The organism is Alcaligenes sp. GCM10023179 (assembly GCF_042653705.1).
Lineage (GTDB): Bacteria > Pseudomonadota > Gammaproteobacteria > Burkholderiales > Burkholderiaceae_B > Alcaligenes > Alcaligenes phenolicus.
The window spans coordinates 922,747-980,417 of the sequence record NZ_JBHSIQ010000001.1 but is presented as its reverse complement, the minus strand read 5'-3'; the positions used below and the strand labels follow the sequence as shown (position 1 = coordinate 980,417).

General features: G+C 56.4%; 43 protein-coding genes (2 of these 43 only partly in view). 20 read left to right on the top strand and 23 right to left on the bottom strand.

All coding sequences use genetic code 11. The features are described 5' to 3' along the window. From ACFPDR_RS04355 to ACFPDR_RS04335, 5 genes are all read right to left on the bottom strand, one after another. Window positions 1-401, bottom strand: the 5' portion of a protein-coding gene (locus tag ACFPDR_RS04355) for an ABC transporter permease (RefSeq protein ID WP_021446932.1). Its footprint begins 724 nt before the window's first position; only the first 401 of its 1,125 coding nucleotides appear in the window; it begins with the start codon at window positions 399-401; its stop codon lies beyond the left edge, outside the window. A gap of 1 nt (window position 402) precedes the next feature. Further along, on the bottom strand, window positions 403-3,141 hold the full coding sequence (rbbA, locus tag ACFPDR_RS04350; protein WP_376910640.1) for a ribosome-associated ATPase/putative transporter RbbA: 2,739 nt from the start codon (window positions 3,139-3,141) through the stop codon (window positions 403-405). Window positions 3,142-3,144: 3 nt separating this feature from the next. Then, window positions 3,145-4,224 carry an HlyD family secretion protein gene (locus tag ACFPDR_RS04345; RefSeq protein ID WP_009459316.1) on the bottom strand — a complete coding sequence of 360 codons (1,080 nt, stop codon included), beginning with the start codon at window positions 4,222-4,224 and terminating at the stop codon, window positions 3,145-3,147. Continuing rightward, complete coding sequence (locus tag ACFPDR_RS04340) at window positions 4,221-5,726, bottom strand: efflux transporter outer membrane subunit (RefSeq protein WP_254002167.1); 1,506 nt, start codon at window positions 5,724-5,726, stop codon at window positions 4,221-4,223. Before ACFPDR_RS04340 ends, ACFPDR_RS04345 begins: the two co-directional genes overlap by 4 nt. Window positions 5,727-5,862: 136 nt before the next feature. Then, entirely contained in the window at window positions 5,863-7,617 is a 1,755-nt protein-coding gene (locus ACFPDR_RS04335) for a PHA/PHB synthase family protein (RefSeq protein ID WP_376910637.1), read from the bottom strand. A gap of 465 nt (window positions 7,618-8,082) precedes the next feature. Between ACFPDR_RS04335 and ACFPDR_RS04330 the strand changes: the two genes are divergently transcribed. The 3 genes from ACFPDR_RS04330 to queC all read left to right on the top strand — a co-directional run bounded on the left by ACFPDR_RS04330 (window position 8,083) and on the right by queC (window position 10,383). After that, window positions 8,083-8,748 carry a TetR/AcrR family transcriptional regulator gene (locus ACFPDR_RS04330; RefSeq protein ID WP_035272014.1) on the top strand — a complete coding sequence of 222 codons (666 nt, stop codon included), beginning with the start codon at window positions 8,083-8,085 and terminating at the stop codon, window positions 8,746-8,748. 250 nt (window positions 8,749-8,998) lie between these two features. Then, window positions 8,999-9,673 carry a 7-cyano-7-deazaguanine/7-aminomethyl-7-deazaguanine transporter gene (locus tag ACFPDR_RS04325; protein ID WP_022983354.1) on the top strand — a complete coding sequence of 225 codons (675 nt, stop codon included), beginning with the start codon at window positions 8,999-9,001 and terminating at the stop codon, window positions 9,671-9,673. Beyond that, window positions 9,670-10,383, top strand: a complete 714-nt coding sequence (gene queC, locus ACFPDR_RS04320) for a 7-cyano-7-deazaguanine synthase QueC (protein ID WP_137431191.1) — start codon at window positions 9,670-9,672, stop codon at window positions 10,381-10,383. Before ACFPDR_RS04325 ends, queC begins: the two co-directional genes overlap by 4 nt. 28 nt (window positions 10,384-10,411) lie before the next feature. Here queC and ACFPDR_RS04315 read toward each other — a convergent pair whose 3' ends face one another. The 3 genes from ACFPDR_RS04315 to serC form a co-directional block, all read right to left on the bottom strand. Further along, window positions 10,412-11,197 carry a DUF6216 family protein gene (locus tag ACFPDR_RS04315; RefSeq protein ID WP_115633993.1) on the bottom strand — a complete coding sequence of 262 codons (786 nt, stop codon included), beginning with the start codon at window positions 11,195-11,197 and terminating at the stop codon, window positions 10,412-10,414. 52 nt (window positions 11,198-11,249) lie between these two features. Then, a complete protein-coding gene (gene glyA / locus ACFPDR_RS04310) occupies window positions 11,250-12,539 on the bottom strand; it encodes a serine hydroxymethyltransferase (protein WP_302357019.1) in 1,290 nt (429 codons plus the stop codon). Window positions 12,540-12,612: 73 nt separating this feature from the next. Continuing rightward, complete coding sequence (gene serC / locus ACFPDR_RS04305) at window positions 12,613-13,695, bottom strand: 3-phosphoserine/phosphohydroxythreonine transaminase (RefSeq protein WP_376910632.1); 1,083 nt, start codon at window positions 13,693-13,695, stop codon at window positions 12,613-12,615. Window positions 13,696-13,822: 127 nt separating this feature from the next. Here serC and ACFPDR_RS04300 point away from each other — a divergent pair, with 127 nt between their 5' ends. After that, window positions 13,823-15,328 carry a PLP-dependent aminotransferase family protein gene (locus ACFPDR_RS04300; RefSeq protein ID WP_021446938.1) on the top strand — a complete coding sequence of 502 codons (1,506 nt, stop codon included), beginning with the start codon at window positions 13,823-13,825 and terminating at the stop codon, window positions 15,326-15,328. A gap of 11 nt (window positions 15,329-15,339) precedes the next feature. On the opposite strand, the gene glyA (ACFPDR_RS04295) is transcribed toward ACFPDR_RS04300, so the two are convergent. After that, complete coding sequence (glyA, locus tag ACFPDR_RS04295; protein WP_052159405.1) at window positions 15,340-16,635, bottom strand: serine hydroxymethyltransferase; 1,296 nt, start codon at window positions 16,633-16,635, stop codon at window positions 15,340-15,342. Between the two features lie 666 nt (window positions 16,636-17,301). Here glyA (ACFPDR_RS04295) and ACFPDR_RS04290 point away from each other — a divergent pair. The 5 genes from ACFPDR_RS04290 (at window position 17,302) to ACFPDR_RS04270 (ending at window position 23,002) form a co-directional block, all read left to right on the top strand. Further along, window positions 17,302-18,255 carry an AurF N-oxygenase family protein gene (locus ACFPDR_RS04290; RefSeq protein ID WP_137431195.1) on the top strand — a complete coding sequence of 318 codons (954 nt, stop codon included), beginning with the start codon at window positions 17,302-17,304 and terminating at the stop codon, window positions 18,253-18,255. Continuing rightward, entirely contained in the window at window positions 18,252-19,304 is a 1,053-nt protein-coding gene (locus ACFPDR_RS04285) for a 2Fe-2S iron-sulfur cluster-binding protein (protein ID WP_137431196.1), read from the top strand. The genes ACFPDR_RS04290 and ACFPDR_RS04285 overlap by 4 nt, the downstream gene beginning before the upstream one ends. Window positions 19,305-19,336: 32 nt before the next feature. Then, window positions 19,337-20,059, top strand: a complete 723-nt coding sequence (locus ACFPDR_RS04280; protein ID WP_376910628.1) for a glutamine amidotransferase — start codon at window positions 19,337-19,339, stop codon at window positions 20,057-20,059. Next, complete coding sequence (pdxK, locus tag ACFPDR_RS04275) at window positions 20,056-20,925, top strand: pyridoxine/pyridoxal/pyridoxamine kinase (RefSeq protein WP_035271999.1); 870 nt, start codon at window positions 20,056-20,058, stop codon at window positions 20,923-20,925. Before ACFPDR_RS04280 ends, pdxK begins: the two co-directional genes overlap by 4 nt. 85 nt (window positions 20,926-21,010) lie before the next feature. After that, window positions 21,011-23,002: a BCCT family transporter gene (locus tag ACFPDR_RS04270; protein WP_035271998.1), complete on the top strand. Its 1,992-nt coding sequence runs from the start codon at window positions 21,011-21,013 to the stop codon at window positions 23,000-23,002. Here ACFPDR_RS04270 and soxR read toward each other — a convergent pair. After that, on the bottom strand, window positions 22,999-23,475 hold the full coding sequence (soxR, locus tag ACFPDR_RS04265; protein ID WP_009459330.1) for a redox-sensitive transcriptional activator SoxR: 477 nt from the start codon (window positions 23,473-23,475) through the stop codon (window positions 22,999-23,001). The two genes, ACFPDR_RS04270 and soxR, sit on opposite strands and share 4 nt — an antisense overlap. Before the next feature lie 281 nt (window positions 23,476-23,756). Here soxR and ACFPDR_RS04260 point away from each other — a divergent pair, with 281 nt between their 5' ends. The 3 genes from ACFPDR_RS04260 to ACFPDR_RS04250 are packed head-to-tail and all read left to right on the top strand — an operon-like array spanning window position 23,757 to window position 29,373. Further along, the gene (locus ACFPDR_RS04260) at window positions 23,757-24,830 is read left to right on the top strand and encodes an efflux RND transporter periplasmic adaptor subunit (protein WP_035271994.1); all 1,074 of its coding nucleotides are present in this window, start codon (window positions 23,757-23,759) and stop codon (window positions 24,828-24,830) included. Next, window positions 24,827-27,943, top strand: a complete 3,117-nt coding sequence (locus ACFPDR_RS04255) for a MexW/MexI family multidrug efflux RND transporter permease subunit (RefSeq protein ID WP_247966521.1) — start codon at window positions 24,827-24,829, stop codon at window positions 27,941-27,943. Before ACFPDR_RS04260 ends, ACFPDR_RS04255 begins: the two co-directional genes overlap by 4 nt. Beyond that, on the top strand, window positions 27,940-29,373 hold the full coding sequence (locus ACFPDR_RS04250; RefSeq protein ID WP_083053172.1) for an efflux transporter outer membrane subunit: 1,434 nt from the start codon (window positions 27,940-27,942) through the stop codon (window positions 29,371-29,373). Before ACFPDR_RS04255 ends, ACFPDR_RS04250 begins: the two co-directional genes overlap by 4 nt. 2 nt (window positions 29,374-29,375) lie before the next feature. On the opposite strand, the gene ACFPDR_RS04245 is transcribed toward ACFPDR_RS04250, so the two are convergent. The 4 genes from ACFPDR_RS04245 to ACFPDR_RS04230 all read right to left on the bottom strand — a co-directional run bounded on the left by ACFPDR_RS04245 (window position 29,376) and on the right by ACFPDR_RS04230 (window position 32,436). Next, a complete protein-coding gene (locus tag ACFPDR_RS04245) occupies window positions 29,376-29,804 on the bottom strand; it encodes a hypothetical protein (protein WP_376910624.1) in 429 nt (142 codons plus the stop codon). A gap of 170 nt (window positions 29,805-29,974) precedes the next feature. Further along, on the bottom strand, window positions 29,975-30,664 hold the full coding sequence (locus ACFPDR_RS04240; protein WP_026484656.1) for an ANTAR domain-containing response regulator: 690 nt from the start codon (window positions 30,662-30,664) through the stop codon (window positions 29,975-29,977). 3 nt (window positions 30,665-30,667) lie between these two features. Next, entirely contained in the window at window positions 30,668-31,843 is a 1,176-nt protein-coding gene (locus ACFPDR_RS04235) for a transporter substrate-binding domain-containing protein (RefSeq protein ID WP_052159404.1), read from the bottom strand. Between the two features lie 110 nt (window positions 31,844-31,953). Continuing rightward, window positions 31,954-32,436, bottom strand: coding sequence for an AmiS/UreI family transporter (locus tag ACFPDR_RS04230; RefSeq protein ID WP_266108044.1), 483 nt, complete (start codon window positions 32,434-32,436; stop codon window positions 31,954-31,956). A gap of 677 nt (window positions 32,437-33,113) precedes the next feature. On the opposite strand from ACFPDR_RS04230, the gene ACFPDR_RS04225 reads away from it, so the two are divergent. Continuing rightward, complete coding sequence (locus ACFPDR_RS04225; RefSeq protein WP_203145535.1) at window positions 33,114-33,974, top strand: DMT family transporter; 861 nt, start codon at window positions 33,114-33,116, stop codon at window positions 33,972-33,974. Between the two features lie 1,089 nt (window positions 33,975-35,063). Here the strand turns inward: ACFPDR_RS04225 and ACFPDR_RS04220 are convergent. From ACFPDR_RS04220 to ACFPDR_RS04210, 3 genes are read right to left on the bottom strand one after another with little or no spacing between them, the layout of a single operon-like run. Beyond that, window positions 35,064-35,654: a c-type cytochrome gene (locus ACFPDR_RS04220; RefSeq protein ID WP_137431200.1), complete on the bottom strand. Its 591-nt coding sequence runs from the start codon at window positions 35,652-35,654 to the stop codon at window positions 35,064-35,066. After that, window positions 35,651-36,259 carry a cbb3-type cytochrome c oxidase subunit II gene (locus tag ACFPDR_RS04215; RefSeq protein ID WP_035271983.1) on the bottom strand — a complete coding sequence of 203 codons (609 nt, stop codon included), beginning with the start codon at window positions 36,257-36,259 and terminating at the stop codon, window positions 35,651-35,653. Before ACFPDR_RS04215 ends, ACFPDR_RS04220 begins: the two co-directional genes overlap by 4 nt. A gap of 4 nt (window positions 36,260-36,263) precedes the next feature. Then, a complete protein-coding gene (locus ACFPDR_RS04210) occupies window positions 36,264-37,916 on the bottom strand; it encodes a cbb3-type cytochrome c oxidase subunit I (protein ID WP_376910620.1) in 1,653 nt (550 codons plus the stop codon). Between the two features lie 233 nt (window positions 37,917-38,149). Here ACFPDR_RS04210 and ACFPDR_RS04205 point away from each other — a divergent pair, with 233 nt between their 5' ends. Together ACFPDR_RS04205 and ACFPDR_RS04200 are read left to right on the top strand one after the other, a co-directional pair. Then, window positions 38,150-39,577, top strand: a complete 1,428-nt coding sequence (locus tag ACFPDR_RS04205) for a PLP-dependent aminotransferase family protein (RefSeq protein WP_060186334.1) — start codon at window positions 38,150-38,152, stop codon at window positions 39,575-39,577. Between the two features lie 65 nt (window positions 39,578-39,642). Then, complete coding sequence (locus ACFPDR_RS04200) at window positions 39,643-40,110, top strand: lipocalin-like domain-containing protein (RefSeq protein WP_268380202.1); 468 nt, start codon at window positions 39,643-39,645, stop codon at window positions 40,108-40,110. Between the two features lie 50 nt (window positions 40,111-40,160). Here the strand turns inward: ACFPDR_RS04200 and ACFPDR_RS04195 are convergent, their stop codons facing one another. Next, entirely contained in the window at window positions 40,161-41,084 is a 924-nt protein-coding gene (locus ACFPDR_RS04195; RefSeq protein WP_302357027.1) for a LysR family transcriptional regulator, read from the bottom strand. 100 nt (window positions 41,085-41,184) lie between these two features. On the opposite strand from ACFPDR_RS04195, the gene ACFPDR_RS04190 reads away from it, so the two are divergent. Next, a complete protein-coding gene (locus tag ACFPDR_RS04190; protein ID WP_137431204.1) occupies window positions 41,185-42,531 on the top strand; it encodes an aspartate aminotransferase family protein in 1,347 nt (448 codons plus the stop codon). A gap of 163 nt (window positions 42,532-42,694) precedes the next feature. After that, entirely contained in the window at window positions 42,695-43,531 is an 837-nt protein-coding gene (murI, locus tag ACFPDR_RS04185; protein WP_376910618.1) for a glutamate racemase, read from the top strand. A 576-nt stretch (window positions 43,532-44,107) separates the two neighbouring features. On the opposite strand, the gene ACFPDR_RS04180 is transcribed toward murI, so the two are convergent. Beyond that, on the bottom strand, window positions 44,108-44,290 hold the full coding sequence (locus ACFPDR_RS04180) for a hypothetical protein (RefSeq protein ID WP_376910616.1): 183 nt from the start codon (window positions 44,288-44,290) through the stop codon (window positions 44,108-44,110). Window positions 44,291-44,505: 215 nt separating this feature from the next. On the opposite strand from ACFPDR_RS04180, the gene ACFPDR_RS04175 reads away from it, so the two are divergent. The 3 genes from ACFPDR_RS04175 to ACFPDR_RS04165 are packed head-to-tail and all read left to right on the top strand — an operon-like array spanning window position 44,506 to window position 48,995. Continuing rightward, window positions 44,506-46,584, top strand: a complete 2,079-nt coding sequence (locus ACFPDR_RS04175; protein ID WP_376910615.1) for a LamG-like jellyroll fold domain-containing protein — start codon at window positions 44,506-44,508, stop codon at window positions 46,582-46,584. A 20-nt stretch (window positions 46,585-46,604) separates the two neighbouring features. Beyond that, window positions 46,605-46,799, top strand: a complete 195-nt coding sequence (locus ACFPDR_RS04170; protein WP_035271967.1) for a hypothetical protein — start codon at window positions 46,605-46,607, stop codon at window positions 46,797-46,799. A gap of 21 nt (window positions 46,800-46,820) precedes the next feature. After that, window positions 46,821-48,995 (top strand): phosphocholine-specific phospholipase C, encoded by a 2,175-nt coding sequence (locus ACFPDR_RS04165; protein WP_376910613.1) that lies wholly within the window; start codon window positions 46,821-46,823, stop codon window positions 48,993-48,995. A 160-nt stretch (window positions 48,996-49,155) separates the two neighbouring features. Here ACFPDR_RS04165 and ACFPDR_RS04160 read toward each other — a convergent pair whose 3' ends face one another. The 4 genes from ACFPDR_RS04160 to ACFPDR_RS04145 all read right to left on the bottom strand — a co-directional run. Continuing rightward, complete coding sequence (locus ACFPDR_RS04160; protein WP_035271962.1) at window positions 49,156-49,632, bottom strand: hypothetical protein; 477 nt, start codon at window positions 49,630-49,632, stop codon at window positions 49,156-49,158. Window positions 49,633-49,656: 24 nt separating this feature from the next. After that, on the bottom strand, window positions 49,657-50,205 hold the full coding sequence (locus ACFPDR_RS04155; protein WP_035272160.1) for a SecDF P1 head subdomain-containing protein: 549 nt from the start codon (window positions 50,203-50,205) through the stop codon (window positions 49,657-49,659). Window positions 50,206-50,268: 63 nt separating this feature from the next. Next, the gene (locus tag ACFPDR_RS04150; protein WP_035271960.1) at window positions 50,269-51,042 is read right to left on the bottom strand and encodes an OmpA family protein; all 774 of its coding nucleotides are present in this window, start codon (window positions 51,040-51,042) and stop codon (window positions 50,269-50,271) included. A 74-nt stretch (window positions 51,043-51,116) separates the two neighbouring features. Further along, window positions 51,117-57,671, bottom strand: partial view of a YadA-like family protein gene (locus ACFPDR_RS04145; RefSeq protein ID WP_376910611.1) — the 3' portion only. Its footprint extends 1,398 nt past the window's final position; 6,555 of the gene's 7,953 nt are visible here — the last part of the coding sequence; its start codon lies off the right edge, out of view; its stop codon occupies window positions 51,117-51,119.

Sequence of the window (57,671 nt, the reverse complement as noted above, 5' to 3'; positions counted from 1 at the left end):
TTATTGCCGGTAAAGGCCTGACTCATGCGGGTGGCATCAATATTCAACTGCACTTCGGGGCTGCGTCCGGCCAGCACATCGCGCTGAAAGTTCGGTGGAATGTTCAGCACAAAGGTGAACTGCCCCGTATCCATTCCCGAGTCCATTTCCCCATACTCGATCATGTGCGGGTGGATGAATTCAGGCGGATAAAAAGCCGAAGTAATGCGCGCTGACAAGGGGCTCTGGTCCTGGTCCACAATCGCGATAGGCGCATTGTTCAAGGTTTCGGGCTGCGCGGTCGCGGAGGTGTAAATCGAGACCGAAAACACGTACACAATGAGCAGCAGCATCATGGGGTCGCGCGCCAGACTCCACAGCTCCTTGCGGCCCAGCAACAGTACATTCTTGAGTTTTCTCATCTCACTTCTCCTGCTTTTTCAGCAGCATGACCGCCGCGCCCAACACCACCGGAATGGCCAGCAACAAGGCAAACAAGGCCCCGTGCAGATCCGAGAAGGTCAGTGCTTTGTTAAATACCCCGCGACTGATGTTGAACATATGCGTAGCCGGATAAATCTCGCCCGCCCAACGGCTGATCCCTTCCATGGAGGACACCGGGTTCAGCAAACCGGACAATTGCGTGGCTGGCAGCATGGTGCCGATCATGGCAAAGAACATGGCCGCGATCTGACTTTTCGTCACCGTGGAAGCCACCAACCCCATGCCGGTAGAAATCACGCAAAACATCAAGGTGGCCACGCTCAAGGTCAGGAAGCTGCCCTTGATGGGTACATCGAACACCGTGATGGCCAAGAGGCACATGCACAGAAAGTTGATCATCGCCAGGCCGATATAGGGAATCTGCTTGCCCAGCAAAAACTCCACTCGGGTGACCGGCGTGACGTACAGGTTGATGATGGAGCCCAGTTCCTTTTCACGCACCACGGACAATGCCGTCAACATCGCAGGCAACATCAGCAGCAGCACCGGAATCACGGCAGGCACCATGGCCGGCAAGCTCTTGACGTCCGGGTTGTAGCGGTAACGGTCCTGAATACTGGCGGGTACGACCAAAGCCCCTGCCCCCAGACGCTCCTTGGCTTGGGTAATCAGCCATTGCTGATGCATGGCCTTCACGTAGCCTTGAATGGTCTCGGCACGGGTAGGCATGGAACCGTCCACCCAGGCGGCGATTTCCGGCTTGCTGCCGCGCAGCACATCACGTCCAAAACCGGGCGGAATTTCGATCGCCAGCGCAATCTTGCCGCGCCGCATTCTGTCGTCCAGATCCTGGTAATCCGTTAAGGGGGCCTGCTCCAGAAAATAGCGCGAGCCGGACAGGTTCAAAGCGTAGTTCTGGCTGATACTGGTCTGGTCGCGGTCCAGCACGGCGTAGCGCAAATCCTCTACGTCCAGGGTGATCCCGAACCCCATCACAAACAGCAAAATCAGGGAACCGGCCAAGGCCAAAGTGGCTCGCACCGGATCTCGACGCAGCTCCAGCGCTTCGCGCCAGGTGTAGCTCAGCAAACGCTGCAAGCTGAAGCGTTCGCGCTTTTCGCTATGAGCTTCGTTTGCCACCACCGCTTGTTCTGTCGCCGGTTCCACTTCAGGCTCGGGGCCACTGGCTTCCAGCAAATAACCAATGAAGGCTTCTTCCAGATCAGCGGCGCCACGCTTTTTTACCAGGTTCGCAGGCGTATCGCTATCGAGCACTTTACCGGCATGCATCATGGACATGCGGTCGCAACGCTCGGCCTCGTTCATGAAGTGGGTGGAGATAAAAATCGTGACCTTGTCGCGGCGGGACAACTCAATCAGCAAGCGCCAGAAATTGTCGCGAGCCACTGGGTCCACACCGGAAGTGGGTTCGTCCAGGATCAGCAGCTCTGGCTTATGCACCATGGCCACCGCCAAGGACAGGCGCTGGCGCATCCCCAAAGGAATGGCATCGGGCAAACGGTCCAGAATCTGGCCCAGCTCAAAACGCTCCACCATTTCCGCCACACGGCCTTCCACCTCGTCCTCGGGAACATGGAACAACTGGGCGTGCAGCACCAGGTTTTGCCGGACCGTCAGCTCGCTGTACAGGGAAAAAGCCTGTGACATATAGCCCACACGACGGCGGGTATCGATGTCTTTGGGATCGACCTCGTGGCCAAACAACCAGGCCTGACCTTCGGAGGCAGGCAACAGCCCCGTCAGCATCTTCATGGTGGTGGATTTACCGCAGCCGTTCGAGCCCAGAAAGCCAAAAATTTCGCCACGACGTATCCGGAAGGACACATTGTCAACGGCGGTAAAGTCGCCAAAGCGAATCGTCAGCCCTTCGGCTTCAATGGCAATATCGTCCGCATCCACATCCAATGGCGGGATTTCTACAGCCTTGTGGCCTTGACGCTTGTCCTCGGGCAAGAGGCGAATAAAGGCCTGCTCCAGACTCTTGCTTTCCGTGCGCTCCAGCAGTTCTTTGGGCGAACCTGTTGCCAGAATCTGGCCGTCGTCCATGGCGACCAGCCAGTCAAAACGCTGGGCCTCGTCCATATAAGCGGTGGCGACAATCACGCTCATGCTGGGACGTTCGATGCGAATACGCTCGATCAGATCCCAGAACTGCTTGCGGGCCAAGGGGTCCACGCCGGTGGTAGGCTCGTCCAGCAGCAGAAAGTCCGGATCGTGAATCAATGCGCAGCACAGACCCAACTTTTGCTTCATACCGCCCGAAAGCTTGCCTGCAGGCCGTGTCAGAAAAGGATGCAGGCCCGTGCTGCGCGTCAAATCATCAATTCGGCGACGGCGCTCGGCAGCATCGTGCCCGAACAATCGACCAAAAAACTGCAGGTTTTCTTCCACCGACAAGGTGGGATACAGGTTCTTGCCCAAGCCTTGAGGCATGTAGGCAATGCGCGGGCAAATCTGGTCGCGATGGCTTTTTTCCGCCATATCGCCACCCAGCACTTCAATACGGCCTTCCTGAATCACACGGGCGCCCGCCAGCAAGGACAGCAAGCTGGACTTGCCCACGCCGTCAGGACCAATCAGTCCGACCATGCAAGCGGCAGGCACATCCAGGCTTAAACGATCCAGTGCGAGCGTGTCGCCATAACGCTGGCTAAGTTCAACAACGCGAGCAACCGCCGCCGCTTGCTGATTGGGCATGGTTTACTCCGTCAAGGTGGAAGTCAGCGACTCAGGCCAGCTGGCATTGGGGTCCAGCTTTACCCAGGCCACGCCGGGCAAGCCGGTCTTGACTTGCTCCAGGTGCTTTTTCAACAGCTCGGGGGCAATCTGGGCCTTGACGCGGAACATCAGTTTTTGGCGCTCCGAGGCCGTTTCCACACTCTTGGGAGTGAACTGGGCAGAGCTGGCCACGAAGGACACAGTGGCCGGAACCGGGATGTCCGGAATGGCATCCAGCACCAGACGCACCTCGGTACCCAACGCCACCTTGCCGGCCACTTCGCTGGGCAGGAAGAAAGTCATGTACACATCGGACAGGTCCAGCACGTTCAGCACACGGCCACCCGCACCCAGTACTTCACCGGGCTGGGCGACACGAAACTGCACGCGACCATCGCGGGGGCTGACCAGCTCACTGTCGCGCAAGTCAGCTTCGATACGGGCCACAGCAGCCTTGGCGGCCTCCACGGCAGATTGGGCACCGATCAGCTGAGCTTTGGCAGCATTAATGGCCGCTTCTGCGGCATTGGCCTGGGCCTTGGTAGCAGCTACCGCAGCCTGAGCACCACGCACGCGGGCACGGTCATCATCCAGTTCCTGCGCCGAAGCGGCACCTTCTTTGGACAAGGTGGTGGAGCGCGCCAGACGACGTTGGGCCGCGTCCAGTTCCGACTCACGTTGACCAATCAAGGCTTTGGCAGCGATGGCATCGCTTTCACGCAAGGCTACTTGGGCCTGAGAGGCCGCCACATTGTTTTCAGCCTGACGCAAACCAGCCACAGCTTCATCGCGGGCCGCTTCCAGACTGTCTTGCTGCATGATGGCCAGCACTTCACCTTCTTTGACGAAATCGCCCTCGTGGGCGGCGATGCTTTGGATACGTCCGGCAAACTTGGTGGAGATATCAATCTCGGTCGCCTCGATACGGCCATTACCACTGACAAAGCCAGCGCCAGGGCCGGTATTGGACATTTTCTGCCATGCCCACCACCCCAGGCCCAGAACACCGGCAACGATTAGGACAGGAACAAGATTTTTTTTCAAAGAGGATTGTTTGCTCATAGCTGGCTCGAGGATGGATCCGAATTAGAGGAGTTATGGGTGTTGGTCAGGGGCTCGGAGGGGTCCAGCCCACCGCCCAAGGCGCTATACATGGCAATCTGGCTGGCCAGGAGCGCACGACGCGTTTGCACCACTTGCTGCTCCACATCCAGCAAGTCACGCTGCGCATCCAGCACTTCCAGATAGGCAGCCGAACCGTTGTCGTAACGCATCTGCGCCAGACGGGCGCGCTCGGTCTGGGCGCTGCGGGCGACCAGCTGAACGTCCAACTGCTGGCTTAACCAGTGGCGTGTCGACAAGGCGTCCGACACTTCACGAAAGGCGGTTTGAATAGCTTTCTCGTATTCCGCAATGCGCATGTCGCGACGCACATAGGAGGCGTCCAGATTCGCGCTGCGGCGGCCACCATCAAAGATGGGCAGGGAGATGGTTGGAGCAAACATCCAGGCCTTGCTGCCGGAATCAAACAAACCATCCAGCTCGGCGCTGGCGGTGCCGAAATTGCCAGTCAAGGCAATACGGGGGAAGAAAGCGGCACGGGCAGCCCCAATATTGGCATTGGCGGCACGCAACTTGTGTTCAGCCGCAATAATGTCGGGACGCCAGACCATCAGGTCCGAAGGCAAACCGGGGGACAGCTCGGCCAACATGATGTTTTCATTCAAAGGCGCACCGGTTGGAGACACGCCCGGATCGGCCCCCAGAAGCTGTTGCAAGGCATGTAGTTGCACCGCACGTTGCTGTTCCAGCTGGGCCAGCATGGACTGAGCCTGCGTCAGCAAGGTTTGCACCTGCGTCACATCCAATTTGGACGTTGCGCCAACTTCATAACGACGGGAGAAAATGCGGTAAGACTCCTGACGAGTCTCTACACTTTTGCGGGCGATCTGCACGCGTTCGTCCAGCTCGCGCACCACAATATAGTTATTGGCCACTTGCGAGACCAAAGCGACATGCACGGCTTGTCGGCCTGCCTCGGTAGCCAGCCAGCCTTGCAAGGCAGCATCTTCCAGGCTACGTACGCGGCCCCATAAATCCAGCTCCCAACTGGTCAAACCGACCTGGGCGCGGTAATCACCCCCTGTCACCGCCTGGCCGCTGGGGTTCATGTCCCCAGGCACACGCGAGCGAGCAGCTTGCCCCCCTACGGTAAATTCAGGAAAGCGTTCGCTGCGCTGCAAATTCAGCATGGCACGGGCTTCGTCCACCCGTAAAACAGCCACGCGCATATCGCGGTTATTTTCCAGCGCAGTCTCAATGAGCTTGCTCAGAACCGGGTCTTTAAAGTATTCGCGCCAACCCAGATCACGCGCTCGCACCGCATTGGCCGGGCCTGCGGACAGGTCCGAGTAAGCCTGTGGAACGGGGGAAGCGGGCTGATCGTAATCGGGTGCCATCGAGGCACAACCCGCCAGGGTGACCAGCAAGGCAGCCAGCGCGAAATGAGGGCGACGCGCAGCGCTTCGGTGCTTGAGACTCAAATCGTAGGTCTGTGGGGCCATTGGAAAAAATGCCTAATGAGAAAAAGGGAACTGCCGTCAAGGCAAAACAGCACGTCAGCGATGGGCTTTGCACCTATCGCCGACATCAAACAGAGCGACAAGCTCACCATTTAGCGAGCTTGTATGAACTGACTGCTTACTTCACTAATACGTATTGACCGGGAGCCGGGCCGATTGGAGCGTAGCCCTGTTTGGCGGCACCCATTTGCGGTGGTTTCACCTCCGCTCCCGAGCGCGCCTTGAGCCATTCCGTCCAGGCGGGCCACCAGGAGCCCTGATGCGAGGCGGCTTTTGCCTGCCAGTCGTCCACCAGAACAGGCGCAGTGCCTGCTGCGCGGGTCTGAATCTGATATTTGCGACGCGGATGGCCCGGTTCGCTGACAATCCCGGCGTTATGCCCACCTGTGGTCAAGACAAAGGTGATTTCGGCAGGCACCAGATAATGCAACTTGTAAACAGAGCGCCAGGGGGCAACGTGATCGGAAACAGTACCGACACAAAAAATAGGCAAATTAACTTGCGCCAGAGAAACGATACGGCCTTCAACCGGATAACGGTTTTGACTTAAATCATTATTCAAATACATGCGGCGCAAATATTGCGAATGCATGGTCGCGGGCATACGCGTGGCGTCTGCATTCCAGGCCATTAAATCGTTCAAGGGGCGGCGTTCCCCCAATAAATATTTATTAACCATGGGCGCCCACAATAAATCAGCGGAGCGCAGCATTTGAAAAGCGGCTTCCATCTGATTGGCGCGCAAATAGCCCTCGTCGGCCATCTGAGCTTCCAGCAGGCTGACCTGACTTTCGTCAATGAACAGGGACAAATCGCCCGGCTCGGAAAAGTCGGTTTGGGCCGCAAAGAACGTCAGGGACGCAAGCCTGTCGTCTCCATCGCGTGCCATGGCAGCCGCGGCAATCGCCAGCAAGGTGCCGCCCAGGCAATAGCCGGTGGCGTGGATTTTCTGGCCGGGAACAATGGCGTTGACAGCATCCAGGCTGGCCTTCCAGCCCAGGCGAATGTAGTCGTCCATCCCGAAGGCATGATCTTCGGCAAGCGGGTTTTTCCAGGACAGGCAAAACACCGTGTGGCCTTGATCCACCAGGTATTTGATCAGGGAATTTTGTTCGGACAGATCCAGGATGTAGTACTTCATGATCCAGGCCGGAACGATCAGCACAGGCTCTGGATGGACCTGCTTGGTAGAAGGCGTGTACTGGATCAGTTCCACCAGCTCGTTACGTAGTACCACCTTGCCCGGCGTGGCCGCCACATCCTTGCCGACCACAAAATCTTCGGTGCCTACGGGCGGTTCACCCGCGAACTGGGCCTGCATATCCTGCTGCCAGTTCTCCAGGCCACGGCTGAAGTTATCCCCCTGTTCTGCAAGGGTTTTATCCCACACCAAGGGGTTGGTCCAGGCAAAGTTGCTGGGGCTGAGCATGTTCAACCATTGCTCTGCACCAAAGGCAATCAGTTTTTGATGATGAGGCTCCACACCGGCTACGCCTTCCGTGGCACTTTGCCACCACTGCTGCTGCGCCTGATAGGTTTGTCGCAGCAAATTAAAAGGCCAACGATCCCAGGCGGGGTCCGAAAAGCGGCGGTCGGTATAGGCAGGCGCTGCAGCTTGCTCTGAGGTTTGCAAAGACGACTGGGCCGATGCGGCCAGCTCCTCGCTCCATTCACGAAATAGCTGTTCCCATTGGCTTTGCGCCAACTGCCGCAACTGTTCTTGTTTGCCAGGGCTAAGGGCCAGATGACGTATCCAGTCCATCCAGGCAAGAAACTGCGATTCGGCGGAGATGGAACTCCAGATACGAGCCCAGGCGGCTCGTGCGGATGCGTCTAACTGCTCAGTCTGATCAAGGGACTGCCTGCTAACCATTGCCACTCCGCAAAAAGTACATACAAAAAGCAGATACGACTGCTTAGTCTTTTTAATAATACACCAGTTTACATCTAAACTTTTTGTATGCAGGCCTTTTAATAAAGAGCCATAAAAAACCTTTGCGTTAGATCAAGTTCATGGCAGATAAAAAACGACCAGCCTCAGCCACATTTGTTGTTATACCGTGCCTGTTATGGAATAGGGAAATAAAAACAAGTGAAAAAACAAATAAAGCCTCACTAAAAAACTCAGGCTTTTAAAAAAAACAAAGGCGATGCAATCCAGTGAAACAAGCGGTAACCCAGACTCATGGCACAACTATTATTTCCACAGCAATGTGACAAAACAAGCACAGCCCCTCGTCAAGCCCTCAAGCCGCAGCCAGGCTGGCTTGCCATCGGCCTGGGACAAGTGGCCTGATATACTGCAAGCCCCATATCTTGCCCATCCCCACAGGATGACATGACAGACACGCACCAAAATAAACCTCCTAAAAACGAAAGCACAAACAAGCGACGTTACTTACCGTCAGCTGAGCGCAAACGCGAAATCCTGAAAGCCGCTTTTGAAGAGTTTTCTCATCGGGGATTTCTGGGTACTTCGCTGGAGCGCATCGCCGCGCGCGCCGGGATATCCAAGTCCGGCATCTACGCGCACTACAGCAGCAAAGATGAAGTGTTCGAGGACATGCTCCACAGCACTCTGCTGCCGCCTGATGGCAATACCTTTGAGTTATCCGATACCTCCGAGGCAGACACCCTGTCCTGTATCGTGGATGAGTACCTGCACCAGTTGTATGAACGCCTGTCCAACCCGGACGTGCAAGCCATGTTCAGGCTTTTGATGACAGAAAGTGGCCGCGTGCCGGATCTGGCCCATTACTGGGGCAAACAGCTCCTGAGCCAGAACTACACCGCCAATCAGGCGTTTTTTGAACTGGGCATCCAGCGAGGTCTCATCCGCCCCGACGTCAGTTCCTCCGACTACATCCTGGCCGCCTCTCCCTCCCTGATGTGGCTGATGGTTTTGCTGGTTCTGGGACCACAGAACTCGCCCGTGCCCTTTGAAGAAGTACACCAGTTGCACAAGCGCTTGCTGATAGAGTGCCTGCAACCTGCATCGGCCTAAGGGCTGCTCATCAAGAACGAGCCAAACAAGTTCGTTTGCTTTGGCAAGCGGGCTTGTTTGAGCCTCTGCAAGCCCCCTACCCCTTTTTTGTGCCATAAGCCTCATCAAGGCAGACGTATAAGCGCGTCTGATGCACACGCTACACTTGCGGGCAACAACCATTCCATCGAACCGCAACTGACCGTACAATAGTCGGTTGCAGTCCATTTCCAATGGGTTCCCTCACCCCATCCACCAAAAAGGTCCAGACATGACTCTGCCTACCGTGCCGTCTTCACGGCTGTCGTTCTACGTGCGACTTCTGATTGCCTTTCACATTTTTATTGTGATTGCCAGCAATTATCTGGTTCAACTTCCTATTGAACTATTCGGCTTTCATAGCACCTGGGGAGCCTTCAGCTTTCCCTTTGTTTTTCTGGCTACCGACCTGACCGTCCGCTTGATGGGCAAGTCCGAAGCGCGCCGCGTGATTACCCGCGCGATGTTTCCAGCCCTGATCGCCTCTTATGTGGTCTCGGTGCTTTTTAATGAAGGCCAGTTCAACGGCTTGCAAGCACTGGGCGAATTCAACAGCTTTGTGTTCCGTATTGCCTTGGCCAGCTTTGCCGCTTATGTATTAGGGCAACTGCTGGATGTACAGGTCTTTGATCGCATCCGTCGCGACTACAAACAATGGTGGCTTGCTCCAGCGGCCGCCTCGATCTTTGGGCAGGCACTGGATACCTTGGCCTTTTTCGGCATCGCTTTCTGGCACAGCAGCAATCCCTTCATGGCCGAACACTGGGGCGAGATCGCCGTCGTCGATTACGTCATCAAACTGGGCGTCAGCCTGCTGCTGTTTGTACCCATGTATGGCGTACTGCTCAATTCCCTGATCAGCACCATGAAGCGCCGCGCCCTGAGCACCGCACAGGTCAAAGCATGAAGCCGCACACTCCCCGCCGCCGGGCACTGGTTCTCTTTTCGGGCGGACAGGATTCAGCCACCTGTCTGGCCTGGGCTTTGGACCGCTTTGCCTTTGTAGAAACCGTGGGCTTTGACTACGGCCAACGCAACCATGCGGAATTGCAGTGTCGACAAACACTAAGAGACAAGCTTTACCAGCAGTTCCCGCACTGGGCAGAGCGCCTGGGGCAAGACCATGTGCTCGATGCCAGCGTCCTGGCTCAGATAGGCGGCAGCGCCATGACTGAATCCATGACTATCGCCATGCAGGAAGATGGTCTGCCCAATACCTTTGTGCCGGGTCGAAACCTGCTGTTCTTTACCCTGGCTGGCGCCCTGGCCTACCGTCGGGGACTGGATACGCTGGTTGGCGGTATGTCCGAAACTGATTACTCGGGCTACCCGGACTGCCGCGACAACACGCTGAAAGCACTGCAGGTGGCATTAAGCCTGGGGATCGAGCGCCCACTGACCGTGGAAACACCACTGATGTGGCTGGATAAAGCAGATACCTGGGAGCTGGCCCACCAGTTGGGCTCGGATGCTTTAGTGAAGCTGATTCAGGAAGACAGCCATACCTGCTACCAGAACGAGCGGGAAACCCTGCATGACTGGGGATATGGCTGCGGGCAATGCCCGGCTTGTGAGCTGCGGGCGAAGGGGTATGGAGATTGGAAGCTGTGGGGCTAAGCCCCCAATTCCCTACCCCAGAAACCAACTACGGCTTATTGACCAACTTGTGTACTCGAGAAGCGGTTGAAAAAGATGAAAGTTCAATTTTAAAAACAATTAAAAAATAAAGAAAAACAAAAAAAGAAAAAACTCCAAAATATTTCTGAGCAGCCATCCCTGAGCGAAAACTCTTCAAATAACTCTCACTACCCATATTCATACACATATAATCAATTTCATCCGGACTCAACGGTAAATCCGCCCCTTTAAAACCACCAAAGCAATCTTTTTTCCGAAGAACCCAATCCTGCTCATTTGTTAGCGGAAATGCACTGAAGTAATCTTCACCTTGCCATGCCCAGACTTTACTTTCTTTAAATTGCACCAGAACCCTGGAGCTTAATGAAAAGCCAACTGACATAATGAGCAGCATAAGCACTAATAAAGCGGCTCCAAAAACACCTCCCCCATAGCACTTCGTCGGCTCCGTGACCTCTTGCTTATCCCAATCTACCCACTTGCCAGCTTTACCTAATTCTCGTAAAGAGACAGACAAGCGCTTGGACCACCGCACAGCCCTTTGTACCGAATCAATAGACTGCACACCTTTCACGCCAAACATCAACTTAAACCGTTCTACATCCAAATTGTCTCTACGTTCCTTTTCCAAAAAATCATGATAATAATTTTCTTTATTAAAAAATGACCATAAATAATCCATAAGAACGAAATGGGCACCTTTTAACTTAAAAATCAAATATCCTAAAAAAGCCACCGTGAAGTAAAAACCAACCAAGATACGACCACTCAAGTCCACAGCGATTTCAATCATAAAAAAAACCCAACCACCAAAGTGGCTGGGCTCCTATAAAAAATTAATCAAATCACAGCTGCGCTGGCTCCGTCTGCACCTGATACACCGGATAGCTTCGGCACAAGCTCACAATCTTTTCCCGGATCTCGTGCTTGACCTTATCTAAAGTGCCAGCCTCATAGGCATCAAGCACATCACACAAGTAATGCGCCAGCTGCTCGCAGTCCTCCACCGTAAAGCCACGTGTTGTTACAGCCGGCGTTCCGATACGAATACCCGAGGTCACCATGGGCGAACGGGGATCATTGGGCACCGAATTCTTGTTCACGGTGATATAGGCATCTGCCAAGGCATCGCTGGCCTCTTGCCCGGTGTAGGGCTTGGTCGACAAGTTGATCAGCATCATGTGGTTATCCGTCCCGCCTGACACGATGTTGTGACCACGCTGCATCAGTACCGCCGCCATGGCGCGGGCATTACGCACCACGTTTTGCTGATAGGTACGGAATTCCGGCTGCAGAGCCTCTTTGAAAGCAATGGCTTTGGCTGCAATCAAGTGCATCAAGGGGCCGCCTTGCACGCCGGGGAATACAGCGGAATTCAGGCGTTTGTAGAAATCTTCGCTTTGCCCTTTAGCCATGATCACGCCACCACGTGGACCGCGCAGAGTTTTGTGCGTTGTGCTGGTGACCACATGGGCGTGTGGCAAGGGGCTGGGGTACTCACCCGCCGCCACCAGACCAGCTACGTGGGCCATATCCACCCAGAACCAGGCACCGACCTTGTCGGCAATCTGGCGCATACGCGCCCAATCCTTTACACGCGAATAGGCGGAGAAACCACCAATCAGCATTTTGGGCTTGGTCTCGATAGCAATGCGCTCCATTTCGTCGTAATCGATCAGCCCGGTTTGGGTATCAACGCCGTAAGGAACAATGTTGTAAAGACGCCCGGAAATATTGATGGGGTTACCGTGGGTCAGGTGACCACCCTGAGCCAGGTTCATCCCCATCACCGTATCGCCCGGTTTGAGCAAAGCCAGGAACACAGCAGTATTAGCCTGCGCTCCAGCATGAGGCTGTACGTTGGCGTAATCACAATCGAACACCGCTTTCAGGCGCTCGATAGCCAGACGTTCGGCTACATCTACAAATTCGCAACCGGCGTAGTAACGCTTGTCCGGATACCCCTCCGCGTATTTGTTAGTAAACACGGAGTTCTGAACCTGCATAACCAAAGGGCTGGCGTAGTTTTCCGAGGCAATCAGTTCTACGTGATCTTCCTGACGGCTTTCTTCGCCCTGAATGGCCTGAGCCAATTCCTTGTCGAATTCAGCCAGGTTGAGTGTGTTGTCGTACATCGCTTTTCCTTAAAAAAATTTCTACCCTCGTCGCGGCTACTTACTTGGCCGCCTTGCAAAGCAGGCGCACGCCCTAACCGTGCGTGCGCTTGAACTCGCGCATGAACTCTCCCAGCGCCTGTACCGCATCCAAGGTAACGGCGTTGTAGATGCTGGCGCGCAAGCCCCCCGTTGACTGATGGCCCTTCAAGCCGTGAAAACCATTCTTTTGCGCTTCTTCAACAAATAAAATATCTAAATCAGTTTCAGCAATATGGAATGGGACATTATTGATAGATCGATAGTCAGGCAAAACATTGTTGATATAGAAACCATCACTGCTATCAATAAGCTCATAGAGCAGCTGCGATTTTTTCTTATTTATTTTGTGCAATACTTCTATTCCACCAACACGCTCTATCCATTCCAGCATCAAACCCAGCACATACCAGGAAAAGGTTGACGGCGTATTTAATAGCGATTGCTTTTTTGCTTGAATGGAAAAATCCAAAGCTTGTGGCGTATTTGCCAAAGGCCTGTCTAAAATAGCGGGATTAAGTAATACCAGCGTAACACCGGCAATTCCCATATTTTTCTGAGCCGAGGCATAAATCAAATCGTGAGCCGAGACATCAATCGGTTTTGACATCAAGCTGGAGCAAGCATCACACACCAAGGGAATAGGTGAAGCAGGTGGTTTTGAAAATTGCAAGCCCTGTGCAGTTTCGTTCTCTGTGTAATGCAAGTACGCTGCATCCCGATTAATATTAGATTCATTAATCTCGGGAATACGATCAAATCCAGTTTCATAAGAACTGGCTACGATTTCGACATTCCCATATTGCTTGGCGGCATTAGCCGCCTGTTCCGACCATAAACCCGTATGTATATAGTCCGCTGTGTTTGCTTGATGAAGCAAGTTCATCGGTATTTGAGAAAACTGCAGGTACGACCCTCCTTGCAGGAGCAAGACGTGATAGTCCGTTGGCACGGCCAGAACACGACGCACAGCGGCGTCGGTACGATGGGCAAAATCCATGAAAGGCTGGGAACGATGGCTGATTTCCATCACGGACACCCCTGTGCCCGCAAAATCAAGCAGCTCATCACGTATTTGCAATAGAACATCCATTGGCAAGGCGCTGGGCCCTGCGCTGAAATTAAAGGGTCGGGACATACTTGCTGAGATCCTGTACAAACCTGAACGCCGGAACAGGCCCCCCCCTATTTCGGCAATGACAATCAAGTCTACGAGCACAATGGTCTGACTAGTCAGACCATTAATATTCTCTGGAGCAGACCGCATGACGCGTTCGTTTGAACTGGACACCTTGAAGATGCGTCTTAACGATGACGAACTTCAATCCCTGGATCTTCACCAGCGCATTCAGCGTGCCTTGCGGGCATTGATTCTGGATGGCGCCCTGGGTCCGGGGGTCAAGCTGCCTGCCACACGCTCCCTGGCCAAATCCTTGGGCATGGCCCGCGATACGGTTGAAAACGCCTATGTTCAACTGCATCGAGACGGCTTTATCGTGCGGCGCGAGGGCTCGGGCAGCTATGTTTCCGAGTCGGTCGGCACGGAACTGCGCGGCAGTGCCTATCGCCGCATCAAAGCCCAGGATCTGAAACGCAGCGTAATGGAACCCGGTACGGGCTTAAGCCGTCGGGGTCGCGCCGTGTTTGAAAGTGGCGGCATTGCCGATCAACAGACCATCAAGGCCTTTGCCACTGGCCTGCCGGAAACCCGCAACTTCCCCACCGATGTGTGGGAACGCCTGCAGCGTCAGGCCATGAAAGACTATCGAGCCAACATCCTGCTGCATGGCGATCCGCAAGGCACCGAGTCCCTGCGTAAAGCGATTGCCGTGTACCTGAATCTGGAGCGTGGTGCGAAGGTCTCCGCTGATCAGATTTTGATTCTGAGCAGCACGCGCCAGGCCTTGTTTCTGTGCGCGCAATTACTGGTCGATGCTGGCAAACCTATTCTGGTTGAAAATCCTGGCTACTTCGGCGCCCGCAAAGCCTTTGAAGCAGCCGAGGCTCGTGTCGTACCAATTGGCGTGGACGAGCAAGGCTTGCGCACCGATCTGCTGAATGAAGATCGCAGCGGCGCGAACTGCATTTACGTGACACCCTCACACCAGTACCCCACCGGGGCCACCATGTCCCTGGAACGTCGTCTGGAGCTCATACACTGGGCGGCTGAAAATGGCCGCTGGATTATGGAAGACGACTACGACAGCGAATTTCATTACGACGGCTTACCCACGGCGTGTGTGCAGGGGCTGGATAAATACCAACGCACAATTTACTTGGGCACTTTCAGCAAAACCCTGTATCCAGGCCTGCGCATGGGCTATATGGCCCTGCCACCCGAGCTGGTCAAACCATTCACCCAGGCACGCAGCATCATGGATGGTCACACACCGCAAATCCTGCAGCTGACGCTGGCGCGTTTTATGGAAGACGGACATTACAACTCGCATATTCGCGCCATGCGCAAGCTGTATGCCGGGCGGCGGGAGATCATGCTGGAAGCCATCGAGCAGCACTTGCAAGGAATCGTTCGTGCGGCCCGACCTGAAGGCGGTTTGCAGATTCCCTGCTTTCTGGAGCCGGGCTGGTCAGAAGAACACACGCTGCGCCGCGCTTTGAGTGCTGGCGTTCAACTGCCGGGTTTGAGCCGTCTGTACATTGGTGAAGAAAAACAACAGGGCTGGCTGCTGGGCTATGCCTCCCTGACCGCCTACGAGATCGAGTCCGCCATGTTGCGTCTGGCCAACGCTCTGCGTCAGGGCAAAGGCTGAGCCGGGAAAAATCAGTACATCAAGGGATATCGCCGGTTCAGGTCTGCGACCCCTTCCAAAATGGCATTCTCGGTGCGGGGATTGCGCGAACCACTGCGCACCCCGCCCAGCAAGGCCAGAATCATGTCGCCAATTTCCTTGAAATCATCTTCGCCCAAACCGCGAGTCGTACAGGCGGCACTGCCGACCCGTACCCCCGAGTAGGCGCCAGAGGCTTGCTCATACGGCACACGGTGTTTACTCAAGCTAATGCCCAGCTGAGCCAGAACCTGCTCCACCAAAGGCCCGGACAGCCCCCAAGGGCGCAAATCCACCACACCAAAATGACAGTCTGTTCCCCCTGACACCACCGTCAGCCCACCTTCGGACAAGCGGCGACACAAGCTGCGCGCATTGATGATGACGGACTGGGCATAGGCTTTATAGGATGGGCTCATCGCTTCACCCAAAGCCACCGCCTTGGCGGCCAGAATGTTCAGCAAAGGTCCGCCTTGCAGCCCTGGATATACGGCCTGACTTAAGCGCTCGGCCAGCTTGGGCTCATTGCTCAAGATAATCCCACCCCGCGGTCCGCGTAAGGTGCCATGTGTGGAAAAGGTCGTGACATGGGCATGTTTGACAGGTGATTCCATCAGACCGGCCGCCACCAGCCCCGCGCCGTGGGCCAAATCCACCATTAAATAAGCGTTGATTTCATTGGCGATATTTCTGAATTCGGCAAAATTTGGCGTACGTGAATAGGACGAACCTCCGGCAATGATCAACCGTGGCCGTTCCTTGTGGGCCAGGGCACGAACCTCGTCCATATCGACCCACTGCGTTTGACGATCCACTCCATACGAGCAAGTCTGAAACCAGCGTCCGGACACATTGAAATGCGAACCGTGGCTAAGGTGCCCGCCCGCACTTTGATCCAGCGCCAGAATCGTGTCGCCCGGTGAGAGCAAGGCCAGATACACCGCCAGATTGGCCTGGCTGCCCGAGTGCGCCTGCACATTGGCGTAAGAGGCCCCAAAAACCGACTTGGCCCGCTCGATAGCCAGCTCTTCGGTTTGATCGGCTTGTTCGCACCCGCCGTAAATCCGTTGCCCAGGATAGCCTTGCGCCTGCTTGTTGCTGAGCAAGGAGCCCTGCACATCCAAAACGGAGCGGCTCAGGTAATTCTCGGAAGCGATCAGCTCAATGGTGTGTTGTTGGCGACGCCGTTCGGCTTCGATGATGTCCCAAAGATTGCGATCACTTTGCTGTAGAAATTGCGAACCCGCCAGAGGCTGGTGGGGGGTGTCGCCACCGGCAAGACTCTTCATGGGAGTTCCTGTTTAGAGATTAGCCACGATAGGGTCGTGGCTCATTGCCCGATACCAGGCAAAAGTGCTGCCCTGGACGCACGGACTCCAAGGGCGAAAGATAAACATCCTATTCTGTTTATCGACCTATAAAACAGTCCATTAAAAATTAATTCACCAGACCACTTTTAATTATTGTTATTTGAATAAACATTCAAAGCATAAAGAATTCAAAATCCTCTGAAACACAGAGAGAACGCCAATCCCGATTATGCTGGTCAAGAATTAAAACAAGATTCAAATTTTTATTATTAAGTGGTCTGTCAAATGATCTTGAAATGGTCTGTCATTTATTGTCATAGGATCATTAGAATGCAGCCAACGAATACTCAACACCCATACTTCTAAACGCTCAAGCAGATTATCACCTTTCTCAATCTGTGCACGATAAAAAACATCCCCAGTTTTCCCACGACTACAGGAAACGCCATTGCTTTAACGGCAGTTCAACCACGCTGATCCCCACGGTTCAAGAAACCCGGCAACGGGATTTTTTTGGGCCTTGTCCATAAGAATCGGCAAATCCTTTTAAGCCTGCGATTTTCCATTTGGAAATAAAGATAGGTGGAATAAAGAAACGACCTGTTCATTTCGAACAGATCGCAATCAACAGCAAGGAAGTTTGAAATGACAATCAAAAGCTACGAAACTGATGACGCCGTACGTAATATGCTGCAAAAACTGTCGGTACTTTGGAAAAACCGGGCTGCCGTGAATCAGGAACTGCCTGACTACAACAATCTGGCTTTCGATCCCAACAAGGCCGATTTCAGCGAATGCCTGCTGCCTTTTCGCGAGCATCAGGCCTGGCTGGAAGCTCCTGAAGAATTGAAATCGCAGTGCTTGTCCTATGCCTGGGGCATTTACAACCTGAAGACCATTTACGTTGAGTGCAACGTGGTCACGCCTTCTTGCGAAGACATCATCAAGACCCCGCCCCCAAGCGCCAACCGCAATCTGCTGCAAGACGTGATGTCCCAGGCCTTGCTGGACGAGGCCCTGCACACTCGCATGTCCATCATGGCCTGCAACTACATCTACTCCATGCGCGGTCTGACGCCCCTGGATTTCACCAATTTCAACCTGGTGCAGTGGCGCAATGACATCCTGAGCCAATGCAGTTCCGAATCCGAGCGTCGTCTGACCCGCTTTGCCATTGCCTGCGCATCCGAGACCCTGATTACCGACTACCTGAAGACCATGGCCGAGGACAAGAGCATCCAGACCGTGTGCCATGAAGTTACCCGCACCCATGCCATGGACGAGTGGAGCCACTCCAGCGTGTTCAGCTTTGTGGCGTCGGACATCATTCACGGACTGAGCCAGAAAGAGCGCGAGCATATGCGCGCCGTTATTTTGCGCACCGTAGAAATGTTCGCCAACAATGAAATGGGCGCCTGGGAAAAAGTCTTCTCCATGGTGAATTTCCCCCATGCCCGCGACATTTTGCACGACACCGGCGACTCCAACGAAATTGGCGTGTACACCGGCTCGGTAGAAAGCCTGATCGAGCGCATTGGCCTGAACAGCAAGTCCGGCAAGGCTCCTGCCGAGGCCGAACAACAGGAGGCGCTGCAATGACAGCCATGATTCAGGCGCGCTGCGAGACCGTTCGCCCCGAGGCCGGAAACGTCAAAGTGTTTACCTTGCGGGTGCAGGGCGGCCATTTTGATTTTCTGCAAGCCTTGCAGGCAGGCAAGCACGTCGCCCTGAGCTACCCCGATACCGGCGGCACCATTCAACAGCGTATGTATTCGATCACTCGTGTGGCCGATCCAGACCTGATTGAAATTGCCGTAAAAGGGTCGGGGCGCAATAGTGTTTCCGATCACTTGCACGCCACCTTGCGCGAGGGCATGAGTGTGCCCCTGCAATATGTGGCGGGTGAAATCTCGGTGAACTCTATTGTGGGTTACGAGCGTATCGCCATGATCGCAGGCGGCATTGGCATTACCCTGCCCATTGCCTTGCTGCGTGAGTTGGCGGCGCGAGCCCAGGACGGCTTGCCTGTACCACAAGTACATTTGCTCCTCAGTATTGCCCGTATTGCCGACATTCCCTTCCTGCATGAACTGCTGCAACTGGATCTGGGCACCAGCTGGTTCACGCTGACCGTGTTTGTCACGCAGGAAAAGATTCGCGAAAGTGCTCATTTCAAAGTGGGTCGCCCCTCTTTTGAAAATATGGAGCAGTTAAAAGACCCACAGGCCGTCGTGATTTGCGGCAGCCACGGTTTTGCCCAGGCCTTGCGCGAATACACCCTTCAGGCTCACCCCATCTCGCACATGTTGATCGAGGCTTTTTCCCCGCCCGCCAGTTCCGGCGTGGAAATCCTACCTGAAGCAGGCAGCGCGCCCTTGCAAATCAATGTACGCAGCACCGGGCAAACGCTCTCGCCTGAACCGGGCAGCAGCTTGCTGGAAATGCTGGAGGCCGCCGATGTGCCTATTCGCAGTCAATGCCGCTCGGGCATCTGCGGCGCGTGCCGGGTACAGATTTCGGAGGGCGAGTACCGCTCTGAACCGGATTTTTGCCTGAGCGACCAGGACAAGGCCCAGGGCCATGCACTGGCATGTTGCACCTTCCCCTTATCGGGTGCCATTAATGTAGACATCGGTACCACGAGCTGACATCCTTACCATCTGGATTGAAAGAACCTCTTATGAAGAAAGTCATCGCACTGCGTCATATCCATTTTGAAGACTTGGGCACACTGGAACCTGTTCTGATCGAACAGGGCTACCAAGTTCAATACATTGACCCTTCCGTCGAGTCACTGCGTCACGTGGGTGAACAGGACGCTGACCTGCTGGTTGTATTGGGCGGGCCAATCGGCGCCTACGACGAAAAGATTTACCCCTTCCTGTCTGATGAGCTGGAACTGATCAACAAGTTCTTGCTGGCAGGCAAACCTTTGCTGGGCATTTGCCTGGGCGCACAACTGATTGCGCGCGCCCTGGGCGCCAATGTCTACCCCCTGGGTGTGAAAGAAATCGGTTTCTCTCCGTTGAAACTGAGCGAAGCGGGCAAAGAATCGCCCCTGGCCGCCGTTAGCGGCATTCCCGTCCTGCACTGGCACGGGGATCAGTTCGATATTCCAGACGGAGCCATTCACCTGGCCAGCACGGACGTAGGCCCCAATCAGGCCTTCTCCTTCGGAACCCAAGTACTGGGCCTGCAATTTCACCTGGAAGCCGACACCAGCAAGCTGGAACGCTGGCTGGTTGGTCATGCCAACGAACTGGGACAAGCTGATATCGATCCGCAAATGCTGCGTCTGGAAGCCATGGCGGTACAAAAACGCCTGCACACCGCTGCCGCTACGGTCCTGACCAGCTGGCTCAGCCAACTTAAACAGGCCAGTTCCGCTGATTGCACTGCATGAACACTGCTGCTGTAACGTTTGTCGATCGTGAACGACATCCCTACCATGTGGATGTCGTTTCGATTCAGTCTCAAGTCGTCTACGGTCGGGTAGGCAACAATGTTGCCGGCCCGACTTTGCGTAGACACGGCTTTAAAGTGGCCGCCGTTCCCACCGTGTTGCTCAGCAACAACCCGCAATACCCCACGGTGCACGGCGGTGCTGTCCCCGATGAATGGCTGGAAGGCTTTCTGAATGATCTGGTCTTGCGCGGTGCGCTGGACAAGGTACGCGCTGTCCTGATCGGTTATCTGGGCAGCGCCAACCAGGCCGTCATCATTGCGCGCTGGTTAAAAGCGTTGCTGCAAGAGCACCCTGACACTCTGGTGATAGTGGACCCGGTCATCGGCGATCTGGATGTAGGCGTCTACGTAGACCCGGCACTGATCCCCGCCTATCACGAAACCTTGCTGCCGCTGGCCACGGGCCTGACCCCCAATAATTACGAGCTGTCCTTGCTGTCCCAACAGCCTTGCGACACCATCCAGGGCAGTTCCAGTGCCGCGCACGCCTTGCTAAATGGCCGGACCGAATGGGTCATTGCCACCAGTGCCGCCCCCGACTCCTGGCAGGATGGTCAGATCAAATTATTGATGTCCCGCAAGGAGCCGCGTGCCGACACCCTGCTTAGCCATCCACGCGTGGATTGCGCTGCCAAAGGCACCGGAGACCTGTTTGCCTCCACCTTGCTGGCCCATCTGATTTTGGGTGCAGACCTGCATTCTGCGGTGCATACGGCCAGTGCCAGTGTGCTGCATCAGTTGGAATTAACCCGCCAGGCCGGACATCAGGAATTAATTTTGCCAATAGATCCTTTCCGAGCCTGAGCAAATATTTCCTAATCTAACAAACCTTTCAACCGGCAGTCGTTCTCGTTAAGCTGTGCCCTCTTAGTTACAAACGGAGCATGACATGGGGCTGCCTTTTAAAAGCACGCTACATCCACGGGTGTTCTGGGGATCTACCTTTATCGTCCTGGTCTTTTTGCTGATCGGGATTATTTTCCCTAAAGACGCCGCACTTATTTTTGAGCAGTTACAAAACTGGGTCATCAAAAGTTTCGGCTGGTTCTATATCCTGGCTGTGGCCCTGTTTTTCTTTGCCGTCGTCTATCTGGCATTAAGCCGCTACGGCAATTTGAAATTAGGGCCGGACGACTCGGAGCCTGATTACCCCTATCTCACCTGGATGGCGATGCTATTTGCTGCCGGTATGGGGATTGGCCTGATGTTCTTTGCCGTGGCCGAGCCACTGCAACACTTCTCGGCCCCGCCCTCGGGCCTGGCCAGCACAGTGGAAGCCGCCCATCAGGCGCAGATCATCACCTTCTTTCACTGGGGCGTTCACGCCTGGGCCGTCTATGCGGTCGTTGGCTTGTCGCTGGCTTACTTCTGCTTTCGCTACAACCTGCCTTTGACCATTCGCTCGGGCCTGTATCCCTTATTTGGCAAGCGTATCGAAGGCTGGATTGGCGATAGCGTGGATATTTTCGCTGTTTGCGGCACGCTATTTGGTATTGCTACCTCCATGGGTTTGGGCGTACTTCAAATCAATGCTGGTCTGGAGCATTTATTTGGCTGGCCGCAGGAAACCTGGCTACAAATTATTTTGATTGTGGTGGTTACTTCGCTGGCTACCCTATCTGTTGTCAGCGGATTGGATGTTGGCATTCGTCGCCTGTCCGAACTGAATTTGCTGGTTGCCATTGCCTTGATGCTGTTTGTGCTCGCCGTGGGCCCTACAGCCTTTTTGATGAATGCTTTTGTACAGAATATCGGCGGTTATCTCGATAACTTCTTTGCACGCTCATTTAGTACACAAGCATTCCGCGGGCAAAGCTGGATGAAAGCCTGGACCCTGTTTTACTGGGCCTGGTGGATCGCGTGGTCGCCCTTTGTCGGCATGTTCATCGCCCGCATCTCGCGTGGCCGCACCGTGCGTGAATTCGTACTGGGCGTCTTGCTGGTGCCCACCGTCTTCACCTTCTTCTGGATGACCGTTTTTGGTAACACCGCCATCTTCCTGGATATGGGTGTGGCGGCAGGCCAACTGGCCCAGGATGCTGCCGCGAATGCATCCGTGGCCCTGTTCGAGTTCCTGGAATACCTGCCTTGGTCCAATGTAACCTCGACCTTGGCAATTATTCTGGTAGCCATTTTCTTCGTGACCTCGGCCGACTCGGGCTCTTTGGTTATCGATACCCTGGCTGCCGGTGGGGTGGAAGACGCTCCAGTCTGGCAACGCATTTACTGGTGCGCGCTGGAAGGCACCGCTGCCTCCCTGCTCTTGCTGGCCGGTGGTCTGACAGCCTTGCAAACCGTCACGCTGGTTAGCGCCCTGCCCTTTGCCATCATCATGTTCTTGTTGATCCTGGGGCTGTTCAAAGGCATGAAGGCAGATATGTCACGATTGCGTCGTCAAGGCCCCATGTCCGGCCCGGCTCCCGGCTCGGAAGTGTCCTGGCGTCGACGCCTCTCGACGATCCTGCACACGCCCAACCAGCGGGACGCCCGTCGCTTCATGGGTGAAACCGTGGTTCCCGCCTTGCAGGCCGTGGCCGACGAGCTGGGCAAACGCAACCTGAACGTCAGCCTGGAGACCAGCGAGCAGGATACGGCCCAACTGACCATTCAGGCCGACAACCAGCGTAACTTTGTCTATGGCGTCGAGTTGCGCGCTCGTCGGGTTGCCAGCTTTACCGCGGCAGCAGCACGCAACGAACAGGCTCGCCCTCAAGAATGGCAAGTGCGTACTGTCTTTGCCGATGGCAGTCGGGGTTATGACTTGATGGGCCTGTCCTCCAGTCAGGTCATCAACGACATCCTGAACCACTTCGAGCGCTATCAGTCCCTGGTCACTTCCGAAGCCACCGCGCTGTACGCGCAGTCGCCCGACCCGAGCTAAGCCTCTGTTCCGGTCTCCAGTTTTCTTTCCAGAATCTGGGGACCGGGCCCTTGCTGGCCCAGAATATCGGCCGGATTACGCAAGGGACACTCACTCATGGACAAGCACCCACAGCCAATACAGTGGGTCAGCTCATCGCGCAGTCGCGTCAACTGCTCAATACGATCATTCAAACTGGCCTGCCAACGGCTGGACATGGCTCGCCATTGCTTGCTGGATGGCTTGCTGCCCGGTGGCAAACCACGCAAGGCCTCGTGGATTTCCTCCAGAGGAATCCCGGTACGCTGCGCCACTTTGATGATCGCAATGTAGCGTAAAACCACCGAATCAAAACGACGCTGGTTCCCGCTATTCCGCGTACTGGCAATCAAGCCCTTGGCTTCATAAAAATGCACGGTTGAGACAGGGACACCACTGCGTTTGGCCACTTCCCCCACCGTCAAGGCACGACTGAAATCCACTGTTTTTGCCATCTTGACACCCCTTGACCTCAAGTTAACTTGAGGTTTTATAGTCCAGGTACCTAATTAAGGCAAGCCATGTTGGCTGCCTCTTTGTTGTCACAGGAACCTGCCATGCCTCCCCTCATTTGGATTCTGTTTGCCGGACCTCTGTCATGGTTACGGCAAGCCCAGCTTGTGTCAGCCACCTACTTCAAACCCGAAGACTGGTCGCAAAGTGATCAGCGATTCGGCTGGACTCTTCCCAACAAACAGCCTTTGTGGCCCTCTTCCCTGACAGGAGGGTCGGCAGCATGAGTTCGCGTCGTACTTGGATCATGATTCCCGTTCTGGCCGGCGTATTGGCCATAGGCTGGCGTTTGCTGCCAGCCTCGCAAGAAGCTCAAGCAGGGGGAGCCTATCCGCCTGCCGTCGTCGAACTATCCAGCGTCGAGTCCCAGACCGCTCCTCGTCTTTTGCATGCCGTCGGTGCACTGGAAGCCTGGCAGCAAGTGCTGCTCAGTGCAGAGACCAGCGGCCGTATTCGCAAGATTGATTTCACCTCCGGACAGCAAGTCAAGGCAGGCCAGCCACTGGTTTTGCTCAATGACGAACTGGAACAAGCCAGCGTGCGCCGCGAGCAGGCACAGGTCAAGCAGGCCGCCATTCAGCTCACCCGTGTACGCAAGCTGAAGGAACAGCAAGCCGCTACCCAGGAGCAGTTGGATCAAGCCCAGGCCGATCACGCTGTGGCCCAGGCCCAACTGCAATATCAACGCGCTGAACTGGCCTTGAAACAGATTGCCGCCCCCTTCTCGGGTCGCATCGGTATCACCAGCTTGCATCAGGGCCACTACTTGCAACCCGGCCAAGCCATCGCCAGCCTGGTCGATGACAGTCAACTGCGTGTGAACCTGACCGTGCCAGAGCAAAGCCTGCCGGATCTGAAGGTGGGCCAGACCCTGCACGTACAGGTGGACGCCTGGCCAGGCGAGAACTTCCAGGCTGAAATCAGCGCCATCGATCCCTTGATTGGAGATTCGCGCACCGTGCGCCTGCAAGCGCTACTGCCCAACCCGGACAATCGCCTGAAAGCGGGGATGTACGCCCGTGCTCAATTGAAGCGCCCCGCCGAAGCGCCCGTCCTGACCGTGCCCGAAACCGCATTGACCTACACCGCCTACGGCCAGACCGTGTTTGTGGCCTCCCCCACGGACCAGGGTCTGTGGCAGGTCAAGCGCGTGGCCGTACAAACTGGCGAGCAATGGGATGAGCGTGTCGAAATCATTGATGGCTTGAAAGCAGGCGACAAGGTTGTGAGCGCCGGCCAGATCAAGATTCAGGACGGCTCCACAGTACAAACCGCCAAGGACAAGGAGCCCGTATGAACACCACCTCCCGTCCCGGCTTTACCGACTTGTTCGTTCGTCGGCCGGTACTTGCCCTGGTGGTCAGCGCTTTGCTCCTGATGTTGGGGCTGTTCTCCTTGGACAAGCTGCCCATCCGGCAGTATCCCCTGCTGGAGAACTCCACCATCACGATTACCACCGAGTACCCCGGCGCCTCTGCACAACTGATGCAAGGCTTTGTCACCCAGCCCATCGCCCAGGCTCTGGCCTCGGTGGAAGGGGTGGATTACCTGTCCTCCAACTCCGTGCAAAGCCGCAGTGTCGTGACCCTGCGCATGGAGCTGAACCGCGACTCTACCCAGGCCCTGACCGAAGTCATGAGCAAGGTCAGCCAGGTGCGCTACCGCCTGCCTGAAGGCGCCTATGACCCGGTTGTGGAACGTTCCTCCGGGGACTCCACTGCGGTGGCCTATGTGGGGTTTTCCACGACGTCAATCTCCATCCCGGAACTGAATGACTATCTGTCCCGCGTGGTGGAGCCCATGTTCTCCACCATTGATGGCGTGGCAAAAATCCAGACCTTTGGTGGTCAAAAACTGGCCATGCGACTGTGGCTGGATTCGGATCGCATGGCGGGCTATGGACTGACGGCTGCCGATATTGCCCAGGCTGTGCGTGCCAACAACTATCAGGCCGCCCCCGGCATGGTCAAAGGCCAGCATGTCTTGAGCAATATTCAGCTCAATTCGGACCTGACCAGCGTGGCCGAATTTCAGGACCTGATCGTGCGCGAAGACGGCACCTCGCTGGTTAGACTGCGCGACGTAGGCAAGGTAGAGCTGGGAGCAGCAGCGACGGAAACCAGCGCCCTGATGGATGGCCTGCCCGCGATTCACCTGGGCTTGTTCCCCACTCCCGGCGGCAACCCCTTGCGGATTGTGGAGGGCATTCGTGATCGCCTCCCAGCCATTGAGGCCACCTTGCCTCCCGGCGTGGAAGTGGCCCTGGCTTTTGAAACCGCCCGCTTCATCCAGGCCTCGATTGATGAGGTGCTCAAGACCCTGACCGAAGCCATGATTATCGTGGTGCTGGTGATTTATCTGTGTCTGGGTTCTTTCCGCAGCGTGCTGATTCCGCTGGCTACCATTCCCTTGTCCATGTTGGGAGCAGCCGCCTTGATGCTGGCCTTTGGTTTCAGCATCAATTTGCTGACCTTGCTGGCCATGGTGCTGGCTATCGGACTGGTGGTGGACGATGCGATTGTAGTGGTTGAAAACGTACACCGTCACATTGCCGCCGGACGCTCACCCGTGGTGGCGGCTTTATTGGGCGCACGTGAAGTGGCCGGTCCAGTGATCGCCATGACCCTGACCCTGGCCGCCGTCTATGCCCCGATTGGTCTGATGGGTGGCCTGACTGGAGCACTGTTCAAAGAGTTTGCCCTGACGCTGGCCGGTGCCGTGCTGGTATCCGGGGTCGTGGCCTTGACCTTGTCCCCAGTGATGAGTTCCTTGCTACTACCCTCACAGCAAGATGAAGGTCGCATGGCGCACCTGGCAGAGAGCTTCTTTGGTGGTCTGTCGGCCCGCTACGGTCGATTGCTGGCCCGCTCCTTGCGCCATCGCTGGATCACGGGCGCCATGGCCTTGCTGGTCTTTACCAGCCTGCCCGTGCTCTATCAAATGACGCACAGCGAACTGGCTCCCATTGAAGATCAGGCCAGCGTGCTGACAGCCGTGAAAGCTCCGCAAAATGCCAACCTGGCCTATGCCGAGCGCGACGGCAAGCTGCTGGATGACACGTATCGTGAAGTGGCCGAAACCGAAAGCACCTGGTTGATTGTGGGGACAGACGGCCCGGCTGCCAGCTTTGGCGGGATCAACCTGAAGGACTGGAGCAAGCGCGAGCGCGATGCCAGCGCCGTACAGGGTGAGCTGCAAGGACGTGTCAGCGCGATTCCCGGCAGCAGTATCTTCGCCTTTCAGCTTGCCCCCTTGCCAGGTTCCAGCGGCGGTCTGCCGGTTCAACTGGTACTGCGCAGCCCCGGCGACTACCGCACGGTGTACGACACGATGGAGTGGGTCAAACAGCAAGCCCGTGAAAGCGGATTGTTCGTCGTGGTAGACAGCGATCTGGACTACAACAAGCCCGTTTCCCGCGTGGAAATTGACCGCAGCAAAGCGGCCAGCATGGGGATCAGTCTGCGAGATATTGCTGATTCCCTGGCCGTACTGGTGGGCGAGAATTACCTGAACCGCTTTTCGCTGGATGGTCGCTCGTATGACGTGATTCCACAAAGCCAGCGTGAACTGCGCCTGACGGCTCAAGCACTGACACGTCAGTTTGTACGCAGCGCCAATGGCGAGCTGGTGCCCTTGTCGGCCATGGTTCAAATCCACAGCGAAGTGGAGCCCAACAGCCTGCGCCAATTCAACCAGCAAAACTCGGCCACACTGCAAGCCATTCCAGCACCGGGCGTCACGCTGGGACAGGCGGTGGGCTATCTGGACGACATCGCCCGTCAATTGCCTGCAGGATTCACGCATGACTGGCAATCGGAGTCGCGCCAATTCACCCAGGAAAGTCAGTCTCTGGTGTGGGCCTTCCTGGCCGCCCTGGTGGTGATTTACCTGGTACTGGCCGCGCAGTACGAAAGCCTGGTGGACCCCATCATCATTCTGGTGACGGTGCCCTTGTCCCTGTGCGGTGCCCTGCTGCCTTTGGCCCTGGGATTTGGCACGCTCAACATCTACACCCAGATAGGTCTGTTAACGCTGGTCGGCCTGATCAGCAAACACGGCATTCTGATGGTGGAGTTTGCCAATGAGCTGCAATTCAAAGAGGGCCTGAAAAAGCCCGAAGCCATCTTGCAGGCCGCCCGCATTCGTTTGCGCCCCGTGCTGATGACAACCGGGGCCATGGTCTTTGGTCTAGTGCCTCTGCTGTTTGCCTCCGGTGCGGGTGCTAACAGCCGCTTTGGCCTGGGCGTAGTGCTGGTCTCGGGCATGTTGATCGGCACAATATTCACCCTGTTTATCTTGCCGACTTTGTATACCTTGCTGGCGCGTGATCACGCCCATCAAGCAGACACCCCGCGGGCGCGCGATTTGGCGCAAGCCCTGCGCCCTTCGACTGGAGAACACTCATCATGACGCCACAACTATCAAACAGGCTAGCGCCTGTGGCGCGTGCTCTGCGACTGGTGATCCCCAGCCTGATCCTGAGCGGTTGCGCTGTGGGGCTGGACACCTCCATTCCCACCGCTCCAAGCTTGGCCGACACCAACTGGAACAGCCAGTTCGCTCAAGCCACCGAGCAACGCGAAAACTGGTGGACCTTGCTGCAAGACCCGCAACTGAACGCCTTGATTGCCAAGGCCCTGGACCACAACCTGGATATTGCCCAGGCACAGGCCCGCTGGCGGGCCTCCCGCGCCCTGATCGACGAGCGCCAACACGACCGTCTACCCGCCATCACGGCCCACGCCAGCTACAACCGTAGCGGTTCACAATTTGCCGCGCCCGACGGCTCCATTGATCACGGTATTACCGAGAACTGGCGCCTGGGCATGCAGGCCACTTGGGAGATCGATCTGTTCGGTCGTCTGGAGCAACTGGCCCGTTCTGCGCAGGCTCGCAGCGAGGCCAGCGCAGACCAACTGGATCTGACTCGCCAGGCTATCGCGGCTGAACTGGCACGCCAATACGTGCAAGCCCAAGGTTTGCAACGGCAACTGGCTCTGGCTGAGGATGACGTACGCAGCTGGGAGCATACGATCAGGCTGGTGCAGGCTGGCGTCTCGCTGGGTCGGGAATTGCCGGAGAATCTGGACAATGCCCAGGCTGGTCTGGAGCGTGCCAAAACCCTGGTGCCCCAACTGCGCAGCGACCTGGAACTGGCTCGTTTGCGCATCCAGGTGCTAAGCGGCGGGCAAGCCGGGAGCATTGATACGCCATTGCCCAGCGCCAAGGCACCCTTGGCCGCTTCCTTGCCGTTAGGCGATGTGAACGCCATGCTGTTCAACCGGCCTGACGTACGCGCTGCCCGGCAAGAAATCCTGGCCAGCTCGCACGAAGTGGCCGCCGCCACCGCCGAGCTGTACCCCCGCCTGGATCTGGCTGGCTTTATTGGCTTTTTTGCTTTGCGAGGTAGCGACCTGGGCCATGCTGCCCGTGCCTTTGATGTTTCACCTGCCATGCAATGGCCTGCCCTGCGCCTGGGCCATGCCAAAGCGCGCTTGCGTGGCATGGAGGCGGTGGCCGATGAATCACGCCTGCACTATCAACAAGTGCTGTTGCAAGCTCAGGAAGAAATTCAGGGCTCTTTGCAAAGGCTGACTCAACATCAGGAAAGCCTGCTTAGCCTGACTCGAGCGGCGTCACATCTGGAAAATGCCCATGAGCGTGCCTTGACGCGTTATGAAGTGGGAGCCGGTGCCTATCAGCAAGTGCTGGAAAATCAGCGCAGCCTGAACCAGACCCGGCAAGAACTGGCAATAGCGGAAACCGGCTCGTACCTGAATGTAATTGCCTTGTATCAGGCCTTGGGTTGGGGAGTGGCGACACCAAGCTCCACTGAGTAACTTCAAGCTTGATTGGATTGGGGGTGGTCTGTCTCGAAGATAGGCCGCCCCTTTTCTATTTGTGCATCCGTATGTTGCAAAAACTCGGATAGATTCGCAATCTTGCTTTGCATTAGCCGATCCAGCAGCTTTCCGCCAAACCACAACAAGGCGCAGCAGAAAAACGTAATCGGTAATACGTACCAACGCAGCCAGACCGATGCATCCAGCAACCAGCCAAGCGCGGTAAAAATCACCACTAAAGTGCAGGCAATCCAATTATTGCGCTTGGCCTTGAGCAAGAATTTCCTCAAGTCCAGGTGACCACGGTTCAGAGTCTCTAATTGCTCGTAAAGCTGATCGCGGTCTTTTTGCAGCTGCACCCAAGCAGCGCGCTGCTCTGATGTCACCGCAAGGGCAGACCGGGGCTGCTCATATTCCTGATGGCTCATTATCTCTACGCTGGGGCAGCGGCGTACTCTAGAAAATCGCTATTGTAGGAGGAATGAAAACGGGTAGTGTTTCTGCCTTTTTCTCTTTACCAAGCAAGCCTATGCCTACCACTTCAATCACGCGCCTGCTCTAGCCAGCCACCGCAGCTCAGCCAGGCCAAAACGCCTGGCTAGTTCCCCAGCAAGGACGAACCTTTTTGCCCCAGGGACAGCACTTCACTGGCATTCACAATGGCAATCGAAATATCCTCAATCGTGCTGCGCTTGTTCATGGCCTGCTCACGAATCAAATCGTAGGCCTGGTCCTCGGACACCTGATGGGTACGCATCAAGATCGTCTTGGCTTGCGCCACATGCCGCTGCCCCATCAGTTTGGTTTGCAGCTTGCTGATCAGCCGACGTTGCTGGCGCAGTTCTTTATGGTATTTACGCGCCAGCACCACCGTGGACAACAAGCCAAAAGAGCGTATGGGCGAAGGCAGGATCGCCTGAATATTCAAATCCAGCACGGCCGACACTATCGTGGGATTTTCATAATTGACCACGGCAATAATCGTGGGTGCTTCCTCCTCGCAGACCCAATCCAGGCGCAGGTGCAAAAGATCAGGCTGCACGGCCAGAAAGACCAGATCCGTTCCTGAAGGCAGGTTTTGCGTGGGTGGCCAGATCGTCTGGACCGAACACCCGATACGCTGCAGTTGCTGGGTCAGCAAGCGGCCATCGCTATCGTCCGGATGCATGACCACCATCGTCAATTGCCGCAGTTCCTTGAGCTGCGGCGAGGTGGCATGCGGAAAACGATTCCGCACTCGCAAAGGCTTGTTTGCCGGCTCATCACCGTAGGAAGAGGAGTTGGCCACGCTTTATGTCTCCAAAGTATCCAGCTTGGCAGTCCAGTCGCCCAAGGAATGGGTAACCAGATACGGGTCGGGCGAGACCGGGCGCGTTGCCTGGCGCACAATCGCAAATTCGCCGTCGGCATTGATGCGGCCAATCCGTGGATAAAGCCAAGTATGGTGATTATTGGGATCGATCTTGATCCGCCCCTGAGGTGCATCCAGTTCACTGCCCAGCAGGTAGGGCAATAAATCTCCGATCGCATCACTGGCGGATTGTCGATACGCATTGGCGAACAAATGCATCTGTGAATAGGCAGCTTCCCAGCACAGATTAGGGTGGCAGTCGGCCCCAAAGCGCTTGCGCAAACTGGCCAGACAACGCGCATTGACCTCCGACTCGATGGACTGAAAATACGGTGCGGCGGTGAAGTGTCCACAGGCAATTTCCGCGCCCATCTGGGCAATCTCGGCCTCGGAGGTCGTCAAACTGGCAATGGGCATGGTTTGCGGATTAAAGCCCGCATTGGCATACGCGCGATACAGATTGGCAGTGGAGTCCCCCACCACGGTGGAGAAAATAAAGTCCGGCTGCTTCTGGCGTATGTCTTCCATGATCAGGCTGTAATCGCTCTCGCTGGCATCCAATGGCAGATAGTGTTCGCCCAGCACTTTGCTATCGGGATGCTGCATGACCAGCTCGCGCATGATGCGATTGGACTCATAGGGGTAGATATAGTCCGAGCCAATCATGTAGACCCGCGCGCCAAAATTGCTGGTCATGAAATGCGCCAGCTGCACACTGTTCTGATTGGGCGCCGCGCCGGTATAGATCACATTGCCCGAAAACTCGAAACCTTCGTACAGGGTGGGATAGAACAGCAGCTTGTTCCACTTCTCCACAATCGGGATCACGGCCTTGCGGCTGCTGGACATATAACAGCCAAAGATCACATTGACGCGGTCCTGCACAATCAGCCGCTCGGCCTGTTCAGCGTAGCAAGCGGGCCTGGACGCCGGGTCGTAGCACACCGCCACCAGTTCACGCCCCAGCAGGCCACCGGCCTCGTTGATTTCCTCAATCGCCAGTTTGGTGCCCTGCCATTGCGACTGACCAATGGTAGAGGTCATGCCGGTTGCGGAATAAAGAACGCCGACGCGTACGGGTTCGTTGTGAGCCAAAGTCCATCTCCTGTCTAGCATGGTAGGGGCGCAGGTCGACGGACCTGCCGGTAAACACTACGAGCGAGCATCAGGTTACTCCAAAAAACTGCATTACTCTGGCCCCCACCACGCTTGCTCTCCTATGAAAACTACCAGGCATCCATCATGATCAGGGTGCCGGGCAACCAGCAGGTCAAGGCCCCGATCAAGACGGTATACGCAGGCAAAATACGCAAGGACCGTCCCAATCCCAAGGCCAGGAAAAACAGAAACCACAGGCTGGACCACAAGAGCCACATGGCGATCAAACGCGGATCGCTGGCAGACCCGGCAAAGGCCAGTGCGCTGATGGCAACGAACAGGCAATACCAGCCAAAGCCCACTCCTTTCAACCCATACCACTGCACCACAGCCAGATACAGATAGGTGAAGGCAAACAGCAGCCCACCAGCAACGGCAAAGTAATCCGCCATTTGCTCGCCGCGCTGCAAGCCCAGAAAATTGATGAACAGGGCCAACAGCCCCACCAGCAAGTTAAAGGGGGCCAGGTCCCGACTTTCAATACGTCCAGTCAAACCCACGCCATTCACAATCAGCACAGCCCCAATAAAGAAAAGCGCAACACCCAACATGGCATAAGCCTCCAAAACAAGGTGACGATTCCGGCCTGGCTGGCGTCAGATCTTGCTGACGCTGCGTGAGCTCTGTGTATCGCGATGGCATCGTGCCGCGAAGCAGGGTTCCAGATAGTTCGCAACCTAACTACGAGGTCGGATTTATTTCAGGCAAACAAAAAGGCCCAGACCGGTTCAAGCATTGAACCGGTCTGGGCCTTTTTGCCCGGCATCGGCGCTGGCAGCATTGGCAGCGGATGTCGTATCTATTTGGAAATGTCGCAGCGATCTGAAATCGCGATCGGTGCAATTCTTACATAGCCCGGACTATCGCCTGTACTAGCGATTACCCTAGCGGCTGATGATTGGCGTCCTGAATATATTTTGTGCTACAGTGCTTCATCGATTTAACGATCTGATTCTTATTTCATGAACCGCCCCGCATCCTCTTTGCCAAGCACTCTGCCCCTGTCGCGGGCCGCGTCGCTGCGGGCGGGCTCCCCTCCATCTGTCTTGCTGTTGACTGTCGTCGCCCCAGGCGTCGTCAATCAAGCCGCAGTCGTGTCCGACGTCGTCGTCGACACACGCGTCTACAGCGTCTGCTCCTAAGACCTCTTTTTCTTTTCCTGCGCTATTGATGCGCCTGGAATGTCTTTGCAGACAAACCTAATTTATTTAGACAGATAAAGAACATCATGATTTCTTCTTCTCGCGCCCAAGCGGGTGCTATTGCCTTGTTCGTGCTGCTTTGGGGCAGCGCGGGTATTTTCACGCGTATCGGTCTGGATCATGGCTCGGTTATGGCCATGCTGATCCTGCGTTTTGCCATCGCCCTACCTATGGTGATCATGCTGGGGCACTTCAATGGCGGCTGGCTGCCGCCCAAAGGGCAACGTCTGCTGCCAGCTATCAGCGGTTTGCTGATGATCGGGCTGTATTCGTTTTTCTATTTTGAAACCCTGGCTCAAGGAATCACGCCGGGTCTGCTGGCGACGATCCTGGGTGTGCAGCCGATTCTGACCTTGGCTTTGACCGAGCGGCGTTTTTCTTTGAGTCGTGTGGCCGGTTTGGCACTATCGCTGACAGGGCTGATTCTGGTGGTGTATCAAAGCCTGATTGTCAGCCGTTTGTCCGTGCTGGGTCTGGTATTTGCAATTGCTGCTTTGTTGAGCATCACTGTGGGGACCATTGTTCAAAAGCGTCAGCCCGTGGGGGCGTTGCAAGGAATGCCTTTGCAGTATTCCTTGTCTCTGGGCTTGTTTATTCTTGCGTCCCTGGGTTTGGGACAAGAAATCCGCTGGGAGAACACATTGGGCTTTTGGGGACCGGTGGTATGGCTTGGTCTGGTGATTTCCGTGCTGGCCCAGTTGCTGCTGTATCGCATGATTCGCAGCGGGAATCTGGTCAACGTTACTAGCCTGTTTTATCTGGTTCCTGTGGTGACAGCCGGGCTGGATTTCCTGATTCTGGGGAATACCTTGGCGGCTCGCGCTGGGTTGGGACTGGTGGCTATCTTGGCGGGTCTGTGGCTGACATTACGGAAGAAGGCGGCGTAAGTCTGCTTTTTATAAGTGGGGTTTCACGGAGAGTTAAATCGGTCTTTGAATGATGAGATCGGTCTCCGTGAAGCCACCACTTGGGGCCCTCTGCAGGGATTGGGCTGAGCACTTGCCGGTGCTGCGCACCGGTACCCTTGTCAGGAGATAGCTACGGGCGCACCCTGAACTCCCGGGGTGGTTCGTCCCCCGGACGAAGCACAAGCGCCCCGGTCAAACAACAGGGCGCTTGCATCCCTACGCTATCTCCTGACCGCGGCAAGTACTCTGATCCGCCCAATCCCTGCAGAGGGCCCCAAGTGGTTCACAGTGATGCAACTCCACGACTCAAGCCGGTTTGCTTCCAAGATCCAAGTGCTGCATACACAGATCCAATGCCTGGATCTCCATTTTTAAGCAGCAACCCTCAAAGCCCCCTCTAAAAGCCCCTGGTTTACAAGTTCTCGCTACAGATTGATGCCAATCATCAGTGTGTGAGTACTGCGAGCACGTTGATCATCAGTAATGTTTACTTTTGGGCTTTTTCAACTAGCCTCACTGCGCTCAACCGCAGTGCCTCTCCAATCCATCTCAACAACTTGGCCGACAACAGACCCAGCCTACCAAGCGCCAAGCCTAGAAACGGTACACAGCCCCCGTCCCCTCTACAACCAGCACTTTCCCCCGTCCAAAATCGGTTTTTCTATATTTCTCCGTTGTGAGCCGCTTGGGGGCCGGGTCCAGGGGGGTGGGCGATTCAGACTGCTTGCCGCAGGCGGTTCTGATATCCGGGATGCAAGCCCTGTGCTGTTTGAGCCCGACGCTTGTGATTGGTCCGGGGGACCAATCACCGGGCGAGTTCACAGGGCGCCCGGATATCAGAATCGACAAGGGTACCGATGCGCAGCATCGGCAAGTAGTCAAGCCCGCCCCCCTGGACCCGGCCCCCAAGCGGCGTCCCCACAGAGACACTAAACAAAAAAAACCGACATCTCCAACCCTGGGGTCGGGCGAGATATCGGTTCAAAAGCCGGGGGCCTGTTCCCGGCGTGCTACCGTTTCAAAACGTGCTTCTAATTATTAATTCCAGAAGAACTCATCGCAGCCACCTCAATGCGCCGCAATCCACTCCAACAGTTCCTTCTCCCCTTGCCAAGGCTGACTACGATCCCCACTGGCAGCCCGCTCCTCAGCAACAAACTCGGGGGTAATGGCATCCTCCTCATTCCCCCACTCATGGCGAATAAAGCTCAACACAGCCGCCAGCTCCGCATCACTAAACTGCTCTGCAAATGCAGGCATCGCCCCCTGATATTCCTGGCCTTTCACCGTGATAGCTCCCGTGACCCCGTGCAGCACCAGTTGCGCCAGTACCTTGGGGTCACCCTTCACCCACTCTGAATCCGCCAAAGGCGGGAACACCCCTGGCAAACCTTGCCCCGTCGCCTGATGACACGCCACACAGGCATTGGCATATAGCTGCTTGCCATCCGCAGATACACTGCCAGGCGCAGGAGCCAGAACCGCCAAAGGACGCTGATCCCCCAAACGCGGAGAGCTGTTGGGCTGAGCCGAGACGATGTAATACACAGCCCAGGCCAGCAAGGCCAAAATCACCAGAATCACTATGCGCGGAATCGGGTTGTACTGCTCGTGGGGATCAGCATTCTCGCTTTGACGACTTTGAACAGGCCGGTTCATTCCTCACTCCCCACCACATCAGCACTCAAGATCGGATACACATGCTTGAGTGACTGCAAATACACCACCAGATCCAAGGCCTCCGGACGGGCTACCACCACCTTGCCCTCCGGTGCCACACCCGGCGGCAGACTCACGACGCGCTCGTCAGGCTGCACCTGATCCGGGTTCTTGGCTTCAAACAAGAAACGATAGGGAGGCATATTGCTACCCGGCGAGTAAGCGCGCGGATCGTACAAGTGCCCCAAATGCCAATCCTGACTAGGCTGACGCACACCAATATTGAACAGATCCGGCCCGGTACGCATGGTGCCCAGCAAAGGTGGGTCGTCGTAGTGATAATCCCCGGCGACCGAAGCACGCCCCCAGCCACGGCTGGCATCCGCTACACCCGCGCCCGTTGTACTGGGCTGCTGCGTGTGACAAGTAATGCAGCCATTGCCCCGATACACCGCCCGACCCCGCACTTCCTGACTGGTATAAGGCGACAAACCTTCAGGAGCAGGCTCATCCTTCAACTGCAAAAAAGGCACCACAATCATGGCGGCCGTTGCCAAGGACAAGGTCACCATGGACCCGATGATCAACTTCAGTTCGTTTTCCATGACCTTAAACCTCCAGCTCAGCGGTACGGCCCACTGCAGCCGAGCGGGACTCGGTCAAGGCAAACGCACCCGACTTCACAATCATCAGCAATACGTGCAGGGCGAAGACCAGATGGCCCAGCGTCATCATGGCGCCGCCAATAGAACGGCCTTGCAACCAGGGCATGGTGACTGCCACCGACTCCATAAAACCACGGGCAGGATCCAGCAAGGCCAAACCTTGCAGCACGCCACCAATGCTGAGCGTGATCATGTACACAGCAAAGCCAGCCACCACCAGCCAGAAGTGCCAGGAGATCAAGGCAGGCCGGGGCCAGGCCGTGTTCAGAATGCGAGGCAAGGCAAAGTACACTCCGCCGAAAATCACCATGGTCACAAAGCCGTACATACCCAGATGAGCATGAGCCACCGTGAAGTGCGTGAAGTGTGTAATGGAATTCAGCGAACGCAAGGCTTCAGCAGAACCTTGCAGGGACGCGACGGTGTACATCATGGCGCCAAAGACAATAAAACGCAGAACGGGCGAGTGACGCAGCGCACTGAAATGCCCCTTCAGCGTCAAATGCTGGTTAGCCGAGAAGGCCAGCACCGGAATCACCATCATCACGCTTTGCACGATGGACAAGGTAATCAGCCATTCAGGGATAGGACCACCAATCAAATGGTGCGCACCGACCTGCCCGTAGAAAAAGGCCAGCGTCCAGAAACCCAGCAGCGACAAGTTGTAGGAGCGCACAGGGCGTCCAATGACTTTGGGCAGGAAGTAGTAAATAGCGGCAATCGACATGGGGGTATAGAACAAGCCCAGCACGTTATGCCCGAACCACCAATTCATGGTGGCTTGTTCCACCCCGAAGTGCACGCCAGGAACCTTGGCGACCAGATACAGAATGGGGAACCAGAACAGCGCCGCGCCGATGTACCACACCGACACGTACAAGTGCTTGACCTTGCGTTGCGAGAGCATCAAGGCCAGCGGCATACCGATCATCATGCCGCCAAAGGCGAACAGCACACCGATTTGCCAGGGGATTTCCAACCACTCCAAACCCGCATTCAAGCCAATGGCCAAAGCACCAATCCCCGCCACCAGCGCAGCATTCCAGACCAGACCGCCCACCATCACCAAACGGCCACCCAGCAAAGGGGTCTGCAGCAAGCGCGGCAACATCCAGATTGTTAGCCCCAACAAGCCCATGGGTGCCCAGCCATATGCCACGCCATTCAGGTGAATCGTGCGCAGACGGCCAAAGCTCAACCAGGAAACGTCACCCAGAAACTCGGGCCAGTGCAGTTTCAAGGAGCTGATCAAACCCGCAAACGAGGCCACCACCAGCCAGACCACCGCACAGACAATCAGTAAGAACGCAGGCATGGAACTGGAACGGTCGGCCTGTTCACGCGCCGCCATTTCAAGCGCGCTGGTTTGCTGACCATGGTTCTCTGCAATATGGTCAGCCGCCGCCAGGCTTAGCGCCTGCCGTTGGGCAGCATCGGCCGAGGGTTCTTCGGGCTGGCCGATTTCGCCCTTGTGAAAAATAGTGCGCGCACCACTGACGTCAGCATCGAACAGGCCCTTGCGCAAGGACCAGATAAAGGCAAAAAGCCCGGCAATCGACAGGATGAATGCGGCAAGCAAAAGCGCCGTCGGGTTCATGGTATTCCTCTGATTAGATAGGCCCGCAGCCCACACGGGCACGGACGAAAACACCCGGCAAGGCTACCTGTCGGCACAGAGCATTCCAAGAATCAGTTAAAGCTTAAAAAACCCTATCAGTTGTCCTGAAAGCCCCGCAAATTGCCGTTTGCTTGTGCTTGAAGACATACCCATCAGATAATAAAAAAACCACATTTATTGAAATTACCGTATCAGATGGAGCACAGAAGGACATGAAACTGTACGAGACGCTGGCCAAGGAACTGGCCCAGGCCATTCTTGACGGCACAGTTGCCGCAGGCGAGCGCATGCCCTCTGTGCGTCAATTGATGGATAAGCACAAGATCAGTGCCTCGACGATTTTCCAGGCGTATTACCGACTGGAAGCACAAGGCTTAATCAAGGCGCGTCCTCGTTCGGGCTACTACGTCTGCTCCAGCCTGGCGCCTCATACCTTGGAGGCGGACACGGCCTCCCAGCCACCGCTGCAAGCGACCAGCGTCAACAATAGCGACCTGATCATGGCGATCCTGCAATCCAGTTCAGAGCGCTCCGTAGCGCCTTTAGGCTCCGCTTTCCCCAGCCCTGTGCTCTTTCCTCTGGAACGCTTGGGCCGCTTCTTGTCTGCCAGTCTGAAACAGCAAGATCCCTGGGCCAGCGTGGACGATCTGACCCAAGGCCACGCTCCCCTGCGTCGCCAGATTGCCTTGCGCTATCTGGCTCAAGGCATGGCCATCAATGCCAACGATATTGTGATTACCAACGGAGCTCTGGAAGCGCTGAACCTATGTCTTGCAGCGGTAACTCAACCGGGTGACATTGTGCTCGTGGAATCGCCCACCTTTTATGCCGCGCTGCAATCGCTGGAACGCATGAAGCTGCAAGCACTGGAAGTGCCCACCCACCCGCGTGAAGGCATTGATCTGGAAGCGCTGGAACACGCGATCAAACATCACGCCCCCAAAGCCTGCTGGCTGATGACCAACTTCCAGAACCCGCTGGGCAGCCTGATGCCCGATGCGAAAAAAGCCCAATTGGTCGAGCTGCTGGCCCGCTATGAAATCCCCTTGATCGAGGACGATGTTTACGGCGAACTGTACTTCGACACGGAGCGCCCCCGCCCCGCCAAAGCCTTTGACCGTCAAGGACTGGTGATGCACTGCTCCTCTTTTTCCAAAACCCTGGCACCCGGCTATCGCATCGGCTGGGCTGTGCCGGGACGCTATATACGTGAAGTCGCCCAGGCCAAGTTGACTACTACCCTGACGTCTCCCGTGCCCACCCAACTGGCCTTGGCCAGCTACCTGGAAAAAGGTGCGTACGAGCAACACCTGCGCCGTTTACGCACTCAACTAAAAAGCCAGTATGCGCAGTTCTCCAAAGCCTTGGGACGCTACTTCCCCGCAGGGACTCGGGCCACCCGCCCCGAGGGCGGCTACTTCCTGTGGGTAGAGCTGGAAAAAAGTGTGCAGACCTTGGAGCTGCATCGCCAGGCCCTGTCACAAGGCATCAGTCTGGCACCAGGCTCCATCTTTTCAACTACCCTGAATTACAGCCATTGCCTGCGTCTTAACTTTGGCCATCCGTGGACAGAACACAGCGATCACGCGCTGGAAATACTGGGTAATTTATGCCGACCATTGCCACTTAAAAAGTCATGAAGCGTAGTGCCTGACGATAGAAAATAAGAATAGGCAAGTCATTGAATAACAAAAGAAAAGACAGCATGATGACTCAGTTACATAACGAAACAACACTGTCTATTCAGGAGTTTTTGATGGCCCATACCTTACGTAGCAAGCTGATCGGTGTCTGGCAATTGGTGTCCTTTGATTTTGTCCCCGAAGATGGCTCGCCCAGCTATCCCGGACTGGGGCCTAATCCTATCGGTCAGCTGATCTATACAGAAACAGGTTATGTAGGGGCACAACTGGGCAGCAGCACCCGAACAGTACAAGACAGCTGTCAATCGCTATTGGATACGTATCTGGCCTACGCTGGGACGTTTGAAGTGGATGAGGCCACCCAGTGCGTTACCCACTTTGTTGATATGTCCCTGTACCCCGATTGGGTAGGGGTTCCCCAGCCACGACTGGCGCGCTTTACGCAAGGCGCTCTGGAACTGATCACCCGTGACCCCGTGGTAGTCGCCGGCAAATTGGGAGTGGGCACCTTGTTGTGGCACCGAGCCTGACCAGGCCAAGCAGACGCTCCCTCACTAGCGGCCAGCCCTTGCTGGCCGCCTCAGTTTTGAGCCTCGTTATCGAGCAGGCCCAGAAAATAATCCACAATCGCGTGTGCGCGCCTGTCCTTACGCATGGCCAAGGACAAGGGAATCGTGAACTGACGCTGCTGCGGGTCCACCGCAATCATCTGGCCCTTCTCTACCCAGCGAGCCGCCACGTGCTCGGGCAAGAAACCGATGTACTCCCCCGTCAAAATCAAAAAGGCGATTCCTTCCCGGTCACTGGCTGTGGCAACACAATTCAGATCCTGGTGTTGTCCGATCGCCTCCGGGCTCATGCGATAAGCAGGCGCAATGGCCGCAGCCCGGCGCAAGGCTTCCTGAGACACTGTCCCTTTTTGCACCGCGGCAAACAAAGGATGCTCCCAGGAGCAATACAGAAAATAAGGTTCGGCATAAAGCGTGCGATATTCCAGCCCGCTCAAGGCATTGGTTTCAGGCAGCACGCCCATATGCAAGCGGCCATCCAGTAAACCACGCTCAATCTCGCCCGGCGTACTCATGCTGATATGGACGCGCACCGCCTCACTGCTTTGGCGCAAGGCACGCAAGGCCGAGGTGATGTGCATATGAGGCTGCGAGATCAGGCTATTCATCAAGCCTATATTCAAGCCCCCCCGCAAACTGGAATGCAGCTGGTTCACCTCACTGCGGAAATTCTCCACCGCAGCCATCAAGGTTTCACTGGCCCGCAATACCTGTCGCCCTTCTTCCGTCAAGGCAAAACCCGCCCGGCCGCGCTGACACAGCCGGATTCCACCCAAACGTTTTTCCAGATCGCTCATATGCAAGCTAATGGCCGAACGTGTAATGCCCAGCACGCCTTCCGCGGCTGAAAAGCTGCCCACTTGCGCTACTGTTCTGAACACACGCAGTAGACGCAAATCAAAATCGGAAACCTGCAAGAGTCCTTTGAGTTGCATATAGGTGAGTAAAACAATAAGTGAAGTTGAATAAAAACGTATTTTACTCAACAACTTAGCTGCCTACACTGGGGGTATTCACCGCCTTGAGGAGACCACCATGAACTCACCCTACTTTGCGCCACAGCAGATTGCCAGTGAACTCAATCTCCAGTCCCACTGGATGCCCTTTACCGCGAACCGACACTTCCAGCAGGACCCGCGCCTGGTGGTCAAAGCCGAAGGCAACTGGCTGTACGATCAGGATGGCCGCCAGATTTTTGACAGCCTGTCCGGGCTTTGGACTTGTGGTGCCGGACATGCTCGCCATGAAATCCAGGCAGCCGTGCATCGTCAACTTGGTCAACTGGACTACTCCCCTGCCTTTCAGTTTGGACATCCCGCCGCGTTTCAACTGGCCGACAAGCTGACCCAGCACACCCCTGACGGTCTGGATCATGTTTTCTTCACGAACTCCGGTTCTGAATGTACCGACACCGTCGTGAAGATGGTGCGGGCGTACTGGCGTATTAAAGGCCAGGCGACCAAGACCCGTCTGATTGGCCGTGCTCGTGGCTACCACGGCGTGAACGTGGCCGGCACCAGCCTGGGAGGCATAGGCGGTAATCGCAAGATGTTCGGGCAACTGATGGATGCCGACCACCTGCCCCACGTACTGCAAGCAGACTGCGCCTTCACGCGCGGCCAGCCCGAAACAGGGGGCCTTGCCCTGGCCGACGAACTGCTGAAACTGATCGAACTGCACGATGCCAGCACCATCGCCGCCGTGTTTGTCGAACCCGTCTCCGGATCGGCAGGCGTACTGGTGCCACCTACCGGCTACCTGCAACGCCTGCGTCAGATTTGCGACCAGCACAACATTCTGCTGGTCTTTGATGAAGTCATCACCGGCCTGGGCCGCCTGGGAACCTATACCGGGGCCGGATACTTTGGCGTCACCCCCGACATCATGACCATGGCGAAGCAATTGACTAACGGTGCCATCCCCATGGGCGCGGTCGTTGCCAGCAAGGAAATCTACCAAACCTTCATGGGCCAGGACTTGCCACTGCACGCCGTGGAATTCAGCCACGGGCACACCTACTCTGCCCACCCCGTCGCCTGCGCCGCCGGACTGGCTGCCCTGGAGTTGCTGGAACAGGACAATCTGCTGCAACGCTCCGCTGAACTGGCTCCGCATTTTGAACAAGCCCTGCACCAGCTGCGCGACAGCCCGAATGTCATCGACATCCGCAACTGCGGCCTGGCGGGTGCCATTCAGCTCGCCCCACGGAATGGCGACCCCGCCATCCGCCCCTTTGAAGCGGGACTACAACTGTGGAAACAGGGCTTTTACGTACGCTTTGGTGGCGACACTCTGCAATTTGGCCCCACCTTTACCTCTACCCCCGAGCAACTCAACTCACTCTTCGATGCAGTGGGAGGCGTCCTGAAGAACCTGGCTTGAACGCAGCAACCGGGCGGTCATGGAAAGACCGCCCCACACACCAACCAAGACCTGGAACAGGGCCTAAAGGAGACAGCCGCTGTAAACCAGGCTGTAGCCTCTGCTCCAAACACGACAAAAGCGCCATAATAGAATTTTTGCCCCACAAGCATCGTTCAGCGCCATGAGTCCATCCCGTCCCGCCGTTTTTGCACAAGCCCCTATTGGCGTGTTTGATTCGGGCGTGGGCGGATTGTCCATCTGGCGTGCCCTGCGCCAATCCCTGCCCAACGAGCATCTGCTCTACCTGGCCGATTCCCAATACGCTCCCTACGGAGACCGATCCCCCGAATGGATTGTGGAGCGTACCCTGCAAATGACTCAATTGCTGGTAGACCAGGGCTGCAAGGCGCTGGTCATCGCCTGCAACACCGCCACACTGGTAGCCGCCCCCGCCCTGCGCTCCAGGCTTTCCATCCCCATCATCGCCATCGAACCCGCCATCAAACCCGCTGCCACCTTGAGCCGTAGCCGTAGCGTCGCCCTGATGGCCACCAGCCGCACCCTGGACAGCAGCGGCCTGCAAAGCCTGATTGACCGCTATGCCAGCGACGTGGAAGTCATACGCATTCCCTGTCCAGGGCTGGCCGACCGGGTCGAGGCCCTGCAACTGTCAGGCCCGGAAATCGAAGCAGAACTCAAAGAACGATTGGCCCCCGCCCTGCAAAGCCACGCCGATACCCTGGTCCTGGGCTGCACACACTACCCCTTTCTGCGTCCCACAATCGAAGCCATCAGCGGCTCGCGCTTCCATATCCTGGAACCCTCCTTTGCCGTCGCCGCCCAAGTGCACCGTCGCCTGGAGCAGGCCAACTGCCTGAACACACAAGCCCAGGCAGGCAACAGCGCCTTCATCAGCAGCGCCCCCGTGGACCAAGCCCAAAAAGTCATCCAAGCCCTGACAGGACTGAGCGAACCCACCATGCTGGCATTCCCCATACATTCGCTAAACGTGCTGTAAAAACGGCCTCTACTCAATCTCTCGCCATGTTCAATAAGAGCAGCTTGAATTGGCTGCTCCAGCTAATTGACCACTAGCTTTAGCGGTCCACCGCCCCCCATTCACCCTCTCCACTCGACTCGACTCAGCGTTCGAACTGACGTGATGACATGACGCCCCTCCCCCCGGACGGTTTTAAAGTCAGCCCGAACAACAAGCCTGCCCCATCGCAACTCAAACCAGCAACCCACCCAAACAAAGACTCCAGACCTCACTCTTGAAGCCATTGAGAGCTGCTCGGGGTGCTGGCACAGGGGCGCGGGGCGAGTCAGACCACTTGCCGCAGGCGGAGTGACGATCGGGGATGCAAGCAGCCTGCTGCTTGAGCCCGACGCTTGTGGTTTGTCCGGGGGACAAACCACCGGGCGAGTTCAGGCTGCGCCCCGATTGTCACTCTGCCAAGGGGACCGACGCGCAGCGTCGGCAAGTGGTCCGCCCCGCGCCCCTGTGCCAGCACCCCGAGTAGCGGCCTACGAAGAGTGCTCTGCCCCCCACTCTGCAGCAACCAACGCCCCCAAGCCTGCTCCACCTTCAAGCTCAGCAAACAACAACAACAACAACAACAACAACAACAACAACAACAACAACAACAACAACAACAACAACAACAACAACAACAACAACAACAACTTTGAGCCTAAAGCATAAAAAAACGCCTAAAACCCCGCCAAACCACGCCACCGTAACAAACCATCCATCAAGCCGCCATATGCCTGCCAAGCCGCAGCCAGACAGCCCTTGAGCCCCCCTGCTCCCACCCCCGCCCGACCCTTCACATAAAACACAATCCAATCATCGGCGGATTTGCTGATCCGTTCACAGGGCAGTCATACGCCCTTCCTACACTGCCCGCAGTCCTGATCCGATGCCAACTGAGCAGCCCACCCCCACGCCCAGTCTGGCCTCTCTTTTCACTTTTCTACACGAGTGGCTGTATGACCTTCTCTCCCCGTCTTCCCAAGTCCCCGGCATTGCAGCGCATGCAGCAAGCCGGGCTTACTCTGTCCATGGCCCTGCTGCTAAGTGCTTGTAGTGGTGGCTCCGGCGGCAATGATGGCTCCACCAGTCCTGGCGTGGACCCGGAACCCCCTACCGTTGAACCCGGCGACAAACCCCAGGCCCTGGGTGGCAAAAAAGCACTGATCGTCACCATCGACGGTTTGAGCTACGAAACCTTGTTGCAAGCCCGTCAGGCCGGCCAGCACCCCGCCCTGAAATCACTGACCATCGCCCCCGCACAAACCGGCGGCTATGTCGGCACCAGCAGCGAACAACGCACCCTGCCCGTCCCTGGCTGGGCCTCCCTGATCACCGGCGTTTGGGCAGACCAGCACGGCCTGCGTGGCGTAGGCACTGCCGCTCCCACACTGAGCGCCCCCACCCTGCTAGCCCTGGCTGACAAGCAGCCCCAGGCCGCCATGGCCCTGAGCGCCGCCGACTACCGCAAGCTGCTGGGTGAAGACCTGCAGGCCGGACGCATCGTCGAAGCGGCCAACTGCACCGATTCCGACAGCTGTGTCAGCGAGCAAACCGAAAAATACCTGCAGCAAGGCAAATCCCTGATCCTGGCCCAAATCCAGGCTCCCGCCCGTGCCGCATCCCAGGGTGGCCTGGGTGGTCAGGCCTACCAGCAAGCCGTGCAAGCCTCGCTGGCCTCCGTGGACAAACTGTTTGCCCTGATCGAAAAACGCAAGCAGGCAGACGCGTCGGAAGACTGGCTGGTCATCCTGACCACCAGCTATGGACTGGACGAATTTGGCGGCACCACCGGCTCGCAATTCAACCGCAACAAGACCAGCTTCATCGCCACCAACAAGACACTGGCCTCCCTGCCAGCGGCTGACAGCCCCATCACCAGCACCACAGACATGAACACCCTGGCGGCTGTCATCGACATTGCCCCCACCGTGCTGTCCCACCTGGGCATCCAAAGCGAACAGTACCGCTTCCGTGGCTCACCACTGCAAGCTGAAACTCGTGTGCGCAACGTGTCCTTCAGCAAACCCGCCGACAAGAACATGGTGGACCTGAAATGGGTACTGGATGGTGACGCCTCACAGGAAATCCAGGTCATGCGCGACGGCAAGCTGATCGCTACCCTGCCTGCCGGCACAACCCAGTACTCCGACCCAATGCCCACCTCGGACACCGAGCAGATCTACTCGCTCTATTACTCGATCCAGACAGGCAAGGCAGCTTCCGCCCTGAAAGCAGAAGTAGGTTACAAGCCCCCACCCAAACTGGCTGACACCCTGAAAAATGGCCTGCAAAGCTACTACACCTTCAACGCCCAGCCTTTTACCGACAGCAAGGGTGGCAGCAGCCTGCAAACCTCCACCCCATCCGTGCCCGCCGGTCAGCTGATTGCCGCCGACTTCCTGGACCCCAGCACCGCCAAAGGCGGCCTGCGCATCCTGGGCAGCAATGTTGATGCCAATGGCAACCGAGGCTACCGCCTGGCCATGAGCCGCGACCTGTTTTCCCTGAGCAGCGTGCCCAAAATGACCATCGGCTTCTGGTTCCGCACCCCCGACAACTGCCAAGGTTACGGCGCTTCCATCATGGCCAACAAGAACTACGACTCGGGCAACACCGCCGGTTTTGCACTGGGCCTGTTCAACTCCGGTGGCTGCGATATCCGCTTTAACACCGGCTACGGCGGTGGCCGTAATGAAAGCCAAGGCTACAACGTCACACCCAACGAGTGGGCTTATGTTGCCGTCGTGATCGACAAGGCGGATGGCCGGATGATGGGCCACGTATTCGACCCCAAGAAAGGGGCGCAATTTAGCTCCGTAGCCCTGGAAGCCCGCACGATCCAGGCCCTGGGCGGCACTGGCACGGGTGAACTGGGCTTGAACGAAGACGTTACCGGCCAGTACTACAAACGCTGGGGACGCAGCGACATCAACATGGACTTTGGCGAGCTGGCCATCTGGGATCGTGCCCTGAGCACGGACGAGCTGACCAGCATCTATGAATCTCGCCAACCTTTGTCCAGCCTCCAACCCTGATCGCCACGCAAGGACTTTTCATGACTCCCAAGAACACCTCACTTACCTTCGAGCGCCTCAAACGCGCATCTGTCTTGCTGATGTTCTGCGGGCTGCTGGCTGCCTGCGGCAGCGGCGGCGGTAGCGGCTCGGATGACACCGGCTCGCCGGAAGGACCGACCGAACCGGGCAAGCCCACTCCAGAACCTGCGCCGCAACTCAAATGCGCCCCTTGATTGATTAAGAGATTAAGCACAATGACTTCACGCCGCACATTCCTACGTAACATGACGGGTGCCAGCCTGGCAGCCGGCTCTCTGGCCGCCTTTCCTCCCAGCATCCGCAAGGCGCTCGCCATCCCGGCCAATAACAAGACGGGCACCATCAAGGACGTAGAGCACATTGTGGTTCTGATGCAAGAGAACCGCTCCTTTGATCACTACTTCGGCACCCTGAAAGGCGTACGTGGTTTTGGTGACCGCTTCACCATTCCACTGCCCAATGGCCGCAACGTCTGGCAGCAAAATGTCAGCTCGACCGAAACCGTGATGCCTTATCACCTGGACAGCACCAAAGGGAATGCCCAGCGCGTCAACGGCACCCCGCACTCCTGGTCGGACGGCCAGGCGGCCTGGGACCACGGCCGCATGGCTTTCTGGCCCAAGCACAAGAACCGCCACTCCATGGGCTTTTATCGCGAAGCCGAAGTGCCCTTCCAGTTCGCCATGGCCAATGCTTTCACCCTGTGCGATGCCTACCACTGTTCCATGCACACGGGCACGAACTCGAACCGCATGTTCTTGTGGACCGGTACCAATGGGCCCTCGGGCAGCGGCGAATGTACGGTGAACAACGCCTGGGACAGCCTGGGTTCTTCGCTGCTGGGCTACGAATGGAAAACCTACCCCGAGCGTCTGGAAGAAGCCGGCATCAGCTGGAAGGTGTACCAGAACCTGCCTGACAACTTCACCGACAACTCCTTGGCAGGTTTCAAGCAATATCGCCGCGCCAATGAGCAGTCCGGCAAGCCAACCAACACCCCTTACGAACCTTCGGATGATGTGGGCAACCCGCTGTACAAAGGCATCGCTAACACCATGCCCGATGGCGGTTTCTTTGGCCAGCTGCGTAAAGATGTAGAAGAAGGCAATCTGCCCCAGATCTCCTGGGTGGTGGCGCCCGCCAATTACTCCGAACACCCAGGCCCATCAAGCCCGGTGCAAGGTGCCTGGTACACCCAGGAACTGCTGGATGCTCTGACAGCCAACCCCGAGGTCTGGAGCAAGACCGTACTGCTGGTCAACTTTGACGAGAACGACGGCTTCTTTGACCACGTGCCTTCGCCCTCCGCGCCATCCATTGATCCGGTCACCGGCAAGCCCGCAGGCAAAACGTCCTTGAGCGAAGAAGAAATCGCGTTCGAATACTACAACTACCCCAGCCCCAAAGGTCTGTTGGGCCAGCCCCCCCGTGACGGCAAGGTCTTTGGCCCCGGCGTGCGCGTGCCCATGTACGTGATCTCCCCCTGGAGCCGTGGCGGTTGGGTGAACTCGCAAGTGTTTGACCACACATCCGTCATCCGCTTCATGGAAGAACGCTTCGGTGTGATGGAGCCCAATATCAGCCCCTACCGCCGTGCCGTGTGTGGCGACCTGACTTCGGCCTTCAACTTTGCCAGCCCGAACGACGAGCCGCTGCCTACCTTGAACGGCCGTCGCAGCCGTCAGGAAGCCGACTCCATCCGCAGCGCACAAGAGCGCTTGTCCCAAGTGCCTCAGCCCGTGGACAACCAGCGTATTCCCGTACAGCAAACCGGTGTGCGTCCATCGCGTGCCCTGCCTTACGAACTGCACGTCAGCGCCCGTTGCGACAGTGAAAAAGGTGTACAACTGCTGTTCTCCAACACAGGTAAAGCCGCCGCTGTTTTCCACGTCTACGACAAGCTGAACCTGGACCGTATCCCGCGCCGCTACATGGTCGCTCCCGACCAGATTCTGGACGATGTGTGGGACGTACAGGCAAATAATCTGGGGCACTACGACCTGTGGGTACTGGGCCCGAATGGTTTCCACCGCCACTTCCGTGGTGATGTCAGCGTATTGAGCCAGCCCGAAGCCGCCCGTCCAGAAATTCGCGTTTGCTACGAAGTGACCAAGGGCGACATCTATCTGGAAATGATGAACGGCGGCCAGTCTGCCTGCACCTTCACCATCCAGTCCATGGCATACCGCGAAGACGGCCCATGGGAAGTCACCGTGGAACCAGGCAAACAAGCCAAGCAATCCTGGGTTCTGAAATCCAGCGGTCACTGGTACGACTTTGTGGTGCGCAGCAACAGCGACCCAAGCTACTACCGTCGTTTCGCTGGCCGCGTGGAGTTTGGCGAGCACGGTGTCAGCGATCCGGCTCTGGGCATTCCGGCTTACCTGTAAGACTTAAACGCTGTGCATCTATAGTTCTCTATCGTCTGACTATGTGTGCGTGCGCACCACGCACACGTTTTGCCCCGATGCCTTTGCTTGGCATCGGGGCTTTTTTTATTGATTGTGAATGATGTCAAACGGGATCTGAAAGCCCGCTGATCCAGCAAGCTTAGCGGGAAAAGCGCGACCGTAGATTCAAGCCAATGTAATGCCTTCTACGTTGCCGCTTTCTTTTCGTCGCCACTCTTTCCTCTTTGACCTGGACCGGTATCCGGGCGCTGCCCAACTCCACAACCGCGCGCAAAACAGCAGAGTAAGCGGTACGGGCAGGCAAGCAAACGTCAGCCCCTGCATACATAGCACGCTCACTGGACAAGGGGGACTCATCGGCCAGAAACAGAATGCCAACATTATCCAGCTGCCGCATCGCGGAAATAACGGCGTACACATCAAACGCGCTCTCGCCCTCCCCGTCAATAATCAGAATGCGCAAGCGCTTTCCGAAAGTGGCAAGGTCTGTAGGACTGGTTGCTACCGTCGTGCACACCCCGGAGCCGGCCAAATAATCATGCAGGGCCAGCATATCGCCTACACGCGATGATGCAGGCTGTGCAATCAGGAGAAAAACCACATCAAAATCATACATAGGGCGCGATACGCAGTCCTGTTATCACCGACCACCCTGCATCAATTTAATAATGGCCTGTGTATGCTGGGCGTTCTGGGTTCCGATCAGCAAACGCCCATCAGAAATCGTTTCACTGATACGAGCCACACTGACCAACTGCCCCTGCACACTCAAGAGCAGATAATGCCCTCGTGCCTGAGCCGTGACACTGCGCAGTTTGCTAATGCCGTTCTGGTTCATCTCCAGTAGCAAAAACGTACCTTGATCCTGAGTGGTTACTGGCGTGACGCGGTGCAGATCGGATTGCGTCAAAACAGGCTGGGGCAGCGCATACAGCGAGGTCCCCCCCACATCCACGGCCACCAAGGGCGCTTCTGCTTTCTCTTGCGCCAAATGCAGGGTAATAACAGTTTGAGCTTGGGCACGTGAGGCCGTCGGTGCCGCCGTGCTGGCATTGGTCGAACCACCCGCGCCTTGCATGACAGGCGGTGCTGGATCTACAGGTTCGGAAATATGACGAGGCATGGTTTGCTGACAAGCAGCCAGGCCACCAGCCAGAATCAACACCGCTAATTTGTGCAGAATATTCATTGTTTTCTCGATCACGGCACACACCCGGCCAAGACGGGTGTGTGCCTGGTTGCCGCATCCAACTTAACGTTGGCCTTGAACTTCGATATCGACCCGACGATTCGGTGCCAGGCAGGCAATCAAATCACTGCGATTGGGCTGATCACACTGCACAAGTGGACGGTCCTGACCAAAGCCTTGCGTCACAATTGCGGCGGCTGGAATGCCCTGGGCGGACAAGGCCTGTCGCACCGTCTGGGCACGTTGTTGCGACAAGCGCTGATTCGATGCCGCACTTCCAATCCGATCTGTATGGCCGGAAACCGTCACCCGTTCGATGTCGGACATTTGCTTGAGCTGGCCTGCAATATCACGAATCGTGCTCAGACCGGCGCTGGTCAAGGTCGCACTGCCAAACGCAAAGGCCACGTCCCCGGAAAGCGAAAATGGCTGAATGGTTGTGGTTTTCGGCGCCGCATCCAGAACAGAAGCACACTCACTAGGCTTCCAGTAAAAGCTGCGACCCAGCTTGTCCTGATCAAACAGCACCTTGAACTGACAAGTCTTGATGCCCTGTGCCGTGTTGAAGTGGAACAGGTAATCCCACTCGCGAACCTTGAAGCCTTCGGCAAAGTGCGGACGACCCAGCAGGTCATACAGCTGATCGCGAGTCACGCCTTCCCGGACCTGACGCAGATTGTCGATATTCGGGTAAGAGCCCGTGTGGAAAGTCGCTTTATCCACTTCCGGAAACACCGGGTTTTCCGTGTGGCCCTCCGAGTCCACCTGACTCAAGGTTCCGCAACCAGCAAGCACCAGACTGCCCAGCAAAGCAGCCCCAAACCAATTTTTCTTCATGATCTGAATTCCTTCAAAAGTGTGTGCTGTGCATCGGCGCCAATGCGCCGATGCACCATAGAGTCAGGGCCGACTTACCATTGATAACCAATACCCACGGCACCACCGTAATCACCGCGCGAGGTGGTATTGCCCGAGAGCTTGTAAACCCACTTACCGTTATCGGTAATACCGGAGAAACCAATGGCCATACCGGACTCTCCGCGCCAGGTACCGCCAGCCATGGACATCATGTGCTTGCCCGGCAAGTAAGCCTGAGGCAGAGACGCTGTTGCCATCGCGGCCGCCACACCTGCACTTAAGCGGTTATCCAGACGATTGATATCGTGGCGAATATTGTTGATCTGACCTTGCAGATTGCCCGCCACCTGATTCAACTGGCTTACGTTGACCGCATCGGTGTCATTCACACCCGCCGCCACATTGGTGATGTGCTTGCCGGACATATTGATGCCGTTCTCGTTGATGATCGGACCACCGTTATTGATCTGAATTTCATCGGCCTGAACATTCACTGCCGTAATGGAATTGACCTTCAGATCCTGGGACACCGACACCTTGATATCAGCGCCAACGGTCTGGCCTGCATCATTGACCCGGTCCGTCTTGGAGATAACGATGTTGTCCCCTTCAACAAAGCCGACCGTGTTGCCATTGTGGATAGGCGTGCCGTCACCGGAGCCATTATTGCCACCACCTGTGGAGCCGGAACCATTGCCGTTGGAACCACCGGTATTGCCGCCTTCCTTGCCATCAGTCGGTGCTTCAACATTCCAGTGCATGCTGTCCAGAACATCTTTCAAGGAGGAGTGCTGGCCACCGTTGTAGGCAAACGAGCCGTTTCCATCCAGACCAATGAAGGACTCGATAGGCTGGAGCTGACCATAATTGACGGCATCCGTCGGATTGCGACCGGCGGCAACATTGGTGATGCGCATATCACCTGCGTTGATGCCAGCCAGGGTGATGCTCGGGCCATTGTTGATGGTCAGGCCGGTGTTACCCAGGTGTACGTCGTTTCCTACTGCAACCCCTGCGTTGTTGATGACGGTATCGCCGGTCTTCAGGCTGCCATCAGCACCCAGATCAATGTCCTTGTTCAGCTTGACTTCAACCTGTCCGGAATCATCAGTGCCTGTCTGCTCAACTGTGACATTCTTATCACCGACAAAGGCAACCTGGCCGTTCGGGCCAATATTGGCGCTGTTGCCATCCGCATCGGTCACATTCCAGCCAGCGCTGGCAACGTCATTGACTTGCTTGAGCTGGTCTTCGGTCGCCGCCTGACCGCTGGTGTAGTTGTCCGGATCCCAAGTCAGATTGGTCAGTCCGCCGATTCGGCCCGTATCACCATTGATCGTGACCGGGTTTGCTCCGCCCACCACGACCTGCGTGCTGCCGATAGCCGTGCTGTTACCGGCCGCATCTGCCACCGTGATCGAACCTGCGCCTACGGTAGTCGTGTCACCGGCGGCATTGCTGACCGTGGTGCCTGCCGCAGTCGTGGAGGTCTTGTTACCTGCCCCATCATCCACAGTCAGACCGTCGTTGTTCACGACCGTGTTTCCTGTCTTCAGGCTACCGTCTGCGCCCAGATCAATATCCTTGTTCAGGTTGAAGGCCAGGTCCGTGCCATCACGCGAAATGTTGATGTTGCCGTCCGTGTTACTGAAGTCCACCGAGGCGCCAGGCTTCACGTTTTCAGTAGCACCACCATTAGCGCTGATATTCCAGCCTGCGTTGGCAACCTCTGAAACTTCTTTCAGCTGCGATACGTTCACCGCATCGGTGTCATCCGTACCTTCGGCAAGATTGGTGATCTTCTTGCCGTTCATATTGATGCCGTCGCCGTTGATCACCGGACCACCGTTATTGATGGTGATGCTGTTCAGATCCGTCAGATCCTTAGCCATGACCAGGTTCAGCTTGTTGCCATCGCTATCAACACGCAGGTTCTCACCCGTGGACTCTGCGCCCTCAGCCAACTCACCTGAAATGGTCAATGGCGTGTCATCGCCCAAGGTCTTGGCGATGGTACTGCCAGTGTTACCCGCAAAACTCAAGCCATCGGCCTGGGTGGCGATTTCGTTACCCTTGTAAGTAACATCGCCGCCGTTATTGACCACAAAGTTGTCGCCCAAACGGGTTTCGCCCGTAACAGTCAGGTTGTTAGTGGTGATGCTATCGCCATTGACGACCGTATCACCCACAGTGACGCTGTCACCGTTGATCACGGTGTCGCCCACCGTAATGCTGTTGCCTACGGTCAGATCATCAGCCAGATTGAAAGCCAGATCAGTGCCGGTGCGCGTGACGGTGATGTTGCCATCGTCATTGCTGAAGTCCACCGATGCTCCGGGTTTGACGTTCTCAGCAGCAGCACCATTGGCGCTGATATTCCAGCCCGCATTGGCAACGTCCGAGACCTCTTTCAACTGCGACACATTCACCGCATCGGTATCATCCGTGCCAGCATCCAGATTGGTGATCTTCTTGCCACTCATATTGATGCCATCGCCGTTGATCACCGGGCCACCGTTATTGATGGTGATGCTGTTCAGATCCGTCAGGTTCTGGGCCATGACCAGGTTCAGCTTGTTGCCGTCACTATCAACACGCAGGTTCATACCCGTGGACTCTGCGCCCTCGGCCAGTTCACCCGAGATAGTCAACGGTGTGTTCTCACCCAAAGTCTTGGCAATGGTGCCGCCGGTGTTGCCCGCAAAGCTCAAGCCATCATTCAGGTTGGCGATCTCACCACCCTTGTAGATAACGTCGCCGTCGTTGTTGACTACAAAGTTGTCGCCCAGGCGGGTTTCACCCGTAACAGTCAGGTTGTTGGTGGTGATGCTATCGCCATTAACAACCGTGTCCCCAACCGTGACGCTGTCACCGTTGATCACGGTATCACCTACGGTAATGCTGTTACCCACGGTCAGATCATCGGCCAGATTGAAAGCCAGATCGGTGCCATCACGCGAGATGACGATGTTGTCATCATCATTGCTGAAGTCCACCGAAGCACCGGGTTTCACGTTTTCAGTTGCACCACCATTAGCACTGATGTTCCAACCTGCGTTAGCAACGTCCGAGACCTCTTTTAACTGCGACACATTCACCGCATCGGTGTCATCCGTACCAGCGGCCAGATCGGTAATCTTCTTACCGTTCATATTGATGCCGTCACCGTTGATCACCGGACCACCGTTATTGATGGTGATGCTGTTGATGTCTGTCAGGTTTTGAGCCATCACCAGGTTCAACTTGTTGCCGTCACTATCGACACGCAAGTTCGCACCCGTGGACTCTGCGCCTTCGGCCAGTTCACCCGAAATGGTCAGCGGTGTGTCATCGCCCAGCGCCTTGGCAATGGTGCCGCCGGTGTTACCCGCAAAACTCAAGCCATCGGTCTGGGTCGCTACTTCGCTACCCTTGTAGATAACATCGCCCGCGTTGTTGACCTCGAAGTTGTCACCCAAGCGGGTGGCACCCTCAACAGTCAGGTTCGTGGTCGTGACACTATCGCCATTGACGATGGTGTCGCCTACGGTAATGCTGTTGCCGATGGTCAGATCATCGGCCAGATTGAAGGCCAGATCGGTGCCGGTGCGCGTGACGGTGATGTTGCCATCGTCATTGCTAAAGTCTACCGAGCCACCAGGTTTGACGTTCTCAGCAGCTGCACCATTGGCGCTGATGTTCCAGCCTGCGTTGGCAACCTCTTCAACATCCTTCAATTGCGACACGTTCACCGCATCGGTGTCATCCGTGCCAGCGGCCAGATCGGTAATCTTCTTACCGTTCATATTGATGCCGTCACCATTGATCACTGGACCACCGTTATTGATGGTGATGCTGTTCAGATCCGTCAGGTTCTGAGCCATCACCAGGTTCAACTGGTTGCCGTCGCTATCAACGCGCAGGTTGGCTCCCGTGGAGGCTTCGCCCTCGGCCAGTTCGCCGGAGACGGTCAATGGCGTGTTATCACCCAGCGTTTTGGCAATGGTGCTGCCGGTATTGCCGGCAAAGCTCAGACCATCCGTCTGAGTCGCGACTTCGCTACCTTTATAGATAACGTCACCACCGTTATTGACCACAAAGTTGTCACCCAGACGGGTTTCACCCTGAACGGTCAGGTTGTTGGTGGTGATGCTATCGCCATTGACGACCGTGTCGCCTACGGTGACGCTGTCGCCGTTGATCACGGTGTCGCCCACCGTAATGCTGTTGCCCACGGTCAGATCATCGGCCAGATTGAAAGCCAGATCAGTGCCGGTGCGCGTGACGGTGATGTTGCCATCGTCATTGCTGAAGTCCACCGAAGCACCCGGCTTGACGTTCTCGGCGGCAGCACCATTGGCACTGATGTTCCAGCCCGCGTTGGCAACGTCCGAGACTTCTTTCAGCTGCGATACATTCACCGCATCGGTGTCTTCTGTGCCAACGGCCAGATCGGTGATCTTCTTGCCACCCATATTGATGCCGTCACCATTGATCACCGGACCACCGTTATTGATGGTGATGCTGTTCAGATCCGTCAGGTTCTGCGCCATGACCAGGTTCAACTGATTGCCGTCGCTATCAACACGCAGGTTGGCACCTGTAGAGGCTTCGCCCTCGGCCAGTTCGCCGGAGACGGTCAATGGCGTGTTATCACCCAGCGTCTTGGCAATGCTGCTGCCGGTGTTTCCAGCAAAGCTCAAGCCGTCATTCTGCGTAGCAACTTCACTGCCCTTGTAAATGACATCACCCGTGTTGTTAACTACAAAGTTGTCACCCAGACGGGTTTCACCCTGAACAGTCAGATTGTTGGTGGTGACGCTGTCGCCGTTGATCACGGTGTCGCCCACCGTAATGCTGTTACCCACGGTCAGATCATCGGCCAGATTGAAAGCCAGATCGGTGCCCGTGCGCGTGACGGTGATGTTGCCATCGTCATTGCTGAAGTCCACCGAACCACCCGGTTTCACGTTCTCCGTGGCGGCGCCATTGGCGCTCACATGCCAGCCCTGAGCAGCGTATTTGATCGCATCGTGCACCGTGTTTTCACCGGTATCACCGATATTGCTCATGCTCAGCGTGCCGTTGGGGGCCAGTGTGGCATTGCCACCCAGGATTTTTTTCGTGGTGTTGGCTACATTGCCCAGCACCGAATTCGTGGCATACAACTGGCTGCCATTGATCGCATCTGTGCTGCTGGCGCTGATCCGGCCCGCGGCCACATTCGTCAACGTACGTTTTTCCTCGTCCGTACCCACGCTGACGGTAGCAACAGGACGATCCCCGGCAAAGTTACCGTAAGTCAGTCCGTTCAAAGAGGCATTCGAGGTGCCAACCGCGCCTGCTGTCTCTGCACCATCGCCCAGCGCTACCGAACGTGCATTGCCAGCACGTGCGCCCTGACCAATAGCGACGGCACGGTCGGCCGTGCTGCGGGAACCGTCACCCAGCGCGATCGCCTGCCGCTCAAGAGCCCAAGCGTCACGGCCTTGTGCAATCGATGCCTCGCCAAAGGCATGAGCGCCCTTGCCCTGTGCCTGCGCAAAGTCGGCCGTAGCCTCGGCCTCACGACCTACCGCAATGCTGCTATTGAACTCGGCAATGGAGTCCGTGCCTAAAGCGATGGAGTCACGGTTCTTGTCACGATTTTCTACATCGGGGTCAGCTTGACCGGAGCGAGCGCGAGTGCCTATGGCAATACCGCGAGCAGCAAAAGCCTTGGCTTCTGTACCACTGGCTTGGGCATCACCAGCCGCCGCCCGCGACCGGGTACCCAAAGCCATGGCGTCACTGCCCGTTGCCGTCGCATTGCTACCCTGAGCGATGCCGCGAGCAGCGTTCACTACCGAGTCTTTCCCGATCACAATCCCTTCAACTGCCGTGGAGCTGGATGAGGTACCAATGACCACAGAGTTCTCTACGGAGGGCCCATTGGCCTGACGGTCGGTGTAGGAGTCCCGGCCAATGACGATGGAGTTCTTGTCACGGCTGACAACGTGCGTACCAATGGCTACACCGCTCTCATCACGCGCCTCGGATTGCGAATTACCGATAGTCGTGGAGTTCTCTCCCAGACCCTTGATGTTATGGCCCATGACAACAGCGGAAGCACCCTCCGCACCGGCCATATGACCAATCGCAATCGAATCCCGCTCCTTGGCTGTGGCATCAGGCCCGACAGCAATCGAATCGATGGCCGTGGCGGCAGCACCGTTATTGTTCTTGTTGCCCTTGTCCACACCGCCATCATTAATGCTGAAATAGCGTGGCTTGCTCTCTGCAATCTGCTCACCCCAGTCATTGCCAATTTTTTCAGCCAACTGGTCATAATCAACCGGACCGCCCAATGCAGCCTGATCCACTGCCGCTTGCAGTTGGCGTACGTTCACTGCATCTGTATCTTGAGCGCCATCTTCCACATTGACGATGCGGCGCGTAAATTCACTGCCCGCTTCGCTGCTACCCACAGAGACCGCACTGCCGGTAAATGCCCGATTAGTGAATCGACCTGTACCGACAACATCGCCTTGCACAGCATGAGAGTTCAAGCCCAAGGCTACAAAATTGCTGTCCGCATGTGCATTAGGACCAATAGCGGTACCCGTTCCAAAGGCCGTTGTCTGACGACC

Coding starts and splice junctions, on each gene's coding strand:
- glyA (WP_302357019.1), bottom strand. CDS start 12,539: ATGTACGACAACACACTCAACCTGGCTGAATTCGACAAGGAATTGGCT.
- ACFPDR_RS04165 (WP_376910613.1), top strand. CDS start 46,821: ATGACTTCACGCCGCACATTCCTACGTAACATGACGGGTGCCAGCCTG.
- ACFPDR_RS04270 (WP_035271998.1), top strand. CDS start 21,011: ATGGGGCTGCCTTTTAAAAGCACGCTACATCCACGGGTGTTCTGGGGA.
- ACFPDR_RS04170 (WP_035271967.1), top strand. CDS start 46,605: ATGACTCCCAAGAACACCTCACTTACCTTCGAGCGCCTCAAACGCGCA.
- rbbA (WP_376910640.1), bottom strand. CDS start 3,141: ATGCCCAATCAGCAAGCGGCGGCGGTTGCTCGCGTTGTTGAACTTAGC.
- ACFPDR_RS04225 (WP_203145535.1), top strand. CDS start 33,114: ATGATTTCTTCTTCTCGCGCCCAAGCGGGTGCTATTGCCTTGTTCGTG.
- ACFPDR_RS04150 (WP_035271960.1), bottom strand. CDS start 51,042: ATGAAGAAAAATTGGTTTGGGGCTGCTTTGCTGGGCAGTCTGGTGCTT.
- ACFPDR_RS04260 (WP_035271994.1), top strand. CDS start 23,757: ATGAGTTCGCGTCGTACTTGGATCATGATTCCCGTTCTGGCCGGCGTA.
- ACFPDR_RS04290 (WP_137431195.1), top strand. CDS start 17,302: ATGACAATCAAAAGCTACGAAACTGATGACGCCGTACGTAATATGCTG.
- ACFPDR_RS04255 (WP_247966521.1), top strand. CDS start 24,827: ATGAACACCACCTCCCGTCCCGGCTTTACCGACTTGTTCGTTCGTCGG.
- ACFPDR_RS04175 (WP_376910615.1), top strand. CDS start 44,506: ATGACCTTCTCTCCCCGTCTTCCCAAGTCCCCGGCATTGCAGCGCATG.
- ACFPDR_RS04230 (WP_266108044.1), bottom strand. CDS start 32,436: ATGTTGGGTGTTGCGCTTTTCTTTATTGGGGCTGTGCTGATTGTGAAT.
- ACFPDR_RS04330 (WP_035272014.1), top strand. CDS start 8,083: ATGACAGACACGCACCAAAATAAACCTCCTAAAAACGAAAGCACAAAC.
- ACFPDR_RS04205 (WP_060186334.1), top strand. CDS start 38,150: ATGAAACTGTACGAGACGCTGGCCAAGGAACTGGCCCAGGCCATTCTT.
- ACFPDR_RS04325 (WP_022983354.1), top strand. CDS start 8,999: ATGACTCTGCCTACCGTGCCGTCTTCACGGCTGTCGTTCTACGTGCGA.
- ACFPDR_RS04250 (WP_083053172.1), top strand. CDS start 27,940: ATGACGCCACAACTATCAAACAGGCTAGCGCCTGTGGCGCGTGCTCTG.
- ACFPDR_RS04315 (WP_115633993.1), bottom strand. CDS start 11,197: ATGATTGAAATCGCTGTGGACTTGAGTGGTCGTATCTTGGTTGGTTTT.
- ACFPDR_RS04210 (WP_376910620.1), bottom strand. CDS start 37,916: ATGAACCCGACGGCGCTTTTGCTTGCCGCATTCATCCTGTCGATTGCC.
- ACFPDR_RS04155 (WP_035272160.1), bottom strand. CDS start 50,205: ATGAATATTCTGCACAAATTAGCGGTGTTGATTCTGGCTGGTGGCCTG.
- serC (WP_376910632.1), bottom strand. CDS start 13,695: ATGTCCCGACCCTTTAATTTCAGCGCAGGGCCCAGCGCCTTGCCAATG.
- ACFPDR_RS04200 (WP_268380202.1), top strand. CDS start 39,643: ATGATGACTCAGTTACATAACGAAACAACACTGTCTATTCAGGAGTTT.
- murI (WP_376910618.1), top strand. CDS start 42,695: ATGAGTCCATCCCGTCCCGCCGTTTTTGCACAAGCCCCTATTGGCGTG.
- ACFPDR_RS04245 (WP_376910624.1), bottom strand. CDS start 29,804: ATGAGCCATCAGGAATATGAGCAGCCCCGGTCTGCCCTTGCGGTGACA.
- ACFPDR_RS04220 (WP_137431200.1), bottom strand. CDS start 35,654: ATGAACCGGCCTGTTCAAAGTCGTCAAAGCGAGAATGCTGATCCCCAC.
- ACFPDR_RS04300 (WP_021446938.1), top strand. CDS start 13,823: ATGACGCGTTCGTTTGAACTGGACACCTTGAAGATGCGTCTTAACGAT.
- queC (WP_137431191.1), top strand. CDS start 9,670: ATGAAGCCGCACACTCCCCGCCGCCGGGCACTGGTTCTCTTTTCGGGC.
- ACFPDR_RS04335 (WP_376910637.1), bottom strand. CDS start 7,617: ATGGTTAGCAGGCAGTCCCTTGATCAGACTGAGCAGTTAGACGCATCC.
- ACFPDR_RS04190 (WP_137431204.1), top strand. CDS start 41,185: ATGAACTCACCCTACTTTGCGCCACAGCAGATTGCCAGTGAACTCAAT.
- ACFPDR_RS04280 (WP_376910628.1), top strand. CDS start 19,337: ATGAAGAAAGTCATCGCACTGCGTCATATCCATTTTGAAGACTTGGGC.
- glyA (WP_052159405.1), bottom strand. CDS start 16,635: ATGAAGAGTCTTGCCGGTGGCGACACCCCCCACCAGCCTCTGGCGGGT.
- ACFPDR_RS04215 (WP_035271983.1), bottom strand. CDS start 36,259: ATGGAAAACGAACTGAAGTTGATCATCGGGTCCATGGTGACCTTGTCC.
- pdxK (WP_035271999.1), top strand. CDS start 20,056: ATGAACACTGCTGCTGTAACGTTTGTCGATCGTGAACGACATCCCTAC.
- ACFPDR_RS04285 (WP_137431196.1), top strand. CDS start 18,252: ATGACAGCCATGATTCAGGCGCGCTGCGAGACCGTTCGCCCCGAGGCC.
- ACFPDR_RS04345 (WP_009459316.1), bottom strand. CDS start 4,224: ATGAGCAAACAATCCTCTTTGAAAAAAAATCTTGTTCCTGTCCTAATC.
- ACFPDR_RS04340 (WP_254002167.1), bottom strand. CDS start 5,726: ATGGCCCCACAGACCTACGATTTGAGTCTCAAGCACCGAAGCGCTGCG.
- ACFPDR_RS04160 (WP_035271962.1), bottom strand. CDS start 49,632: ATGTATGATTTTGATGTGGTTTTTCTCCTGATTGCACAGCCTGCATCA.
- ACFPDR_RS04195 (WP_302357027.1), bottom strand. CDS start 41,084: ATGCAACTCAAAGGACTCTTGCAGGTTTCCGATTTTGATTTGCGTCTA.
- ACFPDR_RS04235 (WP_052159404.1), bottom strand. CDS start 31,843: ATGCTAGACAGGAGATGGACTTTGGCTCACAACGAACCCGTACGCGTC.
- soxR (WP_009459330.1), bottom strand. CDS start 23,475: ATGGCAAAAACAGTGGATTTCAGTCGTGCCTTGACGGTGGGGGAAGTG.